General features: G+C 38.0%; 56 protein-coding genes and 1 riboswitch. Of the genes, 13 read left to right on the plus strand and 43 right to left on the minus strand.

All coding sequences use genetic code 11. The features are described from left to right. Positions 1–306: 306 nt before the first annotated feature. The gene (locus tag AB7942_RS20400; RefSeq protein WP_369448301.1) at positions 307–1,182 is read right to left on the minus strand and encodes a nucleotidyltransferase-like protein; all 876 of its coding nucleotides are present in this window, start codon (positions 1,180–1,182) and stop codon (positions 307–309) included. Between the two features lie 152 nt (positions 1,183–1,334). Between AB7942_RS20400 and AB7942_RS20405 the strand changes: the two genes are divergently transcribed. Continuing rightward, a complete protein-coding gene (locus tag AB7942_RS20405; RefSeq protein ID WP_369448302.1) occupies positions 1,335–1,679 on the plus strand; it encodes a YgzB family protein in 345 nt (114 codons plus the stop codon). Between the two features lie 112 nt (positions 1,680–1,791). Here the strand turns inward: AB7942_RS20405 and perR are convergent, their stop codons facing one another. The 6 genes from perR to AB7942_RS20435 form a co-directional block, all read right to left on the minus strand. Next, on the minus strand, positions 1,792–2,229 hold the full coding sequence (gene perR, locus AB7942_RS20410) for a peroxide-responsive transcriptional repressor PerR (protein WP_335712806.1): 438 nt from the start codon (positions 2,227–2,229) through the stop codon (positions 1,792–1,794). 428 nt (positions 2,230–2,657) lie between these two features. Continuing rightward, positions 2,658–3,128, minus strand: coding sequence for a thioredoxin-dependent thiol peroxidase (bcp, locus tag AB7942_RS20415; protein ID WP_369448303.1), 471 nt, complete (start codon positions 3,126–3,128; stop codon positions 2,658–2,660). A 79-nt stretch (positions 3,129–3,207) separates the two neighbouring features. Next, positions 3,208–3,606 (minus strand): ion channel, encoded by a 399-nt coding sequence (locus tag AB7942_RS20420; protein ID WP_098929924.1) that lies wholly within the window; start codon positions 3,604–3,606, stop codon positions 3,208–3,210. Between the two features lie 71 nt (positions 3,607–3,677). After that, positions 3,678–4,463, minus strand: coding sequence for an ABC transporter permease (locus tag AB7942_RS20425; protein ID WP_098929927.1), 786 nt, complete (start codon positions 4,461–4,463; stop codon positions 3,678–3,680). A gap of 3 nt (positions 4,464–4,466) precedes the next feature. Continuing rightward, positions 4,467–5,258 (minus strand): ABC transporter permease, encoded by a 792-nt coding sequence (locus tag AB7942_RS20430; RefSeq protein ID WP_369448304.1) that lies wholly within the window; start codon positions 5,256–5,258, stop codon positions 4,467–4,469. Further along, the gene (locus tag AB7942_RS20435) at positions 5,259–6,266 is read right to left on the minus strand and encodes an ABC transporter ATP-binding protein (RefSeq protein ID WP_369448305.1); all 1,008 of its coding nucleotides are present in this window, start codon (positions 6,264–6,266) and stop codon (positions 5,259–5,261) included. It lies immediately after the preceding gene. A gap of 159 nt (positions 6,267–6,425) precedes the next feature. On the opposite strand from AB7942_RS20435, the gene AB7942_RS20440 reads away from it, so the two are divergent. The 3 genes from AB7942_RS20440 (at position 6,426) to AB7942_RS20450 (ending at position 13,815) form a co-directional block, all read left to right on the plus strand. Next, a complete protein-coding gene (locus AB7942_RS20440) occupies positions 6,426–7,721 on the plus strand; it encodes a glutamate-1-semialdehyde 2,1-aminomutase (RefSeq protein ID WP_369448306.1) in 1,296 nt (431 codons plus the stop codon). Between the two features lie 321 nt (positions 7,722–8,042). Beyond that, positions 8,043–12,512, plus strand: a complete 4,470-nt coding sequence (locus AB7942_RS20445) for a glutamate synthase-related protein (protein WP_369448307.1) — start codon at positions 8,043–8,045, stop codon at positions 12,510–12,512. A gap of 229 nt (positions 12,513–12,741) precedes the next feature. Further along, on the plus strand, positions 12,742–13,815 hold the full coding sequence (locus tag AB7942_RS20450; protein ID WP_369448308.1) for an FUSC family protein: 1,074 nt from the start codon (positions 12,742–12,744) through the stop codon (positions 13,813–13,815). Positions 13,816–13,829: 14 nt separating this feature from the next. Here AB7942_RS20450 and AB7942_RS20455 read toward each other — a convergent pair whose 3' ends face one another. The 5 genes from AB7942_RS20455 to fabL form a co-directional block, all read right to left on the minus strand. Beyond that, on the minus strand, positions 13,830–15,596 hold the full coding sequence (locus tag AB7942_RS20455) for an ABC transporter ATP-binding protein (protein WP_369448309.1): 1,767 nt from the start codon (positions 15,594–15,596) through the stop codon (positions 13,830–13,832). A gap of 86 nt (positions 15,597–15,682) precedes the next feature. Next, on the minus strand, positions 15,683–16,213 hold the full coding sequence (ntdP, locus tag AB7942_RS20460) for a nucleoside tri-diphosphate phosphatase (protein WP_088085870.1): 531 nt from the start codon (positions 16,211–16,213) through the stop codon (positions 15,683–15,685). A gap of 203 nt (positions 16,214–16,416) precedes the next feature. Beyond that, positions 16,417–16,674 (minus strand): YgaB family protein, encoded by a 258-nt coding sequence (locus tag AB7942_RS20465; RefSeq protein ID WP_369448310.1) that lies wholly within the window; start codon positions 16,672–16,674, stop codon positions 16,417–16,419. A 149-nt stretch (positions 16,675–16,823) separates the two neighbouring features. After that, positions 16,824–17,138: a gamma-type small acid-soluble spore protein gene (locus tag AB7942_RS20470; protein ID WP_369448311.1), complete on the minus strand. Its 315-nt coding sequence runs from the start codon at positions 17,136–17,138 to the stop codon at positions 16,824–16,826. 75 nt (positions 17,139–17,213) lie between these two features. Next, a complete protein-coding gene (gene fabL, locus AB7942_RS20475; RefSeq protein WP_088085867.1) occupies positions 17,214–17,963 on the minus strand; it encodes an enoyl-[acyl-carrier-protein] reductase FabL in 750 nt (249 codons plus the stop codon). A 114-nt stretch (positions 17,964–18,077) separates the two neighbouring features. On the opposite strand from fabL, the gene AB7942_RS20480 reads away from it, so the two are divergent. Beyond that, a complete protein-coding gene (locus AB7942_RS20480; RefSeq protein WP_369448312.1) occupies positions 18,078–18,302 on the plus strand; it encodes a hypothetical protein in 225 nt (74 codons plus the stop codon). Between the two features lie 27 nt (positions 18,303–18,329). Here the strand turns inward: AB7942_RS20480 and mutY are convergent, their stop codons facing one another. After that, positions 18,330–19,430: an A/G-specific adenine glycosylase gene (gene mutY, locus AB7942_RS20485; protein WP_369448313.1), complete on the minus strand. Its 1,101-nt coding sequence runs from the start codon at positions 19,428–19,430 to the stop codon at positions 18,330–18,332. Between the two features lie 125 nt (positions 19,431–19,555). Here mutY and AB7942_RS20490 point away from each other — a divergent pair, with 125 nt between their 5' ends. Further along, on the plus strand, positions 19,556–20,536 hold the full coding sequence (locus AB7942_RS20490; RefSeq protein WP_369448314.1) for a metal-dependent hydrolase: 981 nt from the start codon (positions 19,556–19,558) through the stop codon (positions 20,534–20,536). Positions 20,537–20,563: 27 nt separating this feature from the next. On the opposite strand, the gene AB7942_RS20495 is transcribed toward AB7942_RS20490, so the two are convergent. Next, a complete protein-coding gene (locus AB7942_RS20495; protein WP_369448315.1) occupies positions 20,564–20,833 on the minus strand; it encodes a YfhJ family protein in 270 nt (89 codons plus the stop codon). A 127-nt stretch (positions 20,834–20,960) separates the two neighbouring features. Here AB7942_RS20495 and AB7942_RS20500 point away from each other — a divergent pair, with 127 nt between their 5' ends. Further along, positions 20,961–21,137, plus strand: a complete 177-nt coding sequence (locus AB7942_RS20500) for a small, acid-soluble spore protein K (RefSeq protein ID WP_088085862.1) — start codon at positions 20,961–20,963, stop codon at positions 21,135–21,137. Between the two features lie 57 nt (positions 21,138–21,194). On the opposite strand, the gene AB7942_RS20505 is transcribed toward AB7942_RS20500, so the two are convergent. Further along, complete coding sequence (locus AB7942_RS20505; RefSeq protein WP_088085861.1) at positions 21,195–21,521, minus strand: YfhH family protein; 327 nt, start codon at positions 21,519–21,521, stop codon at positions 21,195–21,197. 86 nt (positions 21,522–21,607) lie between these two features. On the opposite strand from AB7942_RS20505, the gene AB7942_RS20510 reads away from it, so the two are divergent. Further along, positions 21,608–22,285 carry an SDR family NAD(P)-dependent oxidoreductase gene (locus AB7942_RS20510; RefSeq protein WP_369448316.1) on the plus strand — a complete coding sequence of 226 codons (678 nt, stop codon included), beginning with the start codon at positions 21,608–21,610 and terminating at the stop codon, positions 22,283–22,285. Positions 22,286–22,293: 8 nt separating this feature from the next. On the opposite strand, the gene recX is transcribed toward AB7942_RS20510, so the two are convergent. Beyond that, the gene (gene recX / locus AB7942_RS20515) at positions 22,294–23,109 is read right to left on the minus strand and encodes a recombination regulator RecX (protein ID WP_369448317.1); all 816 of its coding nucleotides are present in this window, start codon (positions 23,107–23,109) and stop codon (positions 22,294–22,296) included. A 76-nt stretch (positions 23,110–23,185) separates the two neighbouring features. On the opposite strand from recX, the gene AB7942_RS20520 reads away from it, so the two are divergent. The 3 genes from AB7942_RS20520 (at position 23,186) to AB7942_RS20530 (ending at position 24,668) form a co-directional block, all read left to right on the plus strand. Beyond that, positions 23,186–24,094 carry a TIGR01777 family oxidoreductase gene (locus AB7942_RS20520; RefSeq protein WP_369448318.1) on the plus strand — a complete coding sequence of 303 codons (909 nt, stop codon included), beginning with the start codon at positions 23,186–23,188 and terminating at the stop codon, positions 24,092–24,094. Positions 24,095–24,215: 121 nt separating this feature from the next. Further along, positions 24,216–24,350, plus strand: a complete 135-nt coding sequence (locus AB7942_RS20525; protein WP_082797355.1) for a YfhE family protein — start codon at positions 24,216–24,218, stop codon at positions 24,348–24,350. Positions 24,351–24,479: 129 nt separating this feature from the next. Continuing rightward, positions 24,480–24,668, plus strand: coding sequence for a YfhD family protein (locus tag AB7942_RS20530; RefSeq protein WP_098929957.1), 189 nt, complete (start codon positions 24,480–24,482; stop codon positions 24,666–24,668). An 80-nt stretch (positions 24,669–24,748) separates the two neighbouring features. On the opposite strand, the gene AB7942_RS20535 is transcribed toward AB7942_RS20530, so the two are convergent. The 24 genes from AB7942_RS20535 to AB7942_RS20650 form a co-directional block, all read right to left on the minus strand. After that, entirely contained in the window at positions 24,749–25,438 is a 690-nt protein-coding gene (locus tag AB7942_RS20535) for a glycosyltransferase family 2 protein (protein ID WP_369448319.1), read from the minus strand. A 30-nt stretch (positions 25,439–25,468) separates the two neighbouring features. Then, the gene (locus tag AB7942_RS20540; protein ID WP_369448320.1) at positions 25,469–27,316 is read right to left on the minus strand and encodes a glycosyltransferase; all 1,848 of its coding nucleotides are present in this window, start codon (positions 27,314–27,316) and stop codon (positions 25,469–25,471) included. A 236-nt stretch (positions 27,317–27,552) separates the two neighbouring features. Further along, entirely contained in the window at positions 27,553–28,791 is a 1,239-nt protein-coding gene (locus AB7942_RS20545; RefSeq protein ID WP_369448321.1) for a homoserine dehydrogenase, read from the minus strand. Positions 28,792–28,895: 104 nt separating this feature from the next. Then, positions 28,896–29,007: riboswitch (SAM riboswitch) on the minus strand. A 96-nt stretch (positions 29,008–29,103) separates the two neighbouring features. Beyond that, the gene (locus AB7942_RS20550) at positions 29,104–29,778 is read right to left on the minus strand and encodes a GNAT family N-acetyltransferase (RefSeq protein WP_369448322.1); all 675 of its coding nucleotides are present in this window, start codon (positions 29,776–29,778) and stop codon (positions 29,104–29,106) included. Between the two features lie 19 nt (positions 29,779–29,797). Continuing rightward, positions 29,798–30,460, minus strand: a complete 663-nt coding sequence (locus tag AB7942_RS20555) for a GNAT family N-acetyltransferase (RefSeq protein ID WP_369448323.1) — start codon at positions 30,458–30,460, stop codon at positions 29,798–29,800. A 20-nt stretch (positions 30,461–30,480) separates the two neighbouring features. Continuing rightward, the gene (locus AB7942_RS20560; RefSeq protein ID WP_088085852.1) at positions 30,481–31,341 is read right to left on the minus strand and encodes a carbon-nitrogen hydrolase family protein; all 861 of its coding nucleotides are present in this window, start codon (positions 31,339–31,341) and stop codon (positions 30,481–30,483) included. A gap of 120 nt (positions 31,342–31,461) precedes the next feature. Further along, positions 31,462–32,838, minus strand: a complete 1,377-nt coding sequence (argH, locus tag AB7942_RS20565; protein WP_088085851.1) for an argininosuccinate lyase — start codon at positions 32,836–32,838, stop codon at positions 31,462–31,464. Between the two features lie 61 nt (positions 32,839–32,899). Next, positions 32,900–34,111, minus strand: a complete 1,212-nt coding sequence (locus AB7942_RS20570) for an argininosuccinate synthase (protein WP_088085850.1) — start codon at positions 34,109–34,111, stop codon at positions 32,900–32,902. Between the two features lie 85 nt (positions 34,112–34,196). Further along, positions 34,197–35,174: an ornithine carbamoyltransferase gene (gene argF / locus AB7942_RS20575; protein ID WP_369448324.1), complete on the minus strand. Its 978-nt coding sequence runs from the start codon at positions 35,172–35,174 to the stop codon at positions 34,197–34,199. Continuing rightward, positions 35,167–38,394: a carbamoyl-phosphate synthase (glutamine-hydrolyzing) large subunit gene (gene carB / locus AB7942_RS20580; RefSeq protein ID WP_369448325.1), complete on the minus strand. Its 3,228-nt coding sequence runs from the start codon at positions 38,392–38,394 to the stop codon at positions 35,167–35,169. Before carB ends, argF begins: the two co-directional genes overlap by 8 nt. Beyond that, positions 38,381–39,457: a carbamoyl phosphate synthase small subunit gene (locus tag AB7942_RS20585; protein WP_369448377.1), complete on the minus strand. Its 1,077-nt coding sequence runs from the start codon at positions 39,455–39,457 to the stop codon at positions 38,381–38,383. Before AB7942_RS20585 ends, carB begins: the two co-directional genes overlap by 14 nt. 5 nt (positions 39,458–39,462) lie before the next feature. Beyond that, complete coding sequence (locus AB7942_RS20590) at positions 39,463–40,662, minus strand: acetylornithine transaminase (RefSeq protein WP_369448326.1); 1,200 nt, start codon at positions 40,660–40,662, stop codon at positions 39,463–39,465. Continuing rightward, entirely contained in the window at positions 40,662–41,459 is a 798-nt protein-coding gene (gene argB / locus AB7942_RS20595; RefSeq protein WP_369448327.1) for an acetylglutamate kinase, read from the minus strand. Before argB ends, AB7942_RS20590 begins: the two co-directional genes overlap by 1 nt. Positions 41,460–41,473: 14 nt before the next feature. Then, entirely contained in the window at positions 41,474–42,742 is a 1,269-nt protein-coding gene (argJ, locus tag AB7942_RS20600) for a bifunctional ornithine acetyltransferase/N-acetylglutamate synthase (protein ID WP_369448328.1), read from the minus strand. An 18-nt stretch (positions 42,743–42,760) separates the two neighbouring features. Beyond that, entirely contained in the window at positions 42,761–43,798 is a 1,038-nt protein-coding gene (gene argC, locus AB7942_RS20605; RefSeq protein WP_369448329.1) for an N-acetyl-gamma-glutamyl-phosphate reductase, read from the minus strand. A 292-nt stretch (positions 43,799–44,090) separates the two neighbouring features. Then, positions 44,091–44,855 carry a type I 3-dehydroquinate dehydratase gene (gene aroD / locus AB7942_RS20610; RefSeq protein WP_369448330.1) on the minus strand — a complete coding sequence of 255 codons (765 nt, stop codon included), beginning with the start codon at positions 44,853–44,855 and terminating at the stop codon, positions 44,091–44,093. A 51-nt stretch (positions 44,856–44,906) separates the two neighbouring features. After that, positions 44,907–45,428, minus strand: coding sequence for a shikimate kinase (locus AB7942_RS20615; protein ID WP_369448331.1), 522 nt, complete (start codon positions 45,426–45,428; stop codon positions 44,907–44,909). A 141-nt stretch (positions 45,429–45,569) separates the two neighbouring features. Further along, entirely contained in the window at positions 45,570–46,469 is a 900-nt protein-coding gene (gene nikC, locus AB7942_RS20620; RefSeq protein ID WP_098929984.1) for a nickel transporter permease, read from the minus strand. A gap of 17 nt (positions 46,470–46,486) precedes the next feature. Further along, positions 46,487–47,494, minus strand: coding sequence for an ABC transporter permease (locus tag AB7942_RS20625; protein ID WP_088085840.1), 1,008 nt, complete (start codon positions 47,492–47,494; stop codon positions 46,487–46,489). Between the two features lie 154 nt (positions 47,495–47,648). Then, positions 47,649–49,265: an ABC transporter substrate-binding protein gene (locus AB7942_RS20630; protein WP_369448332.1), complete on the minus strand. Its 1,617-nt coding sequence runs from the start codon at positions 49,263–49,265 to the stop codon at positions 47,649–47,651. Between the two features lie 51 nt (positions 49,266–49,316). After that, positions 49,317–50,285, minus strand: a complete 969-nt coding sequence (locus tag AB7942_RS20635) for an ABC transporter ATP-binding protein (protein WP_088085838.1) — start codon at positions 50,283–50,285, stop codon at positions 49,317–49,319. Continuing rightward, entirely contained in the window at positions 50,266–51,279 is a 1,014-nt protein-coding gene (locus AB7942_RS20640; protein ID WP_088085837.1) for an ABC transporter ATP-binding protein, read from the minus strand. Before AB7942_RS20640 ends, AB7942_RS20635 begins: the two co-directional genes overlap by 20 nt. A gap of 269 nt (positions 51,280–51,548) precedes the next feature. Then, positions 51,549–52,172, minus strand: coding sequence for a GyrI-like domain-containing protein (locus AB7942_RS20645; protein ID WP_369448333.1), 624 nt, complete (start codon positions 52,170–52,172; stop codon positions 51,549–51,551). Between the two features lie 30 nt (positions 52,173–52,202). Continuing rightward, on the minus strand, positions 52,203–52,967 hold the full coding sequence (locus AB7942_RS20650) for a MerR family transcriptional regulator (RefSeq protein ID WP_369448334.1): 765 nt from the start codon (positions 52,965–52,967) through the stop codon (positions 52,203–52,205). A 334-nt stretch (positions 52,968–53,301) separates the two neighbouring features. Here AB7942_RS20650 and AB7942_RS20655 point away from each other — a divergent pair, with 334 nt between their 5' ends. After that, complete coding sequence (locus tag AB7942_RS20655; RefSeq protein ID WP_369448335.1) at positions 53,302–54,786, plus strand: peptide MFS transporter; 1,485 nt, start codon at positions 53,302–53,304, stop codon at positions 54,784–54,786. A 251-nt stretch (positions 54,787–55,037) separates the two neighbouring features. Next, positions 55,038–56,114, plus strand: a complete 1,077-nt coding sequence (locus tag AB7942_RS20660) for a GIY-YIG nuclease family protein (RefSeq protein ID WP_369448336.1) — start codon at positions 55,038–55,040, stop codon at positions 56,112–56,114. Here AB7942_RS20660 and AB7942_RS20665 read toward each other — a convergent pair. The 3 genes from AB7942_RS20665 to AB7942_RS20675 all read right to left on the minus strand — a co-directional run bounded on the left by AB7942_RS20665 (position 56,103) and on the right by AB7942_RS20675 (position 57,574). After that, on the minus strand, positions 56,103–56,711 hold the full coding sequence (locus AB7942_RS20665; protein ID WP_369448337.1) for a class I SAM-dependent methyltransferase: 609 nt from the start codon (positions 56,709–56,711) through the stop codon (positions 56,103–56,105). The genes AB7942_RS20660 and AB7942_RS20665 overlap by 12 nt on opposite strands. A gap of 60 nt (positions 56,712–56,771) precedes the next feature. After that, positions 56,772–57,182, minus strand: coding sequence for a vWA domain-containing protein (locus AB7942_RS20670; protein ID WP_335713486.1), 411 nt, complete (start codon positions 57,180–57,182; stop codon positions 56,772–56,774). A 164-nt stretch (positions 57,183–57,346) separates the two neighbouring features. Then, positions 57,347–57,574 (minus strand): hypothetical protein, encoded by a 228-nt coding sequence (locus tag AB7942_RS20675; RefSeq protein ID WP_369448338.1) that lies wholly within the window; start codon positions 57,572–57,574, stop codon positions 57,347–57,349. Between the last annotated feature and the right edge of the window lie 97 nt (positions 57,575–57,671).

Consider the following 57,671-nt stretch of genomic DNA (forward strand, 5'->3'; position numbering starts at 1 on the left):
CAGCGTTCGTCCTGAGCCAGGATCAAACTCTCCAAGAAAGTTGATTAGCTCATTTGTTACGTTGGCTTAGTTTCTTATTTGAAACTAAAAATTTTGTTTGTTTGCACGATTTTGTTTGTTTAGTTTTCAAAGATCAATTTCTCATTCGCTCGTAAGCGACTTTATTAATATAACACAAAGCGTTTGAAAGTGTCAATAACTTTTTTTAAAACCGCCACTTACGAAAAAATCATTTAGTTTGTTTCTCAGCGACGGTTATTAATATACCAAGTAACAACGAAAAGGTCAATAGGTTTTATTGCTTTTTTACGATAATTTTTTATTGAGTCGATAACCTCTATGAAAAACCCCTTGGCCCTTCGTTTCAATATTAACTACATCTATCAAATGTTTATCAATTAAATATTCAAGAAGCACTCCCAAATCGACTGAGTATGGGATCAACTCTTCTTCACTCATAATTTCATTAAACATCCAAATTTCCTTACGACTAAGAATATCTAACAAATGGACTGTCCCAATATTTGTTCTCGAATGGATCATGAACTCGCTCGCAAGGAACAGCAGCTCAAGTCTTTTCTCAAGCGTTTCTTCGCTATAGACAAGTTCTTCGTATAGTTTATAAATTTCTGGTTCAATCTGTTTTACTTGATTCCAAACAGTCAGTTCTGGATGGAGTCCATTTTCTAATATGGCTAACCTGGCAAGATGGTGCAGCGAATGGACAACATAGTTGTATGCATCTAAAAACTGATGACCTTCAAACAAAGCTTTTCCATCCACATATCGCCGAATCAATTTGGCAAATTCTAAACCCATTTTTATTTTGCGTCCGTTAAAAGGAAATTCTCGCAATTCCGTTTTTAAATTGACTACGTATTCATTTCGATCAAAAATGATTTTTGCCTCATGAAGCCATTCAAATATTTTCCGATTCGATCCTAATAATAACCACTCTTGCAACTGCGCTTCTGTGATGATATGCATTGCTGCCTTTTTATCGTAGTAAGTATAGTGCTTAATGAATAGCGGTTGATCCGCTTCTTTGACAAGAACTAAGAGAATTTCATCAAATGAATCTGTTATGTGGCTTAACTTTTGTTTTTTTTGTACCATTAATACTCCAAGGGTATTTAATTGGCTCGCCCTTTCTTGATAAATAGGCCGAAGGATGTCTTCCATCTTCATTCCTCCATTTTTTTCAGGTAGCAATATAAGTTCGACAAGGAAAATAAATCTCCTTCTTTATTCAAAGACAAATTTCGACATTCTTCTACCTAGATTTTTCTTTTCTGTTTATAAATATGGTATAGTTTTCTCTAGGAGGGAGTTACATGGCAAAATATTCGAGTAAAATAAATAAAATTCGTACCTTTGCATTATCGTTAATTTTCATTGGTTTCATTGTTATGTATGGTGGTATCTTTTTTCGATCTTCACCACTTATTATGACCATTTTTATGATTTTGGGCCTTCTTTTTATTATTGCCAGTACTATTGTTTATTTTTGGATTGGAATGCTTTCTACAAAAACCATCCAAGTAAAATGTCCAAACTGCGGTAAGCATACTAAAATGCTTGGTAGAGTGGATATGTGTATGTATTGTCGTGAGCCATTAACCCTTGACCCTAATTTAATAGGCAAGGAATTCGATGAGTCCTATAATAAAAAATCCTAAAAATAAAAAGAGGAAGAAGTAAACCAATCTGCAGAATAGCTGCCATGGATTACTTCTTCCTCTTTTATTTGCAGCAAAAGACTGATTTTTTAAAAATCAGCCGCCCTCCTATTTAATGCACTTCTTTACTTGCGCACTCTGGGCAAGAACCGTAAATTTCCATGCGATGATTCTCGACTTTAAAGCCGGTTACATGCGATGCTAAGTGCTCCACTTCATCTAAGCCCGGATAAAGAAAGTCAACAATTTTCCCACACTTCTCACATATCACATGATAATGATGGGATGTTACAAAATCAAAACGGCTGGAGGCATCTCCAAAAGTTAATTCCTTCACTAGACCCACTTCACGAAATACTCGTAAATTATTGTAAACTGTCGCCACACTCATATTAGGGAATTTTCCCTCTAGAGCTTTATATATATCATCTGCGGTAGGATGTGACATCGAGTTTATTAAATATTCAAGTATCGCATGACGCTGCGGAGTAATCCGTACCCCTGTTTCTTTTAAGGTATCCAACGCTTCTTTTAAATGATTCATCGCCATGCACCTTCTTTCTAAAAAGTATTCTTAGATTATAATTGTTATAATTAATTTTACTAAGTAATTTGTACTTTTGTCAATATTGTTATCTCATTAAAGGGAAATGTTTATGGTGTAGCAAGCTCCGCCCCCACATAAAAAAGATTTGTTTGTATTTTATGATAAATATTATCAATTATTTCTTTCTCTTGAAAATTTTCATTATTAAATGACTCACCGCAAGTCCAAACCTAGAACTTATTTCATGATAAATCCCATATATGCTTATTTAAATTGAAATTTAGAAATCCTTTTTATTTCCATAAAAAAAGGGGCCACTATGGACCCAAAGTTTATCTGAGGAGGTATGCCCTAATAAAATGATATTCAATCTTACGTTTCTTGCATTGGACAAATGCCTTTTCTGTACAAAATAGGCTTCAGTATGCAGATCAGCTTAACTGTTCTCGTATGTAAGATAAAGCCTCTTCTACATGACCTTTAACTTTGACCTTTCTCCATTCTTTGACGAGTTTGCCTTCCTTATCAATAATAAAAGTAGATCTTTCTATACCCATGTATTCTTTCCCAAAGTTTTTCTTTAACTTCCAAACTCCAAATGCTTCCGCTAAAAGATGTTCCGTATCTGCAAGTAGCAAAAATGGTAAACCATATTTCTCTACAAATTTCTGATGGCGGTCAACCGGATCCGGACTGACTCCCAAAATCACGGCATTTACCTCAGTAAATTGTTGAATTTGATCCCGAAAATCACATGCTTCGGTTGTACAGCCTGGAGTCATGTCTTTTGGATAAAAATAAATTACAACATTTGTGCCCCAAAATTTTGAAAGATTTACTGTTTCTCCATTATTAGCTTCTAACTCAAAATTCGGTACTTTCATTCCGATTTCAACTGTCATCCCTACCACTCCCATTGTAAATTATTCCTTATCGTTAGCGTAGCAAAACCCTAGCTGACAAAACAACTATCCTGCATCGCTAACTTACTTTTTCCCGATCAAAAACAACGCGGGCAACAAATGCAGCAGGTAGTGTATAACCGATCAACGCCTCTGTAACGGTAAGGATTCTTCCAATCCCATGTGGAATGACATCGCCATTCCCAACTGAAAATAAGGTCATTGCACTAAAGTAAAAGCTTGTTTCAAAAATATTTTTGTTTTGATTATTTACCTCTATCAACAATGACATTCCGATTAACTCAAAAAGCAAATAAATAAGACCAAAACCAATAATGACAGTCAAATACACAGAACCTAAATACAAAAAATTATCAATTGATACCAATTTACCTTTTACGGTATTTGGAATAAAAAGCGTCCGTAAACTCATAAAGATGCAAAAGATGACGATTGGAAGCAAGAAAAAAAACACCACAGACCACCTCTATTTTAACATCTGGTATTTAATTTCTATGCACGCTTGACCAATAAAATATCAAATTCTAGTTAATTGCCCGCACCTCGGTATTTTTTTACCCCTTGATTCCATAGCATTACGGAAAGTACGAAAAAAACAACTCCCATCACAGGTGTTAAAAACGAATACCAAAACCATTCTTTTTTTCCAAGGAAAAAGGCAGCAGGATAAACACCAACAAAGGCAAATGGCATCACCCATGTTAGTACAAAACGAATTAGTTTATTATAGATATTAACTGGGTACCTGCCATAGTTGCTAATATTGTACATCATCGGCATAAGAGATGTACGCGCATCTGCCCAAAAGCTAATGCAGGCAATCATGATGAAAACTCCACCATAAACCAATGCCCCACCAAGGACAAAAACAATAAATAAGATTGGATCGAACCAATGGACTTCCAGTCCCAATCGACTACCCGCATAAAACATGACAGCAAGTCCTGTTAATGCCCCTAACAATGATTCCAATTCAATTCGTTCAAGGATAATTTGAAAGAGACTGTGTATCGGCCTTGTTAAGATACGATCCAGCTCCCCCTTTACGATATAGCGCTCATTAAAATCCCAAATGTTAAAGAAGGCAGAAAAGACTGCGGAAGGTACTAGAAAAAATCCATAGATAAATATGATTTCATCCCTGTTCCAGCCATTTAACAAATTGGTATGTCCAAAGACGACCAATATGAAAATAAGGTTTATTGCTTGTGATAGTAAATCAGAGAAAAACTCTACAAATATATCTGCTCGATATTGAAGTCTCGTTTTTAAATATTGAGATATATATTGAAAAAACATAGATATGTAAAACAACTCTTACCCCCCTTGAATAATCAGTTGTTTCTTCGCCAAAATCCAAAGAATTTGGATTGGAAAAAATAATATGATTACCCAAACAAATTGTTGTGAAATTGCTTCAAGTGCCTGGGTATGGGAAAAACCTTTAGTAACAATCATACTGGGAAAATAACTGATTCCTTGAAAGGGAAGAAATTTCATCACACCCTGTGCCCAGCCTGGAAAAAAACTAATCGGCAGTAGCAGCCCTGAAAACAAATCAATAACGACACGTTTTGCCCGAATTAGCCCAGAGTTATTATATAAGAAGAAAGTAGTAATCCCAGTTAATAAATTCAGTTCCGTATTTATAAAAAAACTTAACAGGATGGAGAGCGCAAACAATCCCCAGACACTTGGATCCCAGGTAAATTTAATAGGAAAGACGAAGTAAACAATGATCATTCCCGGTGCAGAAAAAAAGAATAACCTGAAAATCCCTTCCCCCAGACCTTGCATCGTTTTCATACCAAGATAATTATAGGGCCTGATTAATTCAATAGCCACTTTACCTTCCATAATTTCTAATGCCATTTCACGATCAAGATTGTTGAAGTAAAATGCTCGAGCCATCCAGGAGACCGCTACATATGTGGTCATCTGAGTGACAGATAAACCAACAATATGTTCCTTAGAACCATAGATCGCCGACCATAAAAAATAATATGCCCCAATGTTAATGCTATAGATTAGAATTCCGGTGTAATAATTGGTACGGTATGCAAGCATCATTAAAAAGCGGATTCTAATCATTTCAAGGTATTTCTCCACTTATACTGCACCCTTTTCATAAATATTTCGAATGATTTCTTCTGTAGATGTTTCGTTTATTTTAATATCTTTAATTTTAAATGCAGCTACTACTTTGGCAATTACTTGTGAAATAAGTTCATCATTATCTTCAAGTGTGGCGGTAAAGATTTGCTCTTTTTCGTCAAGGTCCCACTTAACAGGCATTCCGCTGGTAAGATTTTTCACGGCAGAAATTCCAACCTTCTCAAGAAACTGAAACTGAAGTTCTTTCCCTTCGCCCCATTTCTCCTGGAGATTCTTAAGCGCACCATCATAAATAACCTTACCTTCATCGAGCATAATCACCCGCTCGCATAATGCCTCAATATCGGTTAAATCGTGTGTGGTTAAGAGGATTGTCGTCTGATATTTCTCATTGATTTCTTTTAAAAAATCACGAATCTTCAACTTAACGAGTACATCTAAGCCGATAGTCGGTTCATCCAAAAACAATAGTGGCGGATTATGAATCAATGCAGCCGCAAGCTCACACCGCATTCTTTGGCCAAGAGATAATTTGCGCACAGGCTTATCTAAGAGCGGCTCGATATCTAATGTTTGTATCACATGATTCATGTGGCTGTTATAATCTGCATCTGATACCTTATACACCTTTTTCAAAAGGCGAAAGGATTCTTGAACAGCAATATCCCACCATAATTGCGAACGCTGTCCGAAAACAACTCCAATGGTTTGAACAAATCGTTCCCGTTCTTTATGAGGATTCATTCCATTTACTGTGATCTCCCCTGAAGAGGGCGTTAAAATTCCTGTAAGCATTTTAATCGTAGTTGATTTCCCAGCACCGTTTTCACCGATATAACCGACCATTTCACCCTTTTTCACTGTAAAATTAATATCATTTACAGCCGGAACAACTTTATAATTTCTTGTTAGTAAGTCCCGAAACGCCCCTTTTAAACCTGACCTGCTGGAATATGACTTAAACTCTTTTCGTAAATTTTTGACTTCAATCACATTTTTCATTTTTACCTCCCGAAACAATGCCCTAAAGAATTAGTTTAGCCAATTGAGGTTGATAAAACAACAATCAAGTACCCCATTAATTTTCGCAAAAGTGAAAACAGATTAAGTGAGTGAAGAAAAGTGATAAAATAGGTAAGAAGCAATTTAAGGAGGAAAAAAATGAAATTTATTAATTCAGAAAGATTACATAATGAAGCACTTGAACACATTGTTGGTGGAGTTAATAGCCCCTCACGTTCTTATAAAGCTGTTGGCGGAGGTGCTCCGGTTGTAATGGAGCGCGCACAAGGTGCTTACTTTTGGGATGTCGACGGCAATCAATATATCGATTATCTCGCAGCATATGGGCCCATTATTACCGGTCATGCCCACCCACATATCACAGAGGCAATCAAACGTGCAGCAGAAAGCGGCGTCCTTTATGGTACACCAACACCTCATGAAGTGAAATTTGCGAAAATGTTAAAAGAAGCAATTCCTTCTATGGAAAAAGTTCGTTTCGTAAACTCAGGAACGGAAGGCGTGATGACAACGATCCGAGTTGCTCGTGCCTACACTGGAAGAGATAAAATTATTAAATTTGCAGGCTGTTATCACGGTCATTCAGACCTCGTCCTTGTTGCAGCAGGCTCGGGGCCATCTACATTAGGCACTCCAGATTCTGCGGGTGTTCCGAAAAGTATTGCTCAAGAAGTGATAACGGTACCTTTCAATGATATCGAACCATTTAAAGAGGCAATCGCTAAGTGGGGCGACCAAATCGCAGCAGTATTAGTGGAACCCATTGTCGGTAACTTTGGGATTGTTGAACCAAAGCCAGGTTTCTTGCAGGAAGTGAATGATATTACTCATGCAGCAGGCGCACTTGTGATTTATGATGAAGTCATCACGGCCTTCCGCTTTATGTACGGCGGTGCTCAAGATTTATTAGGCATCCAGCCAGATCTAACCGTGTTAGGTAAAATCATTGGTGGTGGTCTTCCCATTGGTGCCTACGGTGGCCGAAAAGAAATTATGGAAACCGTTGCACCGCTCGGACCCGCCTACCAGGCAGGGACAATGGCAGGTAATCCCGCTTCCATTCTTTCAGGTATCGCCTGTCTAGAGGTTTTAAAACAAGAAGGAATTTATGACTATTTAGACCGTTTAGGTGCGATGCTTGAAGAAGGAATTTTAGAGGCAGCTAAGGAAAATAATATTCAAATTACCATTAATCGTTTGAAGGGTGCGTTAACTGTTTATTTTACAAATGAAAAAATCGAAAACTATGTACAAGCTGAAAACACAAACGGTGAAACATTTGCAAAGTTCTTTAAACATATGCTCCATCAAGGAATAAACCTTGCTCCATCCAAATATGAAGCATGGTTCTTGACAATCGCTCATACTGAAGAAGATGTTGAAGCAACACTACATGCGGTAAGAAATGCATTTTCCTCACTTACTAACGAATAAATATGCACATTTTATGCACAAAAGGGAGTGGGAATCACTTCCTTTTTTTTATAAAATCATCATGAAAACGTTTACAATAAGATGTTCTCTCATTTATCCTACACCATTTAACCACTATTTTCTTATCCAAATTACTGCATATTTATTTGATTTCTGAAAATTCTTATGATACTATTATATTATTATTTTTAGATATACTTTTTAACTTTATACCTCGTTAAAGTAACAACCGAAATCTAACTACAAACACTATATTCTCAAACTTTAAGTTTCATAGGAGGTGAAAGAGGCCTTAGCAGATATCTGCTAAAGCCTAATAAGATGACACAAAAATGGACCCCTTCCCTTTTCAAAGATTTCCATAAACAAGAACACGATGCCTGCGGGATTGTCGCATGCCTTGAAAAAACTAAGAGCCCAACTAGAAAAAATATCTTTGATTGTATAGACGCTCTTGTGACAATGAATCATCGCGCAGGTTTTATTAACGGTGAAGGCGATGGCGTTGGCATTCATACCGATATCCCTGTCGAGCTTTGGAAGGAAAAATTGCTTCAGGCTGGCCAGGAACCATCACTAGCTGAAAAAGAAGAATTTGCTGTTGGTCATGTTTTCATTAGTCAAAAGGTAAACTGGGAAACTACCAAACAAGAATTAATTAAGAAGTTGGAGAAATACGACTTTGATTTAATTTATGAAACTGATAAGGTTACGGACACTTCTGCACTTGGTCCCATTGCCATTCAGGAAAACCCTGTTTTTTGGCAATTTGCCTGTCTTTCCACAAAAAAAGGTCAGGAATTATCAAAATCCCTTTTCGATACATTAGTTGATTTAGAAACAAACGAGCATGTCCATGTGGCTTCACTAAGTCAGAACCATGTGGTTTATAAGGTAATGGGAGCTGGGGATATTCTTCCACGTTACTATTATGACCTAGCGAATCCACTTGTTGCTTCAACCATGACACTCGGACATAATCGCTATTCTACGAATACACTTTCAAGCTTTTTCCGGGTACAGCCGTTTAGTGTTCTCGGACATAATGGGGAGATTAATACCATTGCAAAGCTTCGTGATGAAGCAAAAATGATTGGTGTACCACTTGTCAAAGATGGCAGTGACTCCCAAGATTTAAGCCGTACAATGGAAACATTAATTTGCCGTGAAGGATTTTCATTATTTGAAGCAATGGATGTTTTATTCCCGCCAATTATCAATGAAATTAAGGCATACCCTGAAAATCTCCAAGATCTATATACCTATTTAAGGGAAGCATGGGGACACTTTGCCCAAGGACCTGCAGGTATTATTTCTAGATTTGGTGATGAAGCAGTTTTTAGTGTGGATGCTCTTGGCCTTCGTCCGCTTTGGATGCTAGAAATTGATAGTTCTTATCTGTTTTCTTCAGAACCAGGAATCATTTCTTCAAGCGAATATACGAACGATCCGAAGCCTTTAGCACCAGGTGAAAAGGTTGGCTTTAAATGGAACGGTGAAACGTTAGAAGTATTTGAACAAGCTCGTTTTCAGAATGAGGTCTATACCCGTTTTTCTGAAAAGTTAAATTTCAGTGAGGGTAGGGTACGTTTGCTTCCTCCTTCATTAGGAAAGACAGTTACGATGAATTATCCTGACAAAATCCATAATGGACAATATAAAGCTTTTGGCTGGGAAAGAGATCATATCCAATTAATCGAACAAATGGCAGAAAAAGGTGTGGAACCAATTCGTTCACTTGGTCACGATGCCCCACTTGCTGCGCTTAACCCAGAGCGTAAAAATATTGCCGATTATTTTAAAGAAAGTGTTGCCGTTGTAACGAATCCTGCTATTGATAGAGACCGTGAAACAGAACACTTTTCCACACGTGTAATTATTGGTAAGCGTCCAACCCTATTCAATAAAGAAAATAGTGAAACTGTAATCGAACTTACAACTCCTCTGTTATTGGAAGGAAAAGCAGGCTACAGCCTATCCGAAAGTTTAGATCAGCCAAGTTTTGATCAAGTTGTCCACCATTTTCAGGAACAAAAGTTAGTAACCTTTATATCTACGACCTTCAAAAAAGAAGAAAAGTTGGAGCTTGCATTAGAAAGACTTGCAAATGAGGCAGTCCAAGCAGTTCAGGCTGGAAAAACATTACTTGTTCTTGATGATGCAAAAGCACACCAAGAAGATTCCTATTGGATTGACCCGCACTTAGTAACATCTGCGATTGATCAAGCACTAGTTAAGGCAGAAATAAGAAGGGATTGTTCTTTAGTTCTACGTTCTGGGGCTATACGATCACTTCATGACATTATCACTGCTTTTGGATTAGGTGCTGATTTAATTAGTCCTTATTACATGTTCTTAACGGTTCTAGACGAGACAACTAAGCCTTTAACCAATCTATATATTGCTTTGACAAAAGGATTGGAAAAAGTAATTTCAACAATAGGCATTCACGAACTGAGAGGTTACGGTCGCCTTTTCTCAAGTATCGGATTACATGAGGAAATCGCTAGCCTATTAAACATCGTTAACTTTTTTGGCTCGAAGGAACTTGAGACTGATTTTGAAGCGATGAAGATGGATGCTTTGTCTAGAGCAGAGGATTACCATAATGAAAAGGAAAGAGTCGGAAAGACTTTCCATCTCTTCCCACGTATTTGGAAGGCCATTGGTGAAGTGGCTGCTACTGGTGACTACAGTAGTTATCGTGATAAAATCTCAGAACAAGAAACAGAGAATCCAACAACGATTCGCCATTTAGTTCAACTTAAAAAGAGTCATAAATCTCTCTCACCTGATGAGGTTAATCTTCGTGTTGGGGACCATGATTTACCGTTTCTTATTTCTTCGATGTCATTTGGTTCTCAGAATGAAACAGCATTCAGAGCTTATGCTGAAGGAGCAGACCGGTTAAACATGATTAGCCTAAATGGTGAAGGCGGAGAAATCAAAGATATGCTTGGCAAATATCCAAAAACAAGAGGTCAGCAGATTGCCTCTGGAAGATTTGGTGTAAATGCTGAACTACTTAACTCTTCGAATCTATTAGAAATCAAAATTGGGCAAGGCGCTAAGCCTGGTGAAGGCGGTCACTTACCAGGTTCAAAGGTAACTGCGAAGGTTGCAGAAGCACGTAATGCAACACTTGGTTCTGATTTGATCTCACCATCAAACAACCATGATATCTACTCAATTGAAGATTTAGCACAAATGATTCTTGAATTAAAGACGGCAAACGATCAAGCAAAAATTGCTGTTAAAGTTCCAGTTGTACCGAATATCGGAACGATTGCTGTCGGTATTGCCAAAGCTGGTGCAGACATTATCACCTTGAGCGGCTTCGATGGCGGTACTGGTGCTGCCAGAATACATGCCCTTCAGCATGTTGGTTTACCTGTAGAAATTGGTGTAAAAGCTGCACATAATGCCCTACTTGAAAGCGGCCTTCGCCATAAAGTAGAAATCTGGGCTGATGGTGGTATGAAGAGTGCCATGGACGTTATGAAGATCATGCTCCTTGGTGCAAACCGAGTTGGTTTCGGTACACTTTCAATGCTGGCAATTGGTTGTACGACTTGCCGTGGTTGCCATTTAGACACCTGTCATGTTGGTATCGCGACACAAATTGAATCAGAAGCACAAGCAAAAGAGCATGGCTTACGACGTTTTGTTCCACGCCAATTAGAATTAGCAGTGCAGGGAATTATGAATCTCTTCACAGCCTTTGGGACAGAGTTGAAGACAATTGCAGCATCGGTTGGTATTCGCAATTTACAGGATGCTGTTGGACGTTCTGATTTATTAGAGCAAATGAAAGGCCAAGGCCAGCTTAGCCTCTCCTATTTGTTAAAGCCGCTAGAAATTAGCCAATTTGCAAAAACAGAAGCATCTAAATCAATTGAAGAAGTTCAAATGCAGGTTGCAGTGGGTGCAGAGTATCTTGATGGCAGTGTCGATCAGTTACACTCATCTCGCGAATTTGCAAGTGTCACTTCGGAACAACGTGTGCTAGGAAGCCGTGTTTCATGTCACCGTGTTCGTGGAAGACTTGATGGTTCATACAAGCAACTTCCATCCGTACAACTTAAATATAAGGGTGGTTCCATTCCTGGAAATGGTTTGGGTGCTTATAATAGTGAAGGAATTGACATCACTGTGAATGGCGGAGGTCAGGACGGTGTCGGAAAGACTTCTTTTGGTGGAAATATCTATATCCTAAAATCCAAGGGTAAAGATGGCAATTATTACAACGGTTCCGTCGGAAAAGGGTTTGGATATGGTGCTCAAAAAGGGCTTCTTGTTGCACAAGGAAATGCCGACGCACGCGCAGGGATTAGACTTTCAGGTGCTGACTTAATTATTGGCGGTGCTGTTAAGAAGCCACTTCCAGAAAAAGAAGCAGGTAACATTGGTTCAAATGCTAATATTAAAGGTTTTGCCTTTGAATACATGACTAATGGCCGCGGCCTTGTACTGGGAGACCCAGGACCATGGATTTGTGCAGGAATGACGGGCGGGGTTATCTATATTCGCCAGCAGCCTGAGATGGGATTAACGAAAGAAGCCATTCAAAGAAGGATTGCAAAAGGAGCTAAGGTTTCAGTTGTTGATCTAGACGAAAAAGGCAAACAGGATATTAACGAACTATTAACCAAGTATACTGACTTGCTTGAACAGAATAGTCAGGCTGACGAAGCTAATCAACTTCGTGTACTTTTAACTGATCTTGAAAAACAATTTGTGCAGGTTCTTCCTGTCAAAGAACAAGCTGATCCAGCTGTATCAACAGAATGATCAAGAATACTAATAGTATCGTCCGCTGCTCTAGCGGGCGTTTTTTTATATGACATTTTCCTGTAACAAATGAAAAATAAATTCATATTATTTCTCTTGATAATATATGATAATCAATGTATAGTAACTTATTGCTGATTGAAAAAGCGCCAGTTCTGTTTTCGATGTAAAACTGTTACCTGGGGCTGCCATAAACTATATATTTATTTTTGAAAGGAAACTATTTGGAATGAAGTTAGGTGCCCGCATCTTAAAAACGGGAATTGCTATTGTGTTATCCCTTTACTTAGGTCAGTTATTACATTCACCCTCACCGGTATTCGCCGGCATTGCTGCCATATTTGCGATACAACCGACCATTTATCGCTCCTATTTAACAATCATTGAACAAATTCAAGGAAATATCATTGGTGCTTTACTTGCAGTGGTTTTTGTACTTCTGTTAGGAAATCATATTATTGTCATTGGCTTGGCTGCTATTATTGTGATTGGCATTAATTTAAAGCTTAAACTCGAAAATACAATTGGTTTATCACTTGTTACGTTAATATCCATAATGGAAACACCAGGTGGCGATTTCATACCATTTGCCGGGATCCGTTTTTCTACCATCATGATTGGGGTCTTTTCTGCATTTTTAGTCAATCTAGTATTTATGCCGCCAAAGTATGAAAATAAACTTTATTTTAGAATGACTAGCACAACGGAAGAAATTATTAGATGGATCCGTTTAAGCACCAGGCATGACTTTGATCATAATCTTCTCAAAACAGATATTGATAAATTAAAAGAGAATATCATTCAAATGGGCCAGTTCTACAGTATGTACAAAGAAGAACGCAGTTATTTTAAGAAAAATAGTCTGGAAAAATCCCGTAAGCTTGTTATTTATCGGCAAATGCATTCTGCAGCAAAAAAGGCACTTGATACTTTAAAAAGACTTCATCGTTTTGAGAATGAATTATTACACCTTCCAGAAAAATTCCAACAATCGATACAGGAACAATTAGACTGCCTAATTTACCATCATGAACAGCTCATGCTTAGATTTATTGGTAAAATTCCAAACCCTCCTGCCAATTCTGAAAATACGATCTGCTTAAATAAAAAGGAATTATTTGATTTATTTCTACTCCACCAGCAAGAAATTACCGACCATGATAATCCACTTCATTATCATACCATGCAAATTGTTGCGTCGATTATTGATTACGGTGAACAGGTAGAACATCTTGATACACTGATTACAAGCTTCCATTCGTATCATCATAATGAAGTCTCGATCGACGAAGAAAGTATGTAAAAAACCGAAGCAAATTACTCTGCTTCGGTTTCTTTTTGTTCTAACTGCTGCACTTGAAAAAGTTTATAATAATTTCTTTTTTTCTCCATCAACTCGTCATGTGTTCCGACTTCTACAATTTGACCATGTTCAATCAGGACAATTCGATTTGCGTGAGTAATCGTTGACAATCGGTGTGCAACAATAAAGGTAGTCCTATCCTTTGCTAACTCCTTGAGTGATTCTTGTATAGCATGCTCACTCTCTAAATCTAGTGCAGAGGTTGCTTCGTCAAGAATTAAGATAGGTGGATTTTTCAAAAAGACACGGGCAATCGCAACTCGTTGTTTCTGACCTCCAGAAAGCTTAACCCCGCGTTCGCCTACCTTGGTGTTATACCCTTCTGACAGGTTTAAGATAAACTCATCGGCATTGGCCGCTTTTGCAGCCATGTATACCTCTTCAGCAGAAGCACCTGGTTTTCCTAATAAAATATTATCCATAACCGATTCACTAAATAAAATATTATCCTGAAAAACCACACCAATTTTGTCTCTCAGAGTTTGAACCTTAAATTGACGGATGTCTACCCCGTCTAAAGTGATGCTTCCTTCGGTCACGTCGTAAAAACGGGGAATCAGACTAACAAGTGTGGATTTCCCGCCGCCGCTCATTCCTACGAGCGCTATCGTTTCTCCCCTTTTTACATCTAAAGTAATATTTGTCAAAACCATTTCCTCTTTTTTTTCATAAGAAAAATAAACATTCTCAAACGAAATGTCCCCGTGTACCTCGCTGCATTCTCTTGCATTAGGTTTATCCACGATATCATACTTCTCATCCAAAAATTCAAATACCCGATCCATAGATGCAAACGATTGAGTAATAGTGGTGGAAGAATTAACCAATCTTCTTAATGGATTGTAAAGTTTATCAATATAGGCAAAAAACGCAACCATTGTCCCAAGTGATAGTTGACCTTGAATGACGAGGTAAGCAGAATAACCAATGACTATTAATGGGGCAATATCCGTAATGGTATTAACTGCCGAAAAGGCTTTCGCATTCCAGCTTGTATGCTGTAATGCCTTTTCTAAGAAGTTTTTATTTTGCTTATCAAATTGGCCTTGTTCATAGTCTTCGATCGCAAAGCTCTTGATTACGGGCATCCCTTGCACCCGCTCATGTAAATAGGCCTGGACTTCGGCTAGGGCCTGGGAGCGCGAACGTGTCAATTTCCGTAAATTCCCAAAGAAAAATCTAATCGAGAAGGCGTAGAGTGGAAACAGCAAAATCGAAACAAACGTCAGCTTAACATTCATAGAAAACATAAGAATAATTGCAATAATAATTGTGGCTATATCCAGCCAAAGGTTCATTAATCCTGAAATGACAAATGTTTTCGTTTGCTCAACATCATTGATGACTCGTGATATAATTTCTCCAGCACGGGTATTTGAAAAATACCTAAAGCTTAACTTTTGGATATGTGTGTACATCGTATCCCGAATATCATATAATATTTTACTGGACGTCCACTGGGCAAAATATTGCCGATAATATTCGATTGGCGGCCTCACGATGACAAAGATTACTATCATTACACCCATAATGAACATCAGTTTATCCATTTTTTCACCGTGAGATAGGGTAGGACTTCCAACAATGTCATCAACAACATATTTAATCAGCATCGGAATCATTAATGGAATGGAAAATTTGATTACTCCAATGATAATTGTCCCAATTACTTGCAAACGGTATGGTTTTACAAATTGAAGATACTTGCGAATACTGCTCAAATTGGTCCTCCTTTCGGAATTTTCTTTAATAAGCAAATAAAAACCTGTTGATCAAATCAACAGGCGCATATATTTCTAATTGCCATCTAACGTCTGTATGTTAAATAACGTTCGTACCAGATATCGATAAAATCTGGTGCAAAAGGGCCATTCCGCTGCCGAATCCATTGAATCAACTTGTCAACATTCCTTTTTAGGATTTGATCGATAGGTGCTGGATAATTCATTTCCCGGCGATGACGTTCATACTCATCCTCGTCTAATAAATTAAAGGTCATATCAGGAAACACCTTTATATCAAGGTCATAATCAATATACTTTAGTGCTTCGCCATCAAAGATAAATGGTGAACTGATATTACAGTAATAATAGATACCATCCTCACGGATCATTCCAATCACATTGAACCAATATTGTGAATGAAAATAACAAATAGCTGGTTCTCTTGTTATCCAGGTCCTGCCATCTGATTCTGTCACAAGTGTTCGGTCATTGCCTCCAATCACCAAATTTTGTGTCCCTTTTAAAACGGTTGTTTCTTCCCAGACGCGATGGATGTGCCCATTGTGCTTATAACTATGTATTTGCATTGGTTCACCTTCGATGGGTACGCCCATGTTTCTCCCCTACCTTCATTCCTGAACGCTTTGTAACCTATTCTTAACAATATATAAATAAATAATGACAAAAGGCAACAAAGTACAATTCCTATTTTCTATTATTATAACGGTTGGGAACAGATTTTAAAACAAAAGAGCCATATTTCGATGGCTCTTTGTAAAAATTTGCGAATTTTTTTAGATATTCTTGGTTTTTTCACCTAAAAAGATGCTGTTAGGTTGATTTCCCGATAGGAATTAATTACCTCTTCTGTCTGCTTTTCAAAAATGGTCTGGATCTCTTTCAACTCTTTTTTCATCAGTCGGATATCAGCTTGAACACTTTCAAGGTCTGTAGCATCCTGCAATGTTTGTAGTTCTTCTTCGATTTGTTGACAACGTTCAAGTTCTCCTTGAAGGTATAGTAATTTTTCCATCGTCACCATTTGATCGGAAACTAATCGGTTAAAATGATCCATTTCCCTCACCACCTTAATAGTTGTATCTAATATGTATTCTCGAACAATACTGATTCTCCTTTGACAACATATGTAACCTTAAGAGAAGTTTTGTCGAAACAGAAAGAAGACACTCTATACGATTCTAGAGTGCCTTCTGCATACTATTATTAGCTTTGACCAAATTGGCCATTACCTTGGTTTTTACGTGCTTGAGATTGTTGGTTTTGCTGTCTTACTTCAGCAGCGTTAGTTTCGCTTGCAAATTCAGTTCCGAATGAGCCTTGGGACCCTTGAGAGCCTTGAGCTGAAGCAGATTGAGCATTTTGTTTTTTTACTTCAGCAGCACTTGTCATGCTCGCAAATTCAGTTCCAAATTGACCTGCAGACCCAGAAGCAGATTGAGATTGAGCGTTTTGTTGTTTTACTTCCTGGATGTTAGTTCCAGCTGAAGTTTTGTTTGGCTGTTGATTGAAGTTTGCCATTGATATCACCTCCACGAATATAATGTAACCATGCTTCGTGGAGATTATCCGCAAAAAATATTATTTAAAAATAATTTAAACAAGTAATGAAATTCCACCATCAATAATAATAGTCTGTCCCCTTATCATGCTTGAATCATCAGATAAAAGGAACATTACACAGTTAACCATGTCATCAATTTCGACCATTCTTCCAGCAGGAGTCTTTTCTTTTGCTTCTTGTAAAAGTTCTTCACGGTTTGGAAAATGCTTTAATGCTTCCGTATCGACAGCGCCGCCTGAGACCGCATTTACAACAATATTTTTCGGAGCTAACTCAACTGCCAAATATCTTGTCAAGGCCTCAAGCGCTGCTTTAGAGACTCCTACGACCGTGTAATTTTCTAAATAGCGGATCGAACCGAGAGAGCTGATGCTGACAATTTTCCCCCCGCCATTTCTTTCCATCAATTTTGCTGCTTCCTGTGCACAGAATAACAAGGCTTTACTATTTATGTTTAAGGTCCAATCCCAGTGGGATTCTTCTAACTCCATTACTGGACGCTGAACTCCTGATGCTGCATTATTGACAAACACATCCAGGCGGCCAAATTCTGCCTCAATTTGCACGAACATTTCTTTAATTTTAGCAACATCGCCAACATTTGCTTTTACAATTAATGCCTTTCTCCCTAATGCCTCAATTTGCTCGGCAGTCTCTAGAGCACCCTTTTTACTTCTTGCATAATTGATAACAATATCATATCCTGCTTCTGCCAAACGTAATGCTGTTGCCTTACCGATTCCCCTGCTGCTTCCTGTAATGAGTGCTACTTTCTGAGTCATCTAACTATTCCCTTCTATATTCAAGTATTGTTATCATTTTAACTTTTCCACGAATAGAAGACAATTATTATAAAACACTAAGGAATAAATAACCTATGAAAGGAAGTAGAAAATATGTATGTTGGACGGGATATGACAGAGCTTTCAATGATGGCTAAATCTGATTGGGAAAACAGTGAGCTTGCTTTTTTTCATCACTCATTTCAGCAAATTACTCCATATTTAAATAGCGAAGGACAAACGATTCACCGAGAGATTATTGAAGAAATTGAGAATCGCGGCGGAATCAATCGTCCAGAAGCAGATTATACACATGGAACGAAAACGGTATATGATTGAAAAATGAACGCCGCTTGAATAAGGCGTTCATTCCTTTTGGTGTTCGTGAAATATTTTGAGCATCTTCTGAGAGGATACAGGGAAAGCAAATTGTTTCATCTCTTCGAATGAAACAAGTTTCCATTCTTCACTTTCTTGAAAGACAGAATTTAACGTACCTGAATATACTTTAATATTCCAGACCAAGTGCGAAAAGGTGTGTTCAAGTTGCCCTATAATTCGCTCGAGTTTTATGTTTATCTCAAGTGAATGGTGAAATAGGTCCGCTACCTGCTCCCGTTCATTTTGTAAGGGGTGATGGATCTCAACATTAGGGAATTCCCATAAATTTGCGAGCAGTCCAGTTGCCGGCCTCTTGTGAATTAATACCTTCTCATTTCCATCCAAAAGGATAGCAGCAGCAAGTTGAACGTTTCGTATCTTGGTTTTTTTAGTTTTTATCGGAAGTTCATTTTGAACTCCCTCATCAAAAGCTTGGCAATGTTCTCGAACTGGACATAATAAACATGAAGGAGAAGTGGGTGTACAAATTAACGCTCCCAATTCCATTAATGCTTGGTTGAAAGAGGAAGGGTCTTCATGTGAAATTAACTGTCGCACTGCTTTTTCAAAAATCTTCCGCGAAGATGATTTGGCAATATCCTCCCAGATGGAAAGGACCCTTGAAATAACCCTCATCACGTTTCCATCCACAGCCGGCTCTGGAATTCCATAAGCAATACTTAAAATCGCACCAGCTGTATAAGGTCCCACCCCTTTTAGTTCAGCTATCTTTTCTGGGGTATTTGGCACTTCACCGCTATATTTCTCGCTTACTTCCTTAACAGCTGATTGCAAATTTCGAACCCTTGAATAATATCCCAGCCCTTCCCAGGCCTTAAGCACTTTATCCTCCTCTGCCTCGGCAAGGTCTCTAATGGTGGGAAACCATTCAATAAAGCGATTAAAATAGGGGATAACTGTATCAACTCTTGTTTGTTGGAGCATAATTTCTGAGACCCATATTTTGTATGGATCTTGGTCTTTTCGCCACGGCAAGTCCCGTTGTTCTCTTTTAAACCAGGATATTAAATCATTTTGAAAAGCAGCTATATTGATTTTTTCTATATTCTTTAGTTCAATTATCATAACTTTTGTTCCTCCAGATGTTGTTAACAAGAATGAAAAAAGGCAATATAATAAGTAATGTATTTGTTTTACGATAATTCAATTTGTTTAGTTTTACAAGAACTATATTGAAGGAGGATTTCCTTTTGGATACAGGAACTCATGTTGTCATGGGTATTGCTCTTGGTGGTCTTGCTACACTTGATCCCGCAGTAATAAGTAGCCACGCGACCACGACAAGTGTTTTAATTGCAACCATTGCTGGGTCGCAAATACCTGATATTGATACCGTTTTGAAGCTAAGAAATAATGCTATATACATTCGAAATCATCGCGGGATTACCCACTCTATTCCCGCTGTAATATTGTGGCCGCTCATACTGTTAGCCGTTATCTATCCGTTTTTTCCTGATGCCAATCTTTTTCATTTATGGGCTTGGACATTTGCAGCTGTTTTTATCCATGTATTTGTTGATATATTTAACGCTTACGGTACGCAGGCTCTAAGACCTTTTTCTACAAAATGGGTTGCTCTAGGGGTTATAAATACGTTTGACCCGATTATCTTTGGGATCCATATCATTGGAATCGTTATTTGGGTATTAGGAGCAAATCCAGGTTATACCTTTTTGATAATGTATGCAGTCATTATAGCTTACTATCTTGCTCGTTTTAGGGCGAAAAAAAGGGTATTGGTTGAGGTTAAAAGAATAATTCCCGATGCAACAGAAATAATTATTGCACCAACCATGAGGTTTCATCAATGGAGAATTGCTGCCATGAACAAGAAACAATTTTTTGTGGGAAAAGCAGTAAATACAAAAGTTGAAATCTTAGACCATTTTAATCGAATACCCGTTCCGAAAACACCCGTAATCGAGGCAGCAAAAAAGGATAAAAACCTTTCAGCATTTTTATCCTTTTCACCAGTCTATCGCTGGGAAGTCGATGAATTTATTGATTTTTACGAAGTTCGCTTTATTGATTTACGCTATCGGAGCAATGGACACTATCCGTTTGTGGCCGTTGTTCAATTAGATTGTAACTTAAATCCAATTAGCTCGTATACAGGGTGGGTGTTTAGTGAGAAGAAATTACGAAAGAAATTAAGTATCATTCCAAGTTAAAAAGCGGTGACTTTGTCACTCGCTTTTTTAGTTTAAGCTATTTTTATCCTGATTTAAATAATCCTTGTATTTTGAGTTTGTTGCTGCAAATTCATGCAGTTTATCACCGTAGTTTTCTATCCATTGCTTGACAATTCTTTCTGCTACTTCACTGCCCATATATTCCCTGCCTGCTTTTGCATAAGTGGTTTCAAAATCATCCCAAAGAAGTTCAACCCAGGTTCGTGCCTGATTATTGGAGAGTTGATCGTTTTTAGCTAAAAGCAGTTTTGTTAATCTTTCATGATAATCGTTCATTTATCCACCTCATTGCCAATTTCTTTTAACATAACCTATTTTAAAAAAGCAGATACTATCTTTACGTGGTAAGCATTGAGAATGCTTTGCTTTTCACGTGTTCTCATTCCCTTAATGGAGGTCCAGCATGAGAAATAAAGCAACGAATTTCCCAAATCAAAATAATAACAAGTTCGAGGGAGAGCCAAGAGCAAAAGCAGAATATGCTTCAAAAAGAGCAGATGGCACGATTAATACCCATCCACAAGAGCGGATGCGTGCTTCAGGTGAGCGCGATGATGAGTCGCCACAGGTTTATAAATAAACCTTCCGATTTGTAAAAACAAGACAAGCCAGAGGTCTTATTCTCTGGTTTGTCCAATTATTTTTTTGGCTGATTCAATAATGAGATTGGCAACGCTTCTTCTTTTCCCTCTCCTGCAAGTCGATAACCCCAAGCAAACACACCATTCATATAATCAATTTTAAAATATTGTCCTGGGTCCCCGTCTATTTCATAAATTTCTCCAGGTTTAAACGAATGAGGGTCAATCAGGTATGCTCTCGCCATTTGAACCTTTCGTTCGAGCACGGCAAACTCACTGACCATTCCCATTTGTTCTGCTTTTCTGGCTTGTTCTTGGAGCATGCCAATTTCTTGTCTTAATTCATGTTCTGACATGGTACTGTAGCGTTTCTCCTGTTGCATTTGAATTCACTCCCCTTATAACCTCATTTTAGTATATTATAATATAATAAATAAAGGATGAACTAATATACAAAGGAGATTTTAAAATGAAAACGATCATTATTACTGGGGCAGGCTCTGGTTTAGGAAAAGAATTAGCGCATCTCTTTTCGCAAAAAGGCTATCACCTTTTGTTAACAGGGCGGAACTTTGATAAATTAACAACTACAAAAGCAGAAATTGAAACAAATGGAGGAAGTGCTGATATCCTCTCTATAGATATTGGAAATGCGAAAGATGTTTCGAAAAAAGCTGAAGAAATTAGTCATACCTATAATATATACGGATTAGTTAATAATGCTGGAGTTGGGCATTTCGGTCCATTTGTGGAAATGAATGAACATCACATTACTGAAATGATCAACACAAATGTTTCAGGGACTATTTTAATGACCAAAGCAATTTTACCTCAACTGCTAAAGACTTCGGAAGGACGTATTTTGAATATTATTTCAACAGCAGGCTTGCGTGGAAAAGTGAATGAAGCGGTTTATGTGGCCAGTAAATTTGCAATTAGAGGCTTTACAGAGAGTCTGCAGAAAGAATACGAAGGGAGAGGGATTAAATTTAACGCGGTGTATATGGGCGGTATGGACACACCATTTTGGGATAATAGTGACCATGTCAAAGATACCTCCCGTTTCCGCTCACCAAGGGAAGTTGCCGAAATGATTATCGAACAAATGGATCAAGATTCCATTATTATCGAAAGTAAAAAATCATGATGCTTTTGTCATGATTTTTTACTTTCTGATAAGTATGTTTCGATGAGTTCGATCGGGAACCCTTTTCGATATAATGCTTGTTTCATCTTTTGTTCATATTCAAAGCCACTGTATTTACTAAATTTTCGATGGGCCTTCTCACCTTGGAATCTGATTGCCTCCATTTCCTCATCCATCTCGTTGTTCATCCCGACATCATTAACAGCAATATTAATGACTTCATATGGATAACCTTTTCTAAGGAGCAGATTCTCAAGTTTCTGTTTTTGAATTTTTAATGATTCCTTTGTATTCTTTTCGTAAAACTTTGAGCTTATTTTGGTGGCTTTTTCAATCTGTCGCTCGAGAGGATATTCCTTTAGTGCATGGTTGAGAATTCCCTCTACTATTCCCTTTTCCTTTAATTCTATTTTAATTACATTAGGACCTTTATCAGTGGTATTCGCTTGGGTTCGTACATAGGCCAACGCGAATTCCTCGTCATTTATGTATTTCTGTGCAGTTAATCTATGAAGAATTTCATTGATGACAGGTTCATCTATTTCCTTTAATACAAGATAATCTTTTATTTCTTTTTCCGATCTCATTCTTCTAGCTAAGTAATGGATGGCTTTATTGTATGCTTTGCGAATGTCGTCTTGATACTGAATTTCCACAAAGGAAAAATCATCAAGCTCCATTCCTTTCTTTAATTGAAATTTGATTAGAACATCACTGTCGACACTAAAGGCAAATTCCTCACCCTTACCCTTACCGAAATCCATAAAAATATTAAATCGATCCTGAGTTTTCTGTTGTGTGGTGATCTTTGTTATAATGGCCACGTTATTCACCTCATCAATACTTTACCATATTCCTCATTATCTATTGTAAGATTAAACGTAAAAGGGGGCGGAAAAAATGAAAATAACGATTGCAGGCGGAACAGGCTTTGTAGGGCAAGCACTTACCAAACACCTGTTGAAAAACAATCATGAGATAATTATTTTATCAAGAAAATCGATTGAGACAAATCGTACTGATGGAATTCGATACGTCGAGTGGCTAAGTGATAGTTCAAGCCCCATTCATGAACTCCAAGATACTGATATTTTTATCAACCTTGCAGGCGAATCGATTAATAGTGGACGTTGGACGGTAAAAAGAAAAGAAAAGATCCTAAACAGTCGCTTAGAGTCTGTTCATGCACTGCTAGCCATTATAAATAAATTAGACACCAAACCAAAGGCACTGATCAATGCAAGTGCAATTGGGATTTATGGAACATCCTTTGATAAAATTTTTACTGAAAAAGATAACCATGGCTTTGGGAATGATTTCTTGGCCGATACAGTTAAGCAATGGGAAATCGAAGCTGGAAAAGCCAGCCAATTAGGGATACGTACTGTCTTTTGCAGGTTCGGAATCATCCTTGATAAACACCAAGGGGCTCTTCAAAAAATGGCAATCCCTTATAAATCATTTATCGGTGGTCCCATTGGAAATGGACGTCAGTGGATGTCATGGATTCACATTGAGGATGTGGTCCTAGGGATATCCTTTATTATCGAAAATGAAAAAATGGATGGACCCATCAATTTCACTGCACCGCAACCGGTAACGATGACTGAGTTTGGAAAAACACTTGCCCGAGTATTAAACCGCCCCCACTGGCTCCCGGTCCCAAGTTTTGCACTTCGTCTGCTGCTTGGTGAAATGAGCACATTGGTGGTTGATGGACAAAGGGTATTCCCGAATAAGCTTTTAGAAAACGGCTATCAATTTAAGTATTCCGATTTACATTTGGCATTGAAAAATATATTTTCTTAAAAAATAGTATCATTCCTTTCTTAAAAGGTAAAAATGGAAATAAGTACATAACGTGCTTTTAATTTTTTACCACATAGCTTGATGACGATTAACTAAAAAAATGTTGAAAGGAATGAGCAAAATGGCGGAAAAAAAGAAAAAAGATAAGGACCGAGGCAAATACTCATTAACCAGTATGCAGGAAGTATCTTATCAAAGGGAATTTAAAATGGCGGACCGTGCAGGCGGATACCACGACAAAAAAACCAGACTCTAGTTAGACCACAGTTACGACCAAATGGCTCTGCTGAAGTATTTTCCATTCATGGTTACCTTTCTAATTGTAAATGATATTAAAGGGAGCAATTCGGCTCCTGAAAGTTAACATTGAAAGGGGTTTTTAGTAATGGGTCGTATGCATAATGGAACTGGTAATAGTAACAAAAGCTCACTTCCACAAACACCTAAGAACCTAAAAATAACTGATGGAAATGACGTTGAATATTCTGCAGAATTTGCAGACCATGCAGATCTTGAGGCACTCGCACGTGCCAATGCTGCTAATCAACGTGTAAACACGAAAAGAAATAAATGATTTAGGCCAAAAAGAAGAAGCAGGGCAGCCTGCTTCTTTTTTATATGATAAAGAGGGAAAAGCGAGCCACTGCTCGATCCTCAAATCGCGGCTTTTTTTGAGACTAGTGATTGGAAATCTTCTGTATAGGTGATTAATTCTCCCCATTCCATAAGATCCTTATCAGCAATCTTCCATGTATGTTTTTCGGTATCATGTCTGATGACTGCAAAATGAAAACGTTCAGTAGAATAGACATTAAAGCCCTTCTCTTTACATTGATCAATGAAAAAGTAATCCTCCGCTCGATTTACTTTTTCAAATTGAACTTGTTGGAACACGTCTTTTCTAAATATTAATGTCGCTCCAGCAACAGTGTCTGTGATTGAATTCTCACTACCTGATACATGGATCAGCGCTTTTTTATTTTTAAAATAAATATATAAAGAACTTTTTCCGATAATAGAAATATCTTTATTTTTAAAAGCATCCATCGAACTTTTAATGTAGTCAGGCCCGTAATAATCATCGTCATCAAATTTTGCAATAATATCATGACTTGCTTTCATAATCCCAAAATTTAAGCAGTCACCTAAGGTTGCTTTTTCGTGGAGCTGATAAATCTGGACATTACGATATTTCCTTGCCTTTTTGATCCATCTATCAATATTCATAGAATCCTTATTTAAGATAATAATCAGTTCTTTATCCTTCCAGGATTGCTGTTGATAATTTTTGAAAACATTTTTGATATTTTCTTCTCTTATTGTACATGTAATAATGGAAACCACACTTTCACTCCTTTACCTTGGAGAATTTTTTTAAGAGTTCTTGATCTTTTCTAAAAGGGAAGTTAATTTTGTAAACTTGTTTAGTCCTTTGATTGAATTAATATCTTCTTGAAGTTCTTTTCTGTCGTCAGAGCTAAAGCCAGCAGCTCCTAAGATATTTATGTGACGGATGTCGATTTGAAGTATAAGGAGGATTGTTTCAAGGATGCAAATGAATTTTTCTTGGAATTTTAGAAATCGCTCTGGATGGGATTGAATGAGTAACTTATATTCGCTTAATACCTTATTCATCGTTAATAAATCTGCTAGACCTGATATCTCTATTCCAAGAATTAGAACATCGATGTCATGATGCTTTTTCAAAAACAGTCCCAGATTGTTAATTGCCTCATTCCATTTACTTTCTCCAACAGGATGTTCTTGATGGTACGTGATCAAATCGTTTCTAACAATATATTTGGCGCCCATTTTATATAAACGATAACCTATTTCCCAATCTTCGTAACCGTACTTGACAAAGTCTTCATCGAACAATCCCGCCTCAATAATAAACTCTTTACGAATGGAAACATTCCCTGTTAGAAAAGCCATCCATGGAAACGCAAACCCTTCTAAATCAGCAGGAAAATTGCGGGTTATCTGTTGGAACCATGGGTATACTTCAACACCTAAATTCTTAAATACTTTCTTTTCAATATCTTTTTTTTCTAACAACTGATACGGTTCTTTACTTGGATATTTAAAGTCTTTAATCCTCGAATAAATCTCCTGGTTATTTTTAGATATAGTTGAGATTTTGTTTATCTTCTTTTGAGTAAATTCAGGAAAGATACATGAGTGTATAACTCTTGAATGCATTGCACCTGATATAATAAGCTTACTATTTGATTGGTGGAGCTTATGATGACTTTCAACAAAATCGGGTTCTGTTATCATTTCTGCATCTAGAAAAATAAGAATGCTGCCTCTTGCAGAACGAATGCCTAAATTTCGAACCTTAGCTCTTCCAAGATTCTTTTTATTACGTATATATTTAAAATGATACGGAGGCTTATAGCCCTTTACCTTTTCTTCCGTTTGGTCTGTTGAAGCATCATCTATAAAGATAACTTCCATTTTTGAAGGATTGAATGTTTGGTATTCCAGTGAATAGAGAGTAAATAGATTGAGTGGATATTTATTGAGGGAAGGAATAATAATACTGACTTCAATATCTTCGTTCTTACTTACTAGGGGGATTTCATTTTGTCGCTCCTTAGCAGAAGGACGCTTTTTTATTTTGCGGGTTTTGGTTTTTGCATTTGCCTTTTTTGTTTCTAGTTCATTTACAGGTGGAGTTGGCCAAACACCATATAGCTCTGCTTCACTTCCAGTGAGCTTTTTATTCAAATAATTATTAAGATTTTGTTCTGTCCGGCAGTGATTCCAAAGCCTAATCTCGTTGATATCTCCATTAAAGAAAAGACCAGGTTGCCCCCCAATCATCCCCGATGGGTATACAAATGATTTAGGGCTTCGTTCACCTTTTTTTACAAACTTCCCATTAATGAATAGGTGGGGCTCTCTATCATCATAGACAACAGCAACATGAATGAGCTGATTAATAATAGCTTCATAGACTAACACTGCATAGATATTTTTCTTAGTATGTTCATAGACCGTTATCCCATTTAATCCAACTGAAACACTAACTCCAGCATCATTATCGGACACTCCATGTCCAGGTCCTATGATATAATTTTTTCCATTTACATCTGCGGGCCTATCACGTGTTTGTTTATCGATACGATGAACGCTTTCAGGCATTACCCAAAACTCATAGGTGAATGTATTATTCAGATTCGTTAATAAACGTCCATTTAAGCTATTCCCTAACATGATGCACCTCTTCATTTTCTTTTTTAAAAAAAAATCCATTTGGTCAAGCTTTTACACAATATGAATACCATTTAATTTTGACTAAACTTATCCCCAGTTAAAAGATGTTTTGTTTAATATTTTTATAGATATTAGTAAATACCATACACATAAGTGAGTAGTAATTCTTCATAAAAAAAAAAGAGCACCTAAATGCTCTTTTGGGAATAACCGCTTGCTCGCTACATTCCTTTAACTTAAAGGGCAGCTAGGGTTACCTCATTAATTTTGTTCTCTGTTTCATACTCACCTATTATTTGAAAGTAACACCTTGCCTGCTGGTCATTAATTAAACGTTCAATTTCTTCCTTTGTTGCCCGGATAATGGCTGTCTCATCAATAGCTTGAGTAATCCATGTAATCAAAGGGTTTTTATAATTTTTTGAGAGACCTTGAATTAACCATAAGCATTCTACATCCCCTTTTTTCTCTCCATCACATAATGCAATTGTTTCTTTGAAAATCTTATTTGACGGCTGATTTTGACAGACATAGACCAAATCCTCGATAACAGCACTAGCAGTTGGATACATCCCAGCTCCAGGTCCTTGCAAAGTAATACTACCAACGATATCAGAATGAATATTTACCGCATTTTCTACCCCTTCAACGGAATAAAAAGGATGCGACTTTCCAACAAGAACCGGTCTAACCGTTGCATTAATTTGATCACCTATCTTATTAATACTTGCAATATGTTTAAACCTTAACCCTAGCTTTTCAGTTGATTCGATTAATTCACTTGTGATCGAAGTAATACCTTCCCGTTCAACATCCTGCCAATTTGGTTCTATACCAAAAGCTATTCTGCTGAGAATTATTGTTTTATAAAAAGCATCAAACCCCTCCACATCGTTGGTTGGGTCCGCTTCAGCATACCCCTTCCCTTGTGCTAAACTAAGCGCAGCAACAAAGGACTGTTTTTTCTCCCGCATTTCAGTAAGGATGAAATTTGATGTCCCGTTAAGAATGCCTTGTACGGTACGAACACGGTTAACATTTAATAACTGCCTAAGGGTTTGAATAACTGGAACTCCTCCCGCAACTGTTGCTTCGAAACCAACTGAAACTTTATGACTCTCTGCTAGCTTGAGCAGCTCATTACCGTGATGTGCAAACATCTCTTTATTTGCTGTGATAATGTGGCAACCACTTTGGATAGCTTGTTTTAAAAAAGTAAAGGGTTGTTCTTTGTCGACGATTGCTTCGACAACAACATCCAGTTGAGGTAGTTTAAGAATTTCGGCAAAATCTGTAGTTATTAAAACATCTTCACTTATGTCTCTTGTTTTTTGTTTATTTTTTATTAGCACTGCAGCTACTTCTACTTTTCTTCCTAAAACATTAGTTAGTTCATCAGCGTGGGATTGTATTGTTTTATATACCCCTTCACCCACTGTACCAAAGCCTAGAATTGCCACTTTAATGACAGACATGCTTTCCACCCCTTAAATAATATTAGACATGACTAATAGGTTGTTTCTTTTAATATCATATAAATAAGAAAAACCCTCTTCATAAGAAGAGGGTAGATTTCCTCCTCTTATCTGTCAGGTTAAAAATAACCTGCAGGAATTAGCACCTTTTCAAGAATTACCTTGATGGTTGCCGGGCTTCATCGGGCCTAGTCCCTCCGCCGCTCTGGATAAGAGTTTTATTTAGTTAGTTTTTCATTAAATTTCCAAGTTATAAAGAGAATTCTAGTTGATTCCAAGATAGTTGTCAATATTATTTGAAATTTCTTTTTATTAAAGTGGTAATAGGGAGACAAATTCCTTTTTCCCCAGTCGATCTATCATTTCGAGCCAATCCTTCGGCTTATTTGTAAGAATTGAATAGTATGTCGTCAGAAAATCCTTTACCAGGTTTGCTGGTAGTGAATTAAGTCCTTCATCTTGAATTGGCATGAAACATAAATCTAGACCTGCTACAGCTTCCCCATTGTTTTTCCAGGAAGGATGAACATATGAAAAATCAATGCGTTTATAACCCAAATGGGAGAGAACTTCACGTCGGACATATGGATCCATAACCTTTACTCCACCAAATTCGTGTTGTTCAACCCGGTACGGATCGTATATTTCTGCAAACATCCCGAATAGCTCGTTACCATTTTCTTTAGCTAATTGTTGTAAATCCGTTAAACGGTTATGCGCTAAAAAACGGCCAAGGCTTAAGCCTGGTTTACTGATGATTGTAAAATCTGTCATAGCAATATTCCAATCCGGATAATAACGATATTCAGTTGCTCCTGTGACTTCGTCTCCATCGACAGCAACAAACACGCGAATACTCGGATCTTCTAATGGCTCTTTCCATAGCTCATATTCTAATACTTCTTCTGGAGGAAAAATTTCTCCCATTAAGTTATGAAGCTTTTTAAAATTAGGGTCTGCTATACTGGTTATTCTAATATATTCCATTATGATTCATTCCTCTCACTTATCTAAAAGGGTTTTTCCATTCCATTAATGCAGCATAATTGCAGGATTCATCATCCTCGAGATAATTTTCAATAATCCCTATTGGCACACGACCACAATGCAGCAAGAAAGTGATAACAGGATCTTGAACTTCCCCTTTAATTGTTGCATCTAAATATTGTCCTGGTGTCATGATATCAGCTTTTTTATGATATCCTGGCATTCTGCCCCCGCCAAGTAATCGATATAACTCTTTTTCTATCACAACATGGTACATAGACTGCATCATCAATTTACCAAGCCCTAGTTTGCGGTACTTCGGACGAACACTAATATCAACAATATACAAGGTATTCCCATTTGGATTATTGTTCCGTATATATCCATGGTCAGTGATTTCTTCCCACGAATGGTTTTTATCGCTAGGATCAAAGTCGATAGTTAAGCCGGTAATTGACCCAGCTAATTCACCATCTACTTCAACACACAATGCACCTTCTGGAAACATGTACACATGGTTTGCTAATTGCTCTTTATTCCACCATAATTCTGAAGGAAAAGGAGGTGGGAAGCACTCGGATTGAATCTTGATAAGATCGTCAAAATCCACATTTGAATAATTTCGAATGATAACTGGCACAGGCCGCTCTTGGTCATAGACGTAAAATTCACTTCGATACATTCTATACCCACCCCTTCAGTTTATTTTTCCCAATCTGTGTAAAGATCCGTTCTTCGATCACGCCAGGTTGTAACGGAACCACGTTCTCTTACTTCATATAACAAGTTTATATCTAGGTCAGCCGTCACAATCATGTCATTATTGATTTCCCCTTCCACCAAGATTCCTTTTGGTGGAAATGGTATATCGTTAGGAGTAATGATTGCCGCCTGGCCAAAATTAGCGCGCATAAAATCAACAGTCGGCAGTGAACCGACAGTTCCCGTTAGGACCACATATACTTGGTTTTCAACTGCACGAGCATGGCTGGTATAACGAACACGATGAAAACCATGACGGTCATCTGTGCATGATGGACAGAAAATCACATCAGCACCTTTGGCCTTTGCCATACGTACAATTTCTGGAAATTCAATATCATAACAAGTAAGGAGGGCGATTTTCCCTTTTTCTGTTTCAAATATCTGAAATGAATCCCCAGGTGCCATATTCCATTCATTTACTTCAGTCGGTGTAATATGGAGTTTTGCCTGCTCACCAATTCTTCCATCTGGATAAAATAAATGTGCTGTATTATACAGCTTGCCATCCCTTTCAATCACATGTGTTCCCGCAATAATATGTAAGTTCTTTTTTTGTGCAAAATTTGAAAATAATTCTAGATATTGTTGGGTATAACTTGGCAGGTCATTAATTGTCAGGCTCTTGCCTTGACCATTACCTATTGAAAGTAATTGAGTTGTAAAGAACTCTGGAAATAAGACAAACTCTGCCCCAAATTCCTCAGCAGTTTTTATGTAGTGCTCACATTGTGAGGTAAATTCCTCGAAGGATTGAATGGTATGTAGTTGGTACTGAACGGCAGACACACGAATTTTCATCATTTTTTCCTCCTGTCTTTAGTTAAAATTCCCATGGGGAAATTATCTAATATTTTACTATTTAATACAAATTTTAAAAACTAAAAGCCCACCAAATGGCAGGCTTTTAAAAAATTATTTTTATTGCTCTAGTTTTCCCTCAGCAAGCTTGATTTGCTTTTCCACTTGCTCTGGAGCTGTTCCCCCAAAGCTATTTCGGACACCAACAACATGCTCAGGAGCTAATACAACATAAATATCTTCCTCAAATAATGGACTAAAGCCCTGATATTCTTCGAAGCTCAAATCTAGCAAAAATTTGTTAGACTGAATCGCATATAAAACAATTTTTCCGATAACTTCATGCGCATCACGGAAAGGCAGACCTTTTCTTACTAAGTAATCAGCAATATCTGTGGCATTAGAAAAGTCATTGTTAATGGCCTTACGCATCACGTCTTTATTTACTGTCATCGTTTCAATCATCGGTGCTAATAACATTAAGGAACCTTCAAGCGTTTCAACCGTATCAAACATACCTTCCTTATCTTCCTGTAAATCCTTGTTATACGCGAGTGGCAGACCTTTAAGAACGGTGAGCAGTCCGATTAAATTACCATATGTCCGTCCGGTTTTTCCACGTAGCAGCTCAGGTACGTCTGGATTTTTCTTTTGCGGCATAATACTTGAACCTGTGCAAAATGAATCATCCAACTCGACGAACTGAAACTCCTGGCTCGACCAAATGACAAGCTCTTCGGATAATCTGGAAATATGGGTCATGATTATTGAACCAATCGATAAAAACTCAAGGATAAAGTCGCGATCACTGACAGCATCCATACTATTAGGATAAACCGTTTCAAACCCCAACAGTTCCGCGACACGTTCACGATTGATCGGAAACGTCGTTCCTGCCAATGCCCCTGAACCAAGAGGCAACCAATTGATACGCTTTAAACTATCAATCAATCTCTCTTTATCACGTTCAAACATCCAAAAATATGCCATTAAATGATGGGCAAAGGATACAGGCTGGGCTCGCTGCAGGTGAGTATACCCAGGAATTAACGTTTGGACATTCTCTTTCGCCTGCTCAATTAATGCCTGTTGGACATCTTCTATTAATTTAATAAGCTCAGTTGTTTTCGTTCTTAAGTATAGATGCATGTCGGTGGCCACCTGATCATTACGGCTTCTCCCTGTATGGAGCTTTCCTCCCACCGGACCAATTTTTTCTATTAATAACTTTTCAATATTCATATGGATATCTTCATCTTCAACTAAAAACTCTACCGCGTTATCATCGACCATTTTCTTGATGGAGAGTAGTCCGTCCTTAATCTTTATAGCATCCTCCATTGGAATAATACCGCACTCACCCAGCATTTGCACATGGGCAAGACTTCCTGCGATATCCTCCTTAGCTAGCTTTTGATCAAATGTAATTGAGGCTGTAAATTCCTCAACTAGCTTATTCGTTTCTTTCGTAAAACGGCCGCCCCATAACTTAGACATTGATTGCTCCCCCTTAACCTAACAAGACAGCCCTCGAAAAAGGATTCGAGGGCAATCCGAATTATTTTAAAATTGATTCCTTTTTATTCACTTCTGAATAGACCTTTGTTGGCAGACCCCAAATCTTAATAAATCCTACTGCGGCATTATGATCAAACGCATCACCTTTTGAATACGTTGCTAGTTCCTCGTTGTATAAGCTGTAAGGAGACTTTCTGCCCACAACCGTATGATTACCTTTATGAAGCTTGACACGAATTGTTCCAGAAACGTTTTTTTGAGTTTCATTAATAAATGCATCAAGTGCTGGTTTTATCGGAGAATACCAAAGTCCTTCGTAAATGATCTTCGCCATTTGCTGTTCAACCTGTGTCTTAAATTGTGTAACCTCACGAGTTAGAGTTAAAAACTCTAATTCTTTATGGGCATTGATTAAAATTAGCGCAGCAGGATTTTCGTACACTTCACGAGATTTAATTCCTACTAATCTATTTTCAATATGATCAATACGGCCAACACCGTGCTTGCCGCCAAGCTCATTTAAGGTTTCAATTAATTGAACAAGTGGGAGTTTCTCACCGTTAAGGGCAACAGGTACCCCCTGTTCAAATTCAATTTCAACATACTCCGCTGCATCTGGTGTAAGTTCTATTGGATTCGTCCAATCAAAGGCTGCTTCTGGCGCCTCAGCCCATGGATCCTCTAGAACTCCGGCCTCACAAGCACGTCCCCAGATATTGGCATCAATTGAAAATGGATTATCTAAATCGACTGGGATTGGAATTCCGTTCTCCTCAGCATATTTGATTTCTTCGTCACGTGTCATTCCCCATTCACGAACAGGGGCAACAACTTTTAAACTTGGATTCAATGCTTGGATGGAAACTTCAAAACGTACCTGGTCATTTCCTTTACCTGTACAGCCATGAGCAACAGCAGTAGCCCCTTCTTGTTCAGCTACCTCCACTAATAGTTTTGAAATAAGCGGTCTAGATAAAGCTGAAGATAATGGATATTTTCCTTCATATAAGCAATTAGCTTTTAATGCTGGTAAAATATATTCCTTTGCTAATAATTCTTTAGCATCGATCATATAGGCTTTAATGGCTCCGACATTCAGTGCCTTATTTTTGATGGCTTCTAAGTCTTTTCCTTCACCGACATCTAGACCTAATGCAATTACATCGTAGCCATATTTTTCTTGAATCCATTTTACTGAAACTGATGTATCTAAACCGCCTGAGTAGGCTAAAATGATTTTTTCTTTTGTCATTGTTTTTATTCTCCTCTTACCGTATGTGTATTTTTATTCAACCGATAGAATTATTATACAACAAATCTCATAGAAAAGGAAACTATTATGCTAGTAAAAGTTTTAAAATTGCTTTCTGGGCATGAAGACGGTTCTCCGCTTCATCAAAAACCACTGAATGAGGACCATCGATGACCTCTGCTGTTACTTCTTCGCCTCGATGGGCAGGCAAGCAATGCAAAAAGATATAGTCATCCTTTGCATTCTTACAAAGTTCATTATTTACTTGAAATCCATGGAACGCCTCGAGTCTTTTTGAAGTTTCTTCTTCCTGCCCCATACTGGTCCAGACATCTGTTACGATGACATCTGCATCTTTAACAGCTTCTAGCGGATCATTTGTAATCACGAGTTTACATCCAGTTTGTTTTCCAACTTTAATTGCCTTCTCTGTTATTTTTCCATCAGGCAAATATCCTGGGGGACTGGCAATGCTAATATCCATTCCAACCTTCATCGCGCCTTCCATTAAAGAATGAGCCATATTGTTATTGCCGTCCCCAATATAGCACATCTTTAAGCCGGACAGTTTCCCTTTATGCTCAAGAATCGTTAAAAGGTCAGCTAACACTTGGGTAGGGTGCTGCAGGTCAGTTAAACCATTAATAACTGGTACTGTTGCATGCTCAGCTAATTCTTCGACTGAATCGTGTGAAAACGTTCGAATCATTAATCCGTCCACATAGCGCGACAACACTTTTGCGGTATCAGAAATACTTTCTCCTCTTCCAAGCTGGATATCCTTTGAACTTAAGAATATTGCATGACCGCCTAACTGCAGCATCCCTACCTCAAATGATACCCTTGTACGGGTGGATGATTTTTCAAAAATCATCCCTAAAACCTTCCCGCTTAAATACGGATGCGGTTTTCCTTGTTTTTGGAGCTTTTTCATCTCTATCGCCTCGTTTAGAAGATAGAGGATTTCATCTGTACTAAAATCGGAAAGCTGTAAAAAGCCCTTTCCTTTAAGTTTCGGCTTATTTATATTACTAATTTCATTTAATTTAATGGCCTCACCCATGAACGGCACCTCTCTCTTCCAACTTGTAATATTCATTCATAGATCGAACCTCAGAATCGGATTGAGATCCTTTTTCCAGGCCGATAATCGCTTCAATTGTATCTAAGTGTGTAAATACTGGTACCTTGTAGCGAACCGCATGTTCGCGAATCTGGAAACCAAATTTAATTTTATTTCGTCCTTGATTCGGTATATTAATGACAGCCTTCATGGACTGTTTTCGGAAAAGTTCAATGACTTCTGCATCGTCCTTAATCACTTTTTCAACATCAATTCCATGGTTTTGGAAATATGAAGCAGTCCCCTCTGTAGCAACAATCTTGTATTGTTTTATTACAAGTTCTTGAATGATAGGAAGAGATGCTTGCTTATCTCGATCAGAAATGGAACAGAAAATATAATTTTCATCTTGTTGCCCGCCAAGAGCAGGAATAGACTTTTCAAGTGCCTCTTGATAGGTTGCTCCCATGCCAAGCGCTTCACCAGTTGATTTCATTTCTGGTCCTAGCACATGGTCAACACCTTTTAGCTTACTTGATGAAAAAACAGGTGTTTTTACTGAAAAATAGGATGGCTCATCCATTAGTCCCTTTGTTGAACATAGATCTGAGAGGGTCTCTCCTAATTGAACGCGTGTCGCCCATTCAATCATCGGAATTCCTGTGACCTTACTCATGATTGGCACTGTTCTAGAAGAACGCGGATTGACTTCAAGCACATTAACCTGGCCTTCATAGATAACAAATTGAATGTTCATGATTCCAATAACTGGTGCTGAATTTGCAATTTTTTCGGCATAATCAATTAACGTTTCTTTAATTTTCTCTGACAGTGATATCGGCGGGAACACCGAGATGCTATCCCCTGAATGGACCCCAGCTTTTTCTATATGTTCAAAGATACCTGGGACGACGATATTTTCCCCATCACAAATGACATCAATCTCGCACTCTAATCCAGGTAAGTATTTATCTACTAATAATGGCCACATCGTTGCTTGCGAATTTTTCTCAAGTTGCAGTATATACTGGCTCAATTCCGCTTCTGAAAAAATAGTAAACATTGATTGGCCGCCAATGACATAGGATGGGCGCACCAGGACTGGATAACCCAGTTTAGTGGCTGCTTCTATTAATTCGTCAGAATGCGAAACGGTTTGACCCTCTATATGCGGAATGTTTAAGTCTTCAAGCAACTGGTAAAATTCTTTACGATCTTCTAGGCGATCAACATTTTTCACCGTAGTACCTAAAATTTTGATCCCTTCTTCTTCTAAATCATGGGCTAAATTAATGGCTGTTTGCCCACCGAACTGAATCAATACACCTTCCACCTGTTCTTTTTCGATGACATGAAGTACATCCTCTGCTGCGAGTGGTTCAAAATAAAGGCGGTCTGCAATCGAATAATCGGTACTAACGGTCTCAGGATTGTTATTGATAACAACCGCTTCATAGCCCTTTTTCTTAATCGCTTTTGCCGCGTGTACCGAGCAGTAATCAAATTCAATCCCTTGGCCGATTCGAATTGGGCCAGAGCCAATGACAAGAATCTTTTTCTTGCTCGTCACTTCAACTTCATCAAACCCGTGCCAGGTTGAATAATAGTAAGGTGTAACAGCATCAAACTCAGCTGAACAGGTATCAACCATTTTATAACCAGGTTTCCAGTTGAGTTCTTTCCACTTGCTTCTTACCTGCTTTTCAGGAATAACATATATTTGAGATATGAGCTTGTCGGAAATATTATTTCGCTTTGCCACCTTAAGCAAGGAAACTGGAACATCGCTCCAATTATAGGAAGCTAATTCCGTTTCTAACGTAACGATTGAGCTAATTTTGTGTAAAAACCATGAATCAATCTCGGTCAACTGTCGAACTTTTTCAAGTGATATCCCTCTTCTAAGCGATTCTGCAATGATGAATAATCGCTGATCATTTGCCTGTTTAAGAAGTTCAAGTAAGTTCTTTTCATCAATTAATTTATTTCTTTCGAGGCAAAGTCCATAAACATTCATTTCCATCGAGCGAATGGCTTTGTTTAAGGCACCTTCAAATGTCCGATCAATCGCCATTACTTCCCCAGTTGCCTTCATTTGCGTTCCTAAGGTCCGGTCCGCTTCAGGGAATTTGTCAAAAGGAAAGCGAGGTAGTTTTACCACAATATAATCAATCGCTGGCTCAAATGATGCGAAGGTATTACCTGTTATCGGATTCACAATCTCATCCAAATGATACCCAATCGCACACTTCGCTGCCATCCTGGCAATTGGATAACCAGTCGCTTTAGATGCAAGCGCCGAAGAACGGCTCACCCTTGGATTTACTTCGATAATGTAATACTGATTCGATTCCGGATGAAGAGCAAACTGGATGTTACAACCACCGATAATCTTTAATTCTTTAATAACTTTTATAGAAGAATCACGAAGCATTTGATATTGGACATCTGTTAATGTTTGCGACGGAGCAACAACAATGGAATCCCCTGTATGTACACCGACTGGATCCATATTTTCCATATTGCAAACGATGATGCACGTGTCATTGTCGTCTCTCATGACTTCATACTCAATTTCTTTCCAGCCTTTGATACTTCTTTCTACCAACACCTGCTGAATCGGACTTGCCGCTAAGCCTTTTTTCAGAACAGTTTCCAGTTCTTCATCATTATAAGCAAAGCCGCCTCCATCCCCTCCAAGTGTATACGCAGGGCGAATGATGACTGGAAATCCAATTTCCTTTACAAAGGAAACTCCTTCCTCAAAGCTGTGAATAATCGCGGACTCTGGAATTGGTTCACCAATTTTAAGCATCAAGTTACGGAACTTCTCTCTGTCCTCACCATTTTTGATAGACTCAACAGATGTTCCTAATAATTCAACATTGTATTTTTCTAAAATATTTTGTTCGTAAAGCTGCACAGTTAAATTCAGACCCGTTTGGCCGCCTAGTGTACCAATAATACCATCAGGTTTTTCTTTCTTGATGATTTTTTCAATGGTTTCAACGTTAAGCGGTTCAATATATACCTTATCGGCAACGGCTTCATCTGTCATGATGGTGGCCGGGTTATTATTAATTAAAACAACTTCAATTCCTTCTTCTTTCAAGGCTATACATGCCTGTGTACCTGCATAATCAAATTCTGCAGCCTGCCCAATAACAATTGGACCTGATCCAATCACTAGTACCTTTTTTAAACTTTTATTTAATGGCATAAACAGTCTCTCCCATAGAAGCTATCTGAGTTACGAAATTTTTTAAAATATATTCTGTATCGCTTGGTCCTGGATGGGCTTCAGGATGAAATTGCACGGTTTGTATCTGATGGTTCTTATGCATTAACCCCTCAATCGAACGGTCATTTACGTTTCGGTAGGTGACATCGAATTCCTTGTTGTCAATACTTTCGTCAACGACAACATAGCCATGATTTTGTGCTGTGATTTTCACTTTTCCAGTCGTAAGTTCCTTCACTGGATGATTACCACCGCGATGCCCATAGGCTAGTTTTTTTGTTTTAGCCCCATATGCAAGGGCGATTAATTGATGCCCCAGACAAATGCCCAATGTAGGATAGTTCTGACTTATTTTTTTTATTTCTGGAAACCATTTTTTTAATTCCATTGGGTCCCCAGGTCCATTACTGAACAGGACACCATCTGGATTCAAGGCCTTTATTTTTTCATAAGGAGTATTGTATGGGACGATTGTTACCGCACAGTTTTCATCTAGCAGGGCGTTGAGAATCGACTTTTTAAATCCATAATCCATGAGCACCACATGCGGCCCTTGGTTTTTGAAATATTGAATTTTTTTAGTTGATACTTTCTCCACCCAAAATGAAGATTTTTCTGGAGCTGACATTTCGCCATTCTTGGACTGGCTTAAATACCCTTTTACCGTCCCACGGCTGCGAATGGTTTTTACTAAAAGACGCGTATCAATTCCTGCAATCCCAGGAACTCCTGCCTGCTTTAGTTTTTCAGAGAAATTATTTACGGATTGATAATGGCTCGGTGTTTCACATAAATCACCGATAATCACCCCTGATAATGCTGGTGTGATGCTCTCATCATCGATTGCATTAACCCCATAATTACCGATAATAGGATAACAGAAGGTAATGATTTGTCCTGCGTATGATGGATCAGTGATAATCTCTTGATACCCAGTCATGCTTGTATTAAAAACCACTTCTCCGAAAGACTCTTTTTCGGCACCAATTAGTACCCCCTCAAATACTTCTCCCGTTTCCAAAGTAAGGTATCCATTCTGCAACATACTCACTCGCCTTTCTCAATACCTTGGAAAGTTATTTCCAACGCTTTAATAAATTCATTTATTTCTTCCTTTGTTACTGTTAACGGAGGTAAAATTCTCACTACATTTGGTCCGGCTGTTAAGATAAGAAGATGGTTTTCGATTGCCTTTTGAACAATTCCTAAAGCATTCGTTTCGACGACCATTCCCTTTAATAGGCCGAGTCCGCGGATATCTTTTATAAAAGAGTACTTTTCCTTCAGTTCTTGTAACTTTTTATCTAAGTACCCTGAAATTTCGTTGGCGTTATTTAATAAATTACTTTCAGTAATATGTGTAACAGTCGCGAGTCCTGCTGCTGTTGCTAATGGATTTCCTCCAAAAGTACTGCCGTGGCTTCCTGGGTCAAATCCTTTAGCGGCTTCTTCTTTTGCGATCATTGCTCCAATTGGAAAACCTGAACCAAGTCCCTTTGCAATGCTAATGACATCGGGCTCTATGCCGTATTGTTCATATGCAAAAAGTGTGCCTGTTCTTCCGATCCCTGTTTGGATTTCGTCCACCATAAGAAGGATTTCTCTTTCTTGGCAAATTTTCGCAAGTTTACTAACCCATTCTTGGTTCGCTGGTATGACTCCACCTTCGCCCTGAACAAGCTCAAGGAGAACGGCTGCAGGCTCGAGTGTATAGAGCAGTTCAAGTGCTTCTTCATCATTAAAAGGAAGATAACTAAACCCGGATACTAACGGAAAAAATCCTTGTTGAATTTTTTCTTGTCCTGTGGCCGATAAGGTGGCTAGCGTTCTACCATGAAAGGACTGCTGAAACGTTACTATTTCAGGGGATTCCTTCCCTTTCACTTTGTTGGCATATCTTCTAGCTAACTTGATCGCTGCCTCATTTGCTTCCGCCCCACTATTACAAAAGAAAACTTGGTCACCGCAGCTATTGGCAGTAAGAATCGCTGCCAGTTGGTGCTGATTCGGTATGTTATAGAGGTTTGAACAGTGCCAAAGATTCTGTAATTGCTCCTCAAGTGCTTCTTTTACGACATCAGGCACATGCCCTAGGTTACAGGTCGCTATACCGGAAGTGAAATCTAAATACTGAGTACCCTTTTCATCCCAAACATAGCTTCCCTTCCCTTTAACGACAGTAACAGGGAATCGACTGTATGTTGCCATCACTGGCGAGGCTAGGGAGATTGAATTATTGATTGACATTACGCGATCCCCTCTTCTAAGACAATTTTTGTGCCGACTTTTTTTCCATCCATATAATCTATCAAGCTATTTTTCTCAAATCCATTGATAATACCAACCTCAGGTATGTTATGAACAAGGCCGTCAATAGCGGCTTTTACCTTCGGAAGCATCCCACCATAAATTGTTTTATTATCGATTAACGTTTCAATTATAGATTTGGAAGCTTTATCAAGTTTCGTCTTCATTCCATTTTTTTCAATTAATATCCCTGGAATATCACTGATAAAACAAAGATTTGCTTCCAAAGCTTTGGCAATCGCACTTGCTGCTATATCTCCATTAATGTTGTATCGCTGTCCGCTAGCATCTATTCCGATGGGTGAAATGACTGGGATATATCCTTGTTTTACGATTGTTTCTATTACATTGTGATTTACTTCGATTACATCCCCTACAAAACCTAAATTCTTTGAATCAGAAGTTGGCTCTGCTTTTAACAAACTGCCATCAACACCACTCACACCTAGAGCTTCTCCGCCAACTTCTACAATATTTCTTACAACTTGTTTGTTGACTGAACCGCTTAATACCATTTCAACGACATCTAACACCTCGTGATTAGTCACTCTTAAACCATTCACAAATGTAGTTTCAACATTTAAGTTTTTTAATAATGAAGTGATAAGTGGCCCGCCCCCGTGGACAATGATTGGTGTCCACTTACCTGCTTGATGCATTTTTACGACATCTTCATAAAAGGATCTTGGGAGATTATCTAACACACTTCCGCCGCACTTAATGACTATATATTTCATTTTCAGGTCCTCCCTTACGTGCGGTAAGATGCGTTGATTTTCACATAATCATAAGTTAAATCGCATCCCCAGGCTGTAGCGCTATATTTACCTTGATTTAATTCAACACTTAATTTAACATTTTCCGACTCTAAGTATTCCTTCACTTCTTCTTCTACAAACGTGCTTGGCAGACCATTTTCGAACACAGTGAAAGGTCCGATATTCACCTTAATTGCGTTTGGTTCAACCGGTACACCGCTGTAGCCAATTGCAGTAACAATTCTTCCCCAGTTTGGATCCGTTCCATAAATTGCAGTTTTAACTAGGTTTGATGAAATAATCGCTTTACCGACTGCACTTGCTGCGTTTTGACTGTAAGCACCATTTACTTGAACTTCTACTAGTTTTGTAGCACCTTCACCATCTCTTGCAATTTTTTTAGCAAGTGACTCACAAACGATTTTTAACCCTTGTTTAAAAATATTCCATTCAGGGTGATCTTTAGTTAGTGGTTTATTATCAGCCAAGCCATTTGCCATAACTAAAACCATATCGTTCGTACTGGTATCACCATCAACCGTAATCATATTGAAAGTTTGATTAGTTATATCTCTCAATGCTCCAAGCAGGTCTTCTTGGGCAATGTTTGCATCTGTTGTTACAAATCCAAGCATGGTAGCCATGTTAGGGTGAATCATTCCAGAACCCTTTGAGGTACCGCCAATGGAAACTGTTTTTCCATCGATTTTCATTTGCACTGCTATATGTTTGATACAAGTGTCAGTTGTTAAGATAGCATTCATAAAATTATTTTCATTTTCATTCTCTTTATTTAGGATTTGTTTTATCCCTGCATTTACTTTATCCATCGGCAGTAGTTCCCCGATCACTCCCGTGGAAGTTACCGCTACGAGATGGTCTTGTATTCCCAGTTCGCTTGCAAATCCCTTTTGCATAGCGAATGCATCAAGTAAACCTTGCTCTCCTGTACAGGCATTGGCATTCCCTGAGTTTACGATAATTGCTTGAATCATATTTTCTTTTGCGATACTTTCTTGGGTAACTAACAATGGAGCTGCTTGAAAGATGTTGGTTGTATACACCCCTGCAGTTGTTGCAGGAACTTCTGAAATGATATATCCCAGATCAAGTCTCTTTCTTTTTATTCCACAGTGCATGCCGCCTGCTTTGTATCCTTTAGGTAAGGTCACACTACCTTCTTCTATAATTACGATTTCATTTGTTGATGTAGCTTGTGTCAATTTAATTTCCCCCTTCAAATTTCCCTTCGTTCTATACATAAAAGGTAGTAGTTTTACTTATGGATACATTGGAATGTCTGTAAGCCCTGTTCGCTCATCCCAGCCATTCATCAAATTCACATTTTGGATGGCCTGCCCGGCAGCCCCTTTAACTAAATTATCGATAACTGAAATGATGGTCAGGCGGTTTGTTCTTTCGTCAACATGCAGCCCGATATCACAAAAATTACTTCCAGCAACCTCTTTTGTTGAAGGTATATTCCCTTCTGGACGTACCCTTATAAAATGAGAATCTTGATAAAATTGTTTATATAAATCTATAATTTTTTTTGATGAAATTTCTTCTGTTAGATTCACGTACATCGTGCACATGATTCCCCTTGTCATTGGAACAAGATGGGTTGTAAATGTAACCGTTATTGGACTTCCACTCTCATCTGAAAGTACTTGCTCAATTTCCGGAATATGCTGATGTGCTCCTAGTTTATAAGCTTTTATGTTTTCATTGATTTCCGAGTAATGGGCTGTTAAGGAAAGTCCTCTTCCAGCTCCAGAAACACCAGATTTTGCATCAATGATAATCGACGTTTCATCAGCCAAATTTGTTTTTAATATCGGAATAAGACCGAGTGTAGTCGCAGTCGGATAACAGCCCGGATTGGCTATTAAGTTAGCTGTTTTAATTTTTTCTGCATATATTTCACTTAATCCGTAGCTTGCTAGTTGTAGATATTTCTCATCGGCAGGTTTATGTTTATACCAAGATTCATATTCTTCAGTAGACCTTAATCGAAAATCACCGGATAAATCTATACATTTAACCCCGCTATTTAAAAGTGACGGAACAAGATTACTACTCACACTGGAGGGCGTCGCCAAAAACACAATATCATTATTTTCCCCTAAAGCATCTGCATCAAAGGATTCAAGAGGTTGATCAACAATGTCAGATAAGTGGGGATAAATATCACTAAACCTAGCGCCCGCTTGGGAGTTAGAAACAACAGAACCAATTGTCAAATGAGGATGCTTTTGAATTAAGCGAATAAGTTCAATCGAACCGTAACCAGTACCACCGATAATTGCAGCTTTCAATTTACCCAACTCCTAAGTGTCTTTCATAATGAATTATTATACATAGTTATATATAAATATTCAATAGATAGATACCTTAATTTTCAGTTTTATTTAGTTATTTCGCCTCTTTTTAATGAAAACGCTTACATTATGTTGTGTGATATTATTCCATTTTTATGCATCTTTATGTATAAGAAAAACAGTGGACATGCTATTAGAAAATAGAAGTCACTGGTAACGATTGGTGCTTATTCGTGCCCGTCTCCTTACAAAAATAGAAAAAGCACTCCTCTGAGTGCTTTTCGGATATTTATAGACTTTCATGCAACAAGTTTAATACACTTCGCAACTCCTTCACATTTACCTGTCCGGGTGCTGAGGCTTTTTTTGCTGCCCCAAAAGTAACAGCAGACCCAAATACTTCGCCAGCTAATCGACTTATGACACCTTTACCTGCCATAGACATGGTAATGAACGGCCTATTCGCAAACTGTTCGTTCATTGTATTTGTTGCATCTAAGAGGGTTAGCACATCGGCTGTACTATTTGGCATTACAGCAATTTTTGGTATATCGCCCCCAAACTCTTGTGCTTTCCGTAACCGCGAGATAATTTCCTCTTTTGTTGGCGTCTTATGAAAATCATGGTTAGAGACAATAACAAAAACATTTTTTGCATGTGCCTTTTCAATTATTGTTTTGACTTCATTTTCATCATTAAATAACTCAACATCAATGATATCCACCAGACCTGTTTCTGCGACCGTCTTGTTTAATTCAAAATAAAAAGAAGTGGTTATTTCCTTATTGCCGCCTTCTTTATGACTTCGAAAGGTAAAGATAAGTGGTGTAGTAGGCAGGATCGTGCGAATTTCAGCAAGAGCCTTTTTCACCTGTTCAAAATCTTCTACTTGGTCAAAAAAGTCAACCCGCCACTCCACTACATCTAATTCAATTGTTTTTAGAAATTCGGCTTCTTCCTTTAATTGTACAAGTGTTTCTCCCACCAACGGGACACAAATTTTTGGCATTCCTTCCCCAATGACGAGACCTCTAACCGTTACTGTTTTAGTCATTTGTTCCCACTCCTTGTCCCATTCTACATAAGTTTTGATACCTATTTTTCCCTAGATTGAATTTATTTCGTCAATAATTTGGTCAGCAATTTCTTTTGCATCCTTGCTATCAGTTGAAATCTTCAAATGATGGTTAACATAAATATCTTGTCTTTTGTAAAAAAGATCTTCCATTTCCTCAATTGACTTTCCTTTTAAAACAGGTCGGCTGTCTATAATCAGGCCTAATCTATCTTTCCAGCCCTCCAATGATAAATCTAGGAGAATAACAATACAAGATTCTAAACAGGTTTTTCTAATTTCTTCTTGTAGGAAGGCACCGCCGCCGACAGAAACAACCTTTTGTTGTTGCTGGGACGCTAGACTTGCAATTAAACTTTTTTCTCTTTCTCTAAAAACTTTCTCACCAAATTCAGAGAAAATTTGAGAAACTGGCATGTTATATTCTTTTTCAATTTGTTCATCTACATCAATAAAATCACGATTTAGTTTATTAGCAACCATCTTGCCGATAGTAGTTTTTCCAACCCCCATAAACCCAATAAAAACAATACTCTTATTTCTGTTCCCCATAATACCCCGAACCCCCAATTGGTAAAAACAAATTATTAAGAATAATTATAATGCTATATTGAGATTTTAGACAATTATTAATTAATCAAGTTAATGGTGCCTGACACCAAAAGAAAGAGACCCACACAGGAGTCTCTACATCTATTGTTTCATTTTCGGATCTAAGATGTCCCTCAGCCCATCTCCCATTAAGTTAAATCCGAGCACGGTCAGCATTATAGCGACCCCTGGGAAGAATAACGTCCATGGTGCCTGAGTGATATAATTTTTTGAATCGGCAAGCATTTTCCCCCACTCTGGTGTCGGTGCTTGTGCACCCATTCCAAGGAAACCAAGGGCTGCTGCCTCAATAATTGCTGTGGCAATCGCTAATGTAGCTTGAACGATTACTGGTGATATACTATTAGGTAAAATATGACGGAGAAGAATACGTGAATCTTTCATTCCGACGGCACGGGCAGCCATAATATATTCTTCCTGTTTAACACTTAATACTTTGGAGCGAACAAGTCGTCCAAAGTTCGGTATATTAATAACCGCAATCGCAATCAAAGCATTTTGCAGAGATGGCCCCAAAATAGAAACAACCGCAATCGCCAATAGAATACTTGGAAAAGCTAGCATAATATCAAAAATACGTGAGATAATCGCATCTACCCAGCGGCCGTAATATCCAGCGACAATTCCTAGTAATGTCCCTGCCACAACTGAGCCTAAAACTGAGAAAAAGCCAACCCACAATGATATTCTTGCACCATAAACAATACGAGAAAAAATATCTCGGCCAAAGTCGTCTGTCCCAAACCAATGCTCACTTGAAGGTGGGAGCATTCGATCTGCCAACACTTGATCTTTAAAGCTATATGGAGCAATAATAGGAGCGATTATAGCAATGATAATAAAAAAGACAACAATTCCTAAACCAACAACTGCTAATCGGTTTTTATAAAATGAAATCCATGCTTCCTTCCAGGGAGGTGTCAGCTTTTCTTCAACAATTACCGTTGCCATATTTGCCGGTTTTTTTGCAAGTTCCGCCACTTTAAGATCCCCCTCCTCTACTTGGTATATTTAATTCGTGGATCAACAAAAACATATAATAGATCCACAATTAAATTAATGAGTACAAAAATTGCCGCAATAATTAATATCCCTGACTGGATAACAGGATAATCTCGATAGCCGATCGCATCATATAGATATCTCCCGATTCCTGGCCAGCCAAAGATCGTTTCCGTCAATATAGCTCCTCCAAGTAAAAGACCGGTTTGCAACCCGATGATAGTTAGAACAGGGATAACGGCATTTTTTAAGGAATGTTTATAAACGACCCAGAACATGCTCAGTCCCTTTGCTCTTGCGGTACGGACATAATCTGACTTCATCACTTCCAGCATGGTTGCGCGGGTCATTCGAGCAATAATCGCCATTGGAATCGTTGCGAGTGCAATGCTAGGTAACACCAAATGCTTAATGACCGTTATAAATTGATCAAATCTTCCTTGTAAGAGGGTATCTATTAAATAAAAATTAGTAATTGCTGCAACGGGATCTCTAACATTCTCTCTTCCTGTCGTTGGAAGCCAGCCTAATTCAATTGAAAATACCCATTGCTCCATTAAACCAAGCCAAAAAATCGGCAATGACACCCCAATCAGTGCAAGAACCATTGCAACATAATCAAACCATGATTTGGAGAACCAAGCACTGACAATTCCTGCATTTACCCCCACAATGATGGCAATTAGCATTGCCACTACGGTTAGTTCAGCGGTTGCTGCTAAATAGGACCATATTTCTTCGTTAATTGGACCCCTTGTCCTGAGTGAAATGCCTAAATCCCCATGAAGTAAAGAATTAATATAATCGGCGTATTGTATGTACCAAGGTCTGTTCAACCCTAATTCCTTTGTTAACGTGGCAATTGATTCTGCAGTTGCTCTTTGCCCAAGAATTACCTGAGCGGGATTTCCTGGAATAGCATGGATGATGGCAAAAACCACTAGAGTCATCCCAATTAAAACAGGTATTAAAGAAAACACACGGCGGACTGTATAAGTAAACAAATTTTTCACCTCACTGAAAAGCGTAAGCGCCTGGTTAGATGCTTTAGCTAAACAATTTTTCTACAAAAATACTGAATGTGTTTAGTTAACAAAAGGGGAGGCTAAGCTCCCTCCCCTTTCAACCATTATTATTTGGGTCTGTTAAACTTGTCTGTTATTTAAATTCAACTTTTGTCAGTGCTTCTGATCCAGTTGGGTGCGGTAAGTAATTTGCCACATCTTTCCCTGCTGCTAACAACGGTGTAGAGTGTACAAGTGGAACCCAAGGGGCATCATCATGAATGATTACTTGTGCTTCCTCATAAAGTGCATTACGCTTTGCTTGATCAATTTCTGTTTGTGCCTTAATTAAGACGTCATGTAATTTGTCATTGCTGTACTGGGAATAGTTATTACTTCCAATACTGTCTTTATCAAGCAATGTGTACAAGAAGTTATCAGGGTCACCATTGTCGCCTGTCCAGCCAAGCATGAACATATCAAATTCACCTTTTGCTGCTTTATCTAAGTAAGTAGCCCAGTCCACAGATTGGATTTTGGCTTTGACATTGATTTTGCTTAAGCTCTCTTGAATAACTTCAGCAACTTTTTGTGCTTCAGGCATATATGGGCGAGCAACAGGCATTGCCCATAGGTCAATTTCAAATCCTTTTTCGTATCCAGCTTCTTTTAACAATTGCTTTGCTTTTTCTAAATCATATGGATACGGCTCAACTGCCTTATTATAACCTTCGATGGAAGGAGGCATTGGGTTGACCGCTGCAAGGGCTTTCCCACCATAAAACGCATCGATGATTGATTTTTTATCGACAGCGTAGTTAATCGCTTGACGAACGAGTTTATTATCAAATGGTTTACGAGTGGTTGTTAAACCAATATAACCAACGTTCATTGATGGACGTTCAATCACTTGGAGATTGGCATTTGCTTTAACAGTCGCCTCATCTGAATTGTTTAGTCCATCCATCACATCAATCTCGCCATTTGCTAGAGCGTTCAAACGTGCAGTATTTTCAGGAATCACGCGGAAAATAACTTTGTTTAACTTAGGCAAACCTTTTTGCCAGTAGTCAGGGTTCTTCTCAAGTGTGATTGTATCGTTTTCTTTCCACTCTACGAATTTAAATGGACCTGTTCCTACCGGATTTTGTCTAAACTTATCACCGTATTTTTTAACAGCCGCAGGGCTTGCAATTCCAAACGGAGACATGGCTAAGTTCTTAAGGAACGGTGCCTGTGGTCTAAATAATACAAATTGTACTGTATTTGCATCAACAGCTTTAACTTCTTTAATTACGTGTCCTTTTTCCCCTTTAAATCCACCAAACATGGTGTAATATGGGAAGCTATCAGCATTACCATTCATCCAGCGATCGAAGTTAAAAACAACCGCGTCTGCATTAAAATCAGTACCGTCATGGAATTTAACTCCCTGACGAAGCTTGAATGTGTAAGTTAAGCCATCTGGTGTCACTTTCCACGATTCAGCAAGTCCTGGATTAATAGTAGTATCTTGATCACCATATTGAATCAATGTTTCATAAATGTTTTCTGTTACTTTGAATGCTTCACCTTCAGTTGTTGTGATCGGATCTAGAGATGTAGAATCTCCACCACGACCATAAACTAGTGTATCTTTTTTCGATGCACTTCCAGTGGCAGGATCTTTCTTGCCTCCCGTTTCTTCATTGGTTTTGCTGTTACAGCCAACTAGAAACATACTGATGGCTAATAGAGAGATTAACAGCAGTTTAAAAGATCTCTTCTTCATAAGTTTTGTTGCCCCCTTATATTTTTGCTTTTTTATCATAAATGCTGCAAATCACTTGTTATATAAGTGACATGCGACAAAATGACCGTTTAGGTTTTGTTCCGCAGGTCTAGTCTTTTTACAAATATCCATCACCTGAGAGCATCGTGTATGGAAGGCACAACCTGAGGGAGGATTCGCAGGACTTGGAAGTTCTCCTTCGATTAAAATCGTCTCCCTCTTTATATCTGGATCAGGTATTGGCACAGCCGATAGCAGCGCTTTTGTATATGGATGCCTCGGATTTTCATATAGATCTTCACTTTCAGCTAACTCTATTAATCTTCCTAAATACATCACGCCAACACGATCACTAATATGGCGTACAACTCCTAAATCATGAGCAATAAATATGTAAGTAAGCTGAAATTCCTTTTGTATGTCCTTCATCAGGTTAAGAACCTGAGCCTGAATGGATACGTCCAGTGCTGAAACAGGCTCATCGGCGATAATTAGTTTTGGTTTGGTCATTAACGCTTTTGCAATTCCAATTCTTTGACGCTGACCGCCGCTAAATTGGTGGGGATATCTTTTGGCGTGGTAACTGCTTAAGCCAACTACCTCAAGCATATCTCTCACTTGCTTTTTACGTTCCTCTTTTGTCCCTATTCCATGAACAATAAGCGGCTCTTCAAGAATCTGTTCGATCGAATGTCTTGGATTAAGCGATGCATAAGGGTCTTGGAATACCATTTGGATATCTCGTCGAGTTTTTCTTAATTCAGATTTTGACATACTAGTAATCTCTTGATCTTCAAAAACAATCCTACCCTCACTTGCTTCAATCAAACGCATGAGCAGACGGCCTGTGGTCGATTTACCGCAACCGCTTTCACCAACGATGCCCAATGTTTCTCCTTTTCTAACGTAAAAGGATACATCATCAACCGCTTTGACTTCTCCTTGTTTGCTCCCAAAAAGGCCGCCTGTAATCGGAAAGTACTTTTTTAATCCATTTACTTCAAGAAGTAACTCTGACATAGTTGTCACTCCCCTTCTTCAATGTTTGTAGGAAACAGCGCACTTCATGTTCGTCTTTTTCCGTTTTATATAAATCTGGTGTTTCTTCCTGGCATTGACCGAATGCCTCTGAACATCTAGCCGCGAACCGACAGCCCTTTTGGATCGATCCTGGTGTAGGGACAGTGCCGGGAATACTATAAAGCCGCTCCTTTTTCCCTCTTAAATCAGGGACGGATTTTAATAGGCCCTTTGTATAAGGATGCTGAGGATTTTTGAGTATCGTTCTAACATCCCCCTGCTCCACGATTTGCCCAGAATACATGACAATTACGCGCTCACAAATTTCTGCAACTACACCTAAATCATGGGTAATCAGAATGATTGTTGTATTTGTCTTTTTATTTAAGTCCTTCATTAAGGCAAGGATCTGTGCTTGAATTGTTACGTCAAGTGCGGTTGTTGGTTCGTCTGCAATCAACACTCTAGGATTGCATGCCATGGCCATCGCAATCATTACCCGTTGCCGCATACCACCCGATAGTTGATGTGGATGCTCTTTAAGGATTCCTTCTGCTCTTGGAATACCAACTAGTTTTAATAATTCAATACTACGTACAATTGCTTCTCGCTTTGATAGGTCTGTATGTAATCGAATCGCTTCTATTAATTGATTGCCAATAGTAAACAGCGGATTTAATGATGTCATTGGCTCTTGAAATATCATTGAAATTTGATTACCGCGGATTTTTCTCCACTCTTTTTCGGAGATATTTTTCAGGTCTTTTCCTTCAAAAATGATCTCACCATTCTCGATTTTCCCTGGTGGAGAAGGAATCAAACCCATGGTCGCTAAAGAGGTGACACTTTTACCACTCCCTGATTCACCTACAATCCCTAAAATTTCTCCATCCTTTAATTCGAAACTGATGCCATCAACTGCCGGCACTAGTTTTTTCCCTGATTGAAAAGACACCTTTAAGTCTTTTATTCGAAGAATAGGATCCTTTTCCACATTTACACCTACCTGTACATTGATTATTTTTATGTATTCTTTCTAATCAGAAATATAACAATATAATAAATTTTAAAATAATTATGACATATATTACTTTAGTGGTACTATCCATTTTTGTCAATTACGTGAAAAAAGTTCAAAATAACCCAGTAGCACATAGTCGCGTTAATGCACTAAGGCGTTTTTTTATGTTATACATCAAATTTTTTCTTTAGATATTAAAATAATAAAAAAGGATAAAAAGTAATAAAAAAACCCCTGAAAGACTATCGCTGTCTTACAGGGAATCTCAATACAGTTTTTAGTTTGTGCATCTCTGTCTTGCGCGGGTCAGATAGATAGATTTCACGGTGGGTTTTACACGTTCGAATATATCCACTTTCTTCGCAGAAGGACTCCATCTTGGCGAAACTTTCTTGTTCATTATTGTACGGACCGATATGCATGACTTGACAGGAAAGGCCATCAGACATTTCGCCAAATAGCACTTTCTCAAGGTACGGATTAGGCTTCTTCTTTTTCGTTTGTTCCACGAACTTTGCAAATAGATTGCTGGTTAAAAAATCCGGCTGGCGAATCATAATCGTATATTTGTAATTACTCTTGTCTTGTACCGGCTTAGACTTATCGATCAAATCCCAAATACCTTCAAGCGGAAAAACAGTATACTCATAATATCCTTCCGGCACTTCCTTACTTTTGTAGGACATTTTTACTGCATAACTAAGACTGTATAATGCTTCGGTTTCTAAGGCAAATTCATCACCGTTTGGGTCACCTGTGCCGCTGATCATAATATAAGGCATCATTGGTACATCGATTATTACTGGTGTGGTTTTTGGAAGGTAAATATGCTTATATGTTTTTTTATACTCTACTTTTGCACCCATAGTTTACTCTCCTGTTTCTATTGTAAAAAGTTATTTTTTCATACCCGTATAAATGTGAATGGCATCCCTTAAAAACTCGGCGGTCCCTGGCTGTTGTTTATCATAATAGGCGGTGAATCTTTCATCATCCACATACATTTGTGCTAGACCTGCATGGGCTTCCTTACTATATTCATTCCAATAGTAGCATAACCATTGCTTATGGAGGTCAGCGGCTGTTTGTGCCTTTTCTCCGGCTGGATCCCCTGTTTTAAAAGCATCTGCTAACGTTTGTGTCAATTTTTCAGCTAGTGCTGTTACCTCATCATGCTGTTCTTGTGTCATATTTTGAAGTTTGGCGTTTGACTTATTAATGGTTTCATCTCCATACTTTTCTCGAATTTCTTTCCCGTATTTCTTCTCATTTTCGTCAATCATTTTTTTCTTAAAACCCTCGAACTTTTCTTTATTTGACATTTTCATTCTCCCTTCTGTTACTGCGATCGTTTTATCTACATTCGCAATTAATAATTCTAACTGTTCCTTTTTCTCAAGGAGTTTTTCACGATGTTCTTTAAGTGCTGCAGCGCCATCAAAGTTTGGAGCCGTTACAATTTCTTTTATACTTTCTAAACTGATCCCTAATTCCCTGTAAAATAAGATTTGTTGAAGACGGTCCACCTCCGCTTGACCATAGATTCGGTATCCTGACGAATTAATTCTAGCTGGCTTAAGAATTCCAATTTCATCATAATACCTAAGTGTTCTAGTACTAACACCAGCTAGACTTCCAAGCTTCTGCACTGTATACTCCATTCGCTCACCCCCTTATAAACTAACGATACACCTTTACGCAACGTCAATGTCAATCACTATTATGCCTAATTTTCGGAAAAAAGGTGCCTGACACCAGAGATGGACAAATGTCCATCTCTGGTGTCAGGCACCCAATTAACGTCAATTAGAGCGAAGAGTCCCTCTTATCTGAAATCATTTACTATTTTAAAAAAACTTTCTTTTTTCCCTTTATTAAACTGAAATTCAGTATTATCAATGTTTATAACCCTTTCATAACTTATTTTCCAAAAAAAGTTTTTGACAATTCAAAACAACAAAAAGTATTATAATATAATAAAAGGGAGGTTGTAACATGTCAAACATGAATAGACAGAAAATTGTGGATAGTGTGCCTCAAACAGGATTTTTCGGACATCCTAAAGGACTATCGACCCTTTTCTTCACTGAATTCTGGGAGCGTTTCTCTTACTATGGAATGAGAGCCATCCTTGTATTCTATATGTATTATGAAGTTTCTAAAGGTGGATTGGGCATTGATAAAAATCTCGCACTTTCTATCATGTCCATCTATGGATCACTTGTTTATATGTCTGGAATAATTGGCGGCTGGCTTGCTGACCGGGTCTTCGGTTCTTCAAAAGCCGTATTTTACGGCGGAATCTTGATTATGTTTGGACATATAGCTCTAGCTATTCCTGGCAGTGTTTCTATGTTCTTTGTTTCCATGGTATTGATTGTCCTAGGTACTGGAATGCTTAAACCAAATGTTTCTTCCGCAGTAGGTGAATTGTACAGCGAAAAGGACGAACGTCGTGATGCAGGTTTCACTATTTACTATATGAGTATTAACTTGGGAGCATTCTTATCCCCATTAATCGTTGGATCGGTTGGTAACTTCCACTTAGGTTTTGGAATTGCCGCTGTAGGTATGTTCTTAGGATTAATTGTGTTCAGACTTACAAAGAAAAAAAATCTAGGTCTTGCAGGAACGATGATTGCCAATCCAATGTCACCTGCAGAAAAGAAAAAAGTCTTAACTTTTATTGGATTAGCTGTAATTATTCTTGCTGTTTTATGTGCAGTATTAATACCAAACGGACTTTTAACATTTGCTAGCTTTATAAATATTGTTACGTTTCTTGGTATTTTAATTCCGACGATTTATTTCGTTGTGATGTACCGTAGTCCAAAAACAACAGCTGTAGAACGTTCAAGGATTATTGCTTATATCCCGTTATTTATTGCAGCGGTTATGTTCTGGGCAATTCAAGAGCAAGGTTCAACCATCCTTGCAAGCTATGCTGATACTCGTACACAATTACATTTTGCTGGAATTGAAATTAAGCCAGCGTGGTTTCAATCTTTAAACCCGTTATTTATTATTATATTTGCGCCTGTATTTGCTTGGTTGTGGGTTAAATTAGGAAAGCGTCAGCCATCAGTACCTCAAAAGTTCTCATTATCATTATTATTTGCTGGTTTGTCATTCCTAGTTATTCTTATACCTGCTTATTTTGGCGGTACGGATTCATTGGTGAGTCCAATGTGGCTTGTTCTTAGTTATCTAATTGTTGTATTTGGAGAATTATGCATGTCACCTGTTGGTTTGTCAGCGACTACTAAATTAGCGCCTGCAGCCTTTTCAGCACAAACGATGAGCTTATGGTTCTTAGCAAGTGCTGCTGCACAGGCACTAAATGCACAAGTTGTTAAATTCTACACACCTGAAACTGAAATGACCTATTTTGGTGTGATTGGTGGAGCATCCATCGTACTAGGTATTATCCTATTAATGTTAGCACCGAAAATTCAGGGCTACATGAAAGGTATCAGGTAATAAGAAAAGCGTAAGCGCCCGTTTAGCTGCGTATGGACTGGAACACTTTGACTGAGATAAAGGAAACACGGAAAGCGTAAGCGCATTCGTACTTGACTTATCGTAGGGAAAAGGCGAAGTCCACTAGCCGCTGGGTGCTGAGCTAGTCAGTTATCTAAGTTCAAAGGTGCCTAGTCTTCTCATCCATTGATGGTGAAGGCTGGGCACCTTTTTTATTTGTGATAAAATATAGTGTGAATGGAGGTATTCATATGGATCTTAAAGAAAAGGTAAAAAACCTTCCCTCTTCCCCTGGAGTGTATCTTATGAAGGACTCCAGAGCACAAATTATATATGTAGGAAAAGCAAAAAACCTTAAAAATCGTGTGCGGTCTTACTTCCAAAATTCAAAGGCCCATCCTAAAAAGATAATAAAGCTAAAAGCAAGCCTTAAGGATTTTGACTATGTCCTTACTGACACAGAATTTGAAGCGTTTATGTTGGAATGTAAATTAATCAGTGAAATAAAGCCCCTTTTTAATAGAATGATGAAAAATCCTCAATCCTATATCTATATTATGATTGAAATGGATGCCGGCTATCACAGAATCAACACTTGTAGCAGTCCTGATAATCCTAACAGTCTTTATTTTGGTCCGTATACAAGCAAGCATACTGTCGAAAAAGCGCTCCAAGGTATAAAGGAATTCTATAAGATCTGCTGTAGCAGCCCTTCAAACAAGAACACTCCCTGCTTAAATTATTCCTTAGGTTTATGCCTTGGTATGTGTTTAGGAGGAGATGCACTTGATCGATATAATGAAAACATAACTAAGATTATCGGCTTACTGCATGGCACCAATTTGAGCCTGCTTGAAGTTATGGAGCGAAGAATGACAGAGGCTTCTGAAGAATTTGATTTTGAAGTGGCTGCAAAGTATAGAGACACGTTGGATGCCATCCACTCCCTTCTTTATAAAGAAAAAGTGATTGAATTTACGGAAAGTAATAAAAATCTCGCAGTCGTTGAACCCATAAATCAAAGTACTTTTAAACTATTCCTAATTAAGAAGAACAAAATACTCTTTAGTGAAAGATATTCATGGTCTGAGATTGAGTCATTGAGAGAAACAATCAAGTCCAATATATTAAGCATTTTTAAAACTACAGAAGTTAATTCAACAAAAAAAGTCAGCAGAGATGAAATTGATGCCGCGCAGATTATCTATAGTTATTTGAAAGGAAGCAATAGCAGTTATATCGTCATTTCTGAACAATTGCTTGATACTAAAAACACAGCTGAAATAGACGATGAGATAAACAGATTAATGCAAAAACTATACGATTAATTGATAAATTAAAAATCTCTCATTAGAATTTTGTTCATAGAAGTAAGGCAAAGTGATTTCTTTTTTCAGTTCAAAAGAGGTATCGTTTTCTAAATAATAAATATAATCTTCTGATGGGTAATATAAAATCAATTCAATATTACGCTCGGATTTTTCCACCGATAGCAATATATTATTTATGGTTTTCATAAAAATTTGGATCGAAAATGGATTAAAAAAGTAAAATCGATTATCATAAGGGTCTATTTGGTATTCTTCCGCCAAACCGCAATAAAAATCAATATTGCTATTTCTCGTGTCGGTTTTCTTTAAATAACTAGTTCGATTTTCAATTGCTTCCAGATAGAAATCCTCATTCATTTCAACGCCAACAACCCTTGCCTTAAATAGATAATGAATAAAAAAGTTTAATCGCCCTTTGCCACACCCAAAGTCAACTATTCGATCACGGCTAGTTAATTTATAGTTGTTAAATAATTCTTCGAGGGCGCTATATGGCGTTGGCTCATAACGATGGTAGTGAAAGGACTTATTAAATCCCTCTTGGTCCCCTCCCGTTTTTATCCCCATTAATTTATCATAATAATATTCTTTCATTGAAAACTCATAACTCCTATCCGAAAGAGTTCATCCCCCACTTTTCGTGAGGGATTCTTTTCAAGCTACTTTAATTGCTTTGCCAAAAGGAACCCTTGGCAAAATAGCTCCAGGTACAAGCCAAATCATTTCATAACTAACATTTTCTATGTCTTCTGAAATAAAGCCAGTTACATCGGTAATATAAAACAGTGTATCGATATTTTCTTCTTTTGCCCACTCAAGCACCAAAGTATATGAAGATTTCCCATGTGTATAGTATTTAATTGTATCACTTTTGACTGGTGTAGTACTTCTAATTTTAAAATCTGCTTGTACCAAAATGGTATCTGGCTTTAATTGTTCAAACAGTTTTACTATGTTATTGATTAATATGCTTGGGGCTTCATTCGTGGAAGTGTCTACAGCTAACGCAACCTTTTTATCTTGACGCTGTTGAATCATTGAAAGTATCGTTTTGTGCCATTTCAACACGACCAACTCCTTTGGAATGTATAAGTGAACCATATTATTTTGGTTTATAAAGAAAAGGTTTATGTTTGGATAATTGCGGTAATCAGAACAACAATAGAAACCTATGCAAGTAAAAAAGAAATGCTCATCTTGGTCTATTCACAGATGAGCACTACATTTTACTATTCCTTGATTTCATTGAGTTCATCAATCAGTTGTTTGGTTCGTTTCGCATTTCCTTCGGCAAAGTTTTCGAGGCGTTCCTTTAGTTTATCATCATCATGAATTCGTTCTGCAGTTATAAGATATGTCCGCATTAAATTTTCTTCCTTTTCGATTGAATCCTCAAGAACGTCATTAAGTATTTCCTTTTCTTCTCCATTTTTACCATTAAACAAATTTATACCCATTGGAAAACCCTCCTTTTCATCCTTATCTTTCTCCTTTCCATTCCAGATATCCAGCTGTTAACAAATTCAGACTTGCAACACTCAATTAAATCGTGTA

Source organism: Neobacillus sp. BF23-41 (assembly GCF_041106275.1).

Coding starts and splice junctions, on each gene's coding strand:
- AB7942_RS20400 (WP_369448301.1), bottom strand. CDS start 1,182: ATGGAAGACATCCTTCGGCCTATTTATCAAGAAAGGGCGAGCCAATTA.
- AB7942_RS20405 (WP_369448302.1), top strand. CDS start 1,335: ATGGCAAAATATTCGAGTAAAATAAATAAAATTCGTACCTTTGCATTA.
- perR (WP_335712806.1), bottom strand. CDS start 2,229: ATGGCGATGAATCATTTAAAAGAAGCGTTGGATACCTTAAAAGAAACA.
- bcp (WP_369448303.1), bottom strand. CDS start 3,128: ATGACAGTTGAAATCGGAATGAAAGTACCGAATTTTGAGTTAGAAGCT.
- AB7942_RS20435 (WP_369448305.1), bottom strand. CDS start 6,266: ATGAAAAATGTGATTGAAGTCAAAAATTTACGAAAAGAGTTTAAGTCA.
- AB7942_RS20440 (WP_369448306.1), top strand. CDS start 6,426: ATGAAATTTATTAATTCAGAAAGATTACATAATGAAGCACTTGAACAC.
- AB7942_RS20445 (WP_369448307.1), top strand. CDS start 8,043: ATGACACAAAAATGGACCCCTTCCCTTTTCAAAGATTTCCATAAACAA.
- AB7942_RS20450 (WP_369448308.1), top strand. CDS start 12,742: ATGAAGTTAGGTGCCCGCATCTTAAAAACGGGAATTGCTATTGTGTTA.
- ntdP (WP_088085870.1), bottom strand. CDS start 16,213: ATGGGCGTACCCATCGAAGGTGAACCAATGCAAATACATAGTTATAAG.
- AB7942_RS20465 (WP_369448310.1), bottom strand. CDS start 16,674: ATGGATCATTTTAACCGATTAGTTTCCGATCAAATGGTGACGATGGAA.
- AB7942_RS20470 (WP_369448311.1), bottom strand. CDS start 17,138: ATGGCAAACTTCAATCAACAGCCAAACAAAACTTCAGCTGGAACTAAC.
- fabL (WP_088085867.1), bottom strand. CDS start 17,963: ATGACTCAGAAAGTAGCACTCATTACAGGAAGCAGCAGGGGAATCGGT.
- AB7942_RS20480 (WP_369448312.1), top strand. CDS start 18,078: ATGTATGTTGGACGGGATATGACAGAGCTTTCAATGATGGCTAAATCT.
- mutY (WP_369448313.1), bottom strand. CDS start 19,430: ATGATAATTGAACTAAAGAATATAGAAAAAATCAATATAGCTGCTTTT.
- AB7942_RS20495 (WP_369448315.1), bottom strand. CDS start 20,833: ATGAACGATTATCATGAAAGATTAACAAAACTGCTTTTAGCTAAAAAC.
- AB7942_RS20500 (WP_088085862.1), top strand. CDS start 20,961: ATGAGAAATAAAGCAACGAATTTCCCAAATCAAAATAATAACAAGTTC.
- AB7942_RS20505 (WP_088085861.1), bottom strand. CDS start 21,521: ATGCAACAGGAGAAACGCTACAGTACCATGTCAGAACATGAATTAAGA.
- AB7942_RS20510 (WP_369448316.1), top strand. CDS start 21,608: ATGAAAACGATCATTATTACTGGGGCAGGCTCTGGTTTAGGAAAAGAA.
- AB7942_RS20520 (WP_369448318.1), top strand. CDS start 23,186: ATGAAAATAACGATTGCAGGCGGAACAGGCTTTGTAGGGCAAGCACTT.
- AB7942_RS20525 (WP_082797355.1), top strand. CDS start 24,216: ATGGCGGAAAAAAAGAAAAAAGATAAGGACCGAGGCAAATACTCATTA.
- AB7942_RS20530 (WP_098929957.1), top strand. CDS start 24,480: ATGGGTCGTATGCATAATGGAACTGGTAATAGTAACAAAAGCTCACTT.
- AB7942_RS20540 (WP_369448320.1), bottom strand. CDS start 27,316: ATGTTAGGGAATAGCTTAAATGGACGTTTATTAACGAATCTGAATAAT.
- AB7942_RS20545 (WP_369448321.1), bottom strand. CDS start 28,791: ATGTCTGTCATTAAAGTGGCAATTCTAGGCTTTGGTACAGTGGGTGAA.
- AB7942_RS20550 (WP_369448322.1), bottom strand. CDS start 29,778: ATGGAATATATTAGAATAACCAGTATAGCAGACCCTAATTTTAAAAAG.
- AB7942_RS20555 (WP_369448323.1), bottom strand. CDS start 30,460: ATGTATCGAAGTGAATTTTACGTCTATGACCAAGAGCGGCCTGTGCCA.
- AB7942_RS20560 (WP_088085852.1), bottom strand. CDS start 31,341: ATGAAAATTCGTGTGTCTGCCGTTCAGTACCAACTACATACCATTCAA.
- argH (WP_088085851.1), bottom strand. CDS start 32,838: ATGTCTAAGTTATGGGGCGGCCGTTTTACGAAAGAAACGAATAAGCTA.
- AB7942_RS20570 (WP_088085850.1), bottom strand. CDS start 34,111: ATGACAAAAGAAAAAATCATTTTAGCCTACTCAGGCGGTTTAGATACA.
- argF (WP_369448324.1), bottom strand. CDS start 35,174: ATGGGTGAGGCCATTAAATTAAATGAAATTAGTAATATAAATAAGCCG.
- carB (WP_369448325.1), bottom strand. CDS start 38,394: ATGCCATTAAATAAAAGTTTAAAAAAGGTACTAGTGATTGGATCAGGT.
- AB7942_RS20590 (WP_369448326.1), bottom strand. CDS start 40,662: ATGTCAATCAATAATTCAATCTCCCTAGCCTCGCCAGTGATGGCAACA.
- argB (WP_369448327.1), bottom strand. CDS start 41,459: ATGAAATATATAGTCATTAAGTGCGGCGGAAGTGTGTTAGATAATCTC.
- argJ (WP_369448328.1), bottom strand. CDS start 42,742: ATGTATAGAACGAAGGGAAATTTGAAGGGGGAAATTAAATTGACACAA.
- aroD (WP_369448330.1), bottom strand. CDS start 44,855: ATGACTAAAACAGTAACGGTTAGAGGTCTCGTCATTGGGGAAGGAATG.
- AB7942_RS20615 (WP_369448331.1), bottom strand. CDS start 45,428: ATGGGGAACAGAAATAAGAGTATTGTTTTTATTGGGTTTATGGGGGTT.
- AB7942_RS20630 (WP_369448332.1), bottom strand. CDS start 49,265: ATGAAGAAGAGATCTTTTAAACTGCTGTTAATCTCTCTATTAGCCATC.
- AB7942_RS20635 (WP_088085838.1), bottom strand. CDS start 50,285: ATGTCAGAGTTACTTCTTGAAGTAAATGGATTAAAAAAGTACTTTCCG.
- AB7942_RS20645 (WP_369448333.1), bottom strand. CDS start 52,172: ATGGGTGCAAAAGTAGAGTATAAAAAAACATATAAGCATATTTACCTT.
- AB7942_RS20650 (WP_369448334.1), bottom strand. CDS start 52,967: ATGGAGTATACAGTGCAGAAGCTTGGAAGTCTAGCTGGTGTTAGTACT.
- AB7942_RS20655 (WP_369448335.1), top strand. CDS start 53,302: ATGTCAAACATGAATAGACAGAAAATTGTGGATAGTGTGCCTCAAACA.
- AB7942_RS20660 (WP_369448336.1), top strand. CDS start 55,038: ATGGATCTTAAAGAAAAGGTAAAAAACCTTCCCTCTTCCCCTGGAGTG.
- AB7942_RS20665 (WP_369448337.1), bottom strand. CDS start 56,711: ATGAAAGAATATTATTATGATAAATTAATGGGGATAAAAACGGGAGGG.
- AB7942_RS20675 (WP_369448338.1), bottom strand. CDS start 57,574: ATGGGTATAAATTTGTTTAATGGTAAAAATGGAGAAGAAAAGGAAATA.